The sequence below is a fragment of the Cupriavidus consociatus genome, assembly GCF_017814975.1.
GTDB classification, from domain to species: Bacteria; Pseudomonadota; Gammaproteobacteria; order Burkholderiales; family Burkholderiaceae; genus Cupriavidus; species Cupriavidus consociatus.
In genome coordinates this window covers 60941-116875 of record NZ_JAGIQA010000027.1, presented here as the reverse complement: position 1 = coordinate 116875, position 55935 = coordinate 60941, and the positions used below count along the sequence as shown (strand labels likewise).

55 protein-coding genes and 1 pseudogene (1 of these 56 running past the window's edge) are annotated in these 55935 nt (G+C 66.7%); 34 read left to right on the top strand and 22 right to left on the bottom strand.

All coding sequences use genetic code 11. The annotated features are described in order from the left end of the window. The 4 genes from J8I82_RS29310 to J8I82_RS29295 all read left to right on the top strand — a co-directional run. Window positions 1-320, top strand: partial view of an efflux transporter outer membrane subunit gene (locus tag J8I82_RS29310; RefSeq protein WP_209762817.1) — the end only. The gene continues 1189 nt to the left of window position 1, outside the view; the window shows 320 of its 1509 coding nt (coding positions 1190-1509); the start codon falls outside the window, past its left edge; the stop codon is at window positions 318-320. 152 nt (window positions 321-472) lie between these two features. Next, entirely contained in the window at window positions 473-1039 is a 567-nt protein-coding gene (locus tag J8I82_RS29305; protein ID WP_209762814.1) for an SRPBCC family protein, read from the top strand. A 73-nt stretch (window positions 1040-1112) separates the two neighbouring features. Beyond that, window positions 1113-1550 carry a hypothetical protein gene (locus J8I82_RS29300; RefSeq protein WP_245180235.1) on the top strand — a complete coding sequence of 146 codons (438 nt, stop codon included), beginning with the start codon at window positions 1113-1115 and terminating at the stop codon, window positions 1548-1550. Window positions 1551-1632: 82 nt separating this feature from the next. Beyond that, window positions 1633-2103: a DUF2127 domain-containing protein gene (locus J8I82_RS29295; RefSeq protein ID WP_209762811.1), complete on the top strand. Its 471-nt coding sequence runs from the start codon at window positions 1633-1635 to the stop codon at window positions 2101-2103. Here the strand turns inward: J8I82_RS29295 and J8I82_RS29290 are convergent. After that, entirely contained in the window at window positions 2100-3896 is a 1797-nt protein-coding gene (locus tag J8I82_RS29290) for an ExeM/NucH family extracellular endonuclease (RefSeq protein WP_431831592.1), read from the bottom strand. The genes J8I82_RS29295 and J8I82_RS29290 overlap by 4 nt on opposite strands. A 150-nt stretch (window positions 3897-4046) precedes the next feature. Between J8I82_RS29290 and J8I82_RS29285 the strand changes: the two genes are divergently transcribed. Together J8I82_RS29285 and J8I82_RS29280 are read left to right on the top strand one after the other, a co-directional pair. Next, entirely contained in the window at window positions 4047-4337 is a 291-nt protein-coding gene (locus J8I82_RS29285) for an antibiotic biosynthesis monooxygenase family protein (protein ID WP_209762805.1), read from the top strand. A 9-nt stretch (window positions 4338-4346) separates the two neighbouring features. Next, complete coding sequence (locus tag J8I82_RS29280; RefSeq protein WP_209762802.1) at window positions 4347-4985, top strand: CDP-alcohol phosphatidyltransferase family protein; 639 nt, start codon at window positions 4347-4349, stop codon at window positions 4983-4985. Window positions 4986-5145: 160 nt separating this feature from the next. Here the strand turns inward: J8I82_RS29280 and J8I82_RS29275 are convergent, their stop codons facing one another. Continuing rightward, on the bottom strand, window positions 5146-6447 hold the full coding sequence (locus J8I82_RS29275) for an MFS transporter (protein ID WP_209762800.1): 1302 nt from the start codon (window positions 6445-6447) through the stop codon (window positions 5146-5148). A gap of 107 nt (window positions 6448-6554) precedes the next feature. Continuing rightward, window positions 6555-7148 (bottom strand): TetR/AcrR family transcriptional regulator, encoded by a 594-nt coding sequence (locus J8I82_RS29270; RefSeq protein ID WP_209762798.1) that lies wholly within the window; start codon window positions 7146-7148, stop codon window positions 6555-6557. A 127-nt stretch (window positions 7149-7275) separates the two neighbouring features. Here J8I82_RS29270 and J8I82_RS29265 point away from each other — a divergent pair, with 127 nt between their 5' ends. The 6 genes from J8I82_RS29265 to J8I82_RS29240 all read left to right on the top strand — a co-directional run bounded on the left by J8I82_RS29265 (window position 7276) and on the right by J8I82_RS29240 (window position 12963). After that, the gene (locus tag J8I82_RS29265; protein WP_209762796.1) at window positions 7276-8043 is read left to right on the top strand and encodes an SDR family NAD(P)-dependent oxidoreductase; all 768 of its coding nucleotides are present in this window, start codon (window positions 7276-7278) and stop codon (window positions 8041-8043) included. Window positions 8044-8151: 108 nt separating this feature from the next. Beyond that, window positions 8152-8583 (top strand): cupin domain-containing protein, encoded by a 432-nt coding sequence (locus tag J8I82_RS29260; RefSeq protein ID WP_209762794.1) that lies wholly within the window; start codon window positions 8152-8154, stop codon window positions 8581-8583. Window positions 8584-8918: 335 nt separating this feature from the next. Further along, complete coding sequence (locus J8I82_RS29255; RefSeq protein WP_209762792.1) at window positions 8919-9944, top strand: acetamidase/formamidase family protein; 1026 nt, start codon at window positions 8919-8921, stop codon at window positions 9942-9944. An 88-nt stretch (window positions 9945-10032) separates the two neighbouring features. Beyond that, window positions 10033-10260 carry a XapX domain-containing protein gene (locus tag J8I82_RS29250; protein WP_116321173.1) on the top strand — a complete coding sequence of 76 codons (228 nt, stop codon included), beginning with the start codon at window positions 10033-10035 and terminating at the stop codon, window positions 10258-10260. A 13-nt stretch (window positions 10261-10273) separates the two neighbouring features. Beyond that, entirely contained in the window at window positions 10274-10465 is a 192-nt protein-coding gene (locus J8I82_RS29245) for a DUF1427 family protein (protein ID WP_116321172.1), read from the top strand. 107 nt (window positions 10466-10572) lie between these two features. Then, on the top strand, window positions 10573-12963 hold the full coding sequence (locus tag J8I82_RS29240) for an acetamidase/formamidase family protein (protein ID WP_209762790.1): 2391 nt from the start codon (window positions 10573-10575) through the stop codon (window positions 12961-12963). 27 nt (window positions 12964-12990) lie between these two features. On the opposite strand, the gene aspA is transcribed toward J8I82_RS29240, so the two are convergent. Together aspA and J8I82_RS29230 are read right to left on the bottom strand one after the other, a co-directional pair. After that, window positions 12991-14436: an aspartate ammonia-lyase gene (gene aspA, locus J8I82_RS29235; RefSeq protein ID WP_209762788.1), complete on the bottom strand. Its 1446-nt coding sequence runs from the start codon at window positions 14434-14436 to the stop codon at window positions 12991-12993. Between the two features lie 31 nt (window positions 14437-14467). Beyond that, window positions 14468-15484, bottom strand: a complete 1017-nt coding sequence (locus J8I82_RS29230; RefSeq protein ID WP_209762842.1) for a ribonuclease Z — start codon at window positions 15482-15484, stop codon at window positions 14468-14470. Window positions 15485-15697: 213 nt separating this feature from the next. Here J8I82_RS29230 and J8I82_RS38575 point away from each other — a divergent pair. From J8I82_RS38575 to J8I82_RS29200, 6 genes and pseudogenes are all read left to right on the top strand, one after another. After that, window positions 15698-15988, top strand: a pseudogene (locus J8I82_RS38575) (aldehyde dehydrogenase family protein); the annotation flags it as partial. Between the two features lie 197 nt (window positions 15989-16185). Then, window positions 16186-16524 (top strand): DUF485 domain-containing protein, encoded by a 339-nt coding sequence (locus J8I82_RS29220; protein ID WP_209762783.1) that lies wholly within the window; start codon window positions 16186-16188, stop codon window positions 16522-16524. Continuing rightward, on the top strand, window positions 16521-18194 hold the full coding sequence (gene actP, locus J8I82_RS29215; RefSeq protein ID WP_209762780.1) for a cation/acetate symporter ActP: 1674 nt from the start codon (window positions 16521-16523) through the stop codon (window positions 18192-18194). The genes J8I82_RS29220 and actP overlap by 4 nt, the downstream gene beginning before the upstream one ends. 69 nt (window positions 18195-18263) lie before the next feature. Next, window positions 18264-18818, top strand: coding sequence for a cytochrome b (locus tag J8I82_RS29210; RefSeq protein WP_209762777.1), 555 nt, complete (start codon window positions 18264-18266; stop codon window positions 18816-18818). A gap of 71 nt (window positions 18819-18889) precedes the next feature. Continuing rightward, window positions 18890-19843: an NAD(P)H-dependent flavin oxidoreductase gene (locus J8I82_RS29205; RefSeq protein WP_245180244.1), complete on the top strand. Its 954-nt coding sequence runs from the start codon at window positions 18890-18892 to the stop codon at window positions 19841-19843. A gap of 204 nt (window positions 19844-20047) precedes the next feature. After that, window positions 20048-20269: a hypothetical protein gene (locus tag J8I82_RS29200; RefSeq protein WP_209762774.1), complete on the top strand. Its 222-nt coding sequence runs from the start codon at window positions 20048-20050 to the stop codon at window positions 20267-20269. Between the two features lie 12 nt (window positions 20270-20281). Here the strand turns inward: J8I82_RS29200 and J8I82_RS29195 are convergent, their stop codons facing one another. Beyond that, on the bottom strand, window positions 20282-21163 hold the full coding sequence (locus tag J8I82_RS29195; protein ID WP_209762771.1) for a LysR family transcriptional regulator: 882 nt from the start codon (window positions 21161-21163) through the stop codon (window positions 20282-20284). Window positions 21164-21275: 112 nt separating this feature from the next. Between J8I82_RS29195 and J8I82_RS29190 the strand changes: the two genes are divergently transcribed. After that, window positions 21276-21992, top strand: coding sequence for an MOSC domain-containing protein (locus tag J8I82_RS29190; RefSeq protein WP_209762767.1), 717 nt, complete (start codon window positions 21276-21278; stop codon window positions 21990-21992). Window positions 21993-22014: 22 nt separating this feature from the next. Here J8I82_RS29190 and J8I82_RS29185 read toward each other — a convergent pair whose 3' ends face one another. The 4 genes from J8I82_RS29185 to J8I82_RS29170 form a co-directional block, all read right to left on the bottom strand. Further along, window positions 22015-23133 carry an NAD(P)H-dependent flavin oxidoreductase gene (locus J8I82_RS29185; protein ID WP_209762764.1) on the bottom strand — a complete coding sequence of 373 codons (1119 nt, stop codon included), beginning with the start codon at window positions 23131-23133 and terminating at the stop codon, window positions 22015-22017. Between the two features lie 89 nt (window positions 23134-23222). Further along, window positions 23223-24110: a LysR substrate-binding domain-containing protein gene (locus J8I82_RS29180; protein WP_209762761.1), complete on the bottom strand. Its 888-nt coding sequence runs from the start codon at window positions 24108-24110 to the stop codon at window positions 23223-23225. Window positions 24111-24277: 167 nt separating this feature from the next. Next, a complete protein-coding gene (locus tag J8I82_RS29175) occupies window positions 24278-24478 on the bottom strand; it encodes a type 2 periplasmic-binding domain-containing protein (RefSeq protein ID WP_209762758.1) in 201 nt (66 codons plus the stop codon). Between the two features lie 4 nt (window positions 24479-24482). Next, window positions 24483-26237: a sigma-54 interaction domain-containing protein gene (locus J8I82_RS29170; protein WP_245180234.1), complete on the bottom strand. Its 1755-nt coding sequence runs from the start codon at window positions 26235-26237 to the stop codon at window positions 24483-24485. 188 nt (window positions 26238-26425) lie between these two features. Between J8I82_RS29170 and J8I82_RS29165 the strand changes: the two genes are divergently transcribed. The 10 genes from J8I82_RS29165 (at window position 26426) to J8I82_RS29120 (ending at window position 40608) form a co-directional block, all read left to right on the top strand. Further along, entirely contained in the window at window positions 26426-27976 is a 1551-nt protein-coding gene (locus J8I82_RS29165) for an acyl-CoA carboxylase subunit beta (protein ID WP_209762752.1), read from the top strand. 60 nt (window positions 27977-28036) lie between these two features. Further along, window positions 28037-31354: an acetyl-CoA carboxylase family protein gene (locus J8I82_RS29160; protein WP_209762749.1), complete on the top strand. Its 3318-nt coding sequence runs from the start codon at window positions 28037-28039 to the stop codon at window positions 31352-31354. 43 nt (window positions 31355-31397) lie between these two features. Beyond that, the gene (locus J8I82_RS29155) at window positions 31398-33869 is read left to right on the top strand and encodes a CaiB/BaiF CoA transferase family protein (protein ID WP_209762746.1); all 2472 of its coding nucleotides are present in this window, start codon (window positions 31398-31400) and stop codon (window positions 33867-33869) included. A 42-nt stretch (window positions 33870-33911) separates the two neighbouring features. Then, window positions 33912-34940: a tripartite tricarboxylate transporter substrate binding protein gene (locus J8I82_RS29150; protein WP_209762743.1), complete on the top strand. Its 1029-nt coding sequence runs from the start codon at window positions 33912-33914 to the stop codon at window positions 34938-34940. A gap of 196 nt (window positions 34941-35136) precedes the next feature. Next, window positions 35137-36483, top strand: a complete 1347-nt coding sequence (locus tag J8I82_RS29145; protein ID WP_209762740.1) for an MFS transporter — start codon at window positions 35137-35139, stop codon at window positions 36481-36483. 85 nt (window positions 36484-36568) lie between these two features. Next, window positions 36569-37189, top strand: coding sequence for a TetR/AcrR family transcriptional regulator (locus J8I82_RS29140; RefSeq protein ID WP_209762737.1), 621 nt, complete (start codon window positions 36569-36571; stop codon window positions 37187-37189). 156 nt (window positions 37190-37345) lie between these two features. Continuing rightward, window positions 37346-38563: a YbfB/YjiJ family MFS transporter gene (locus J8I82_RS29135; protein ID WP_209762734.1), complete on the top strand. Its 1218-nt coding sequence runs from the start codon at window positions 37346-37348 to the stop codon at window positions 38561-38563. A 91-nt stretch (window positions 38564-38654) separates the two neighbouring features. After that, window positions 38655-39770, top strand: coding sequence for an NADH:flavin oxidoreductase/NADH oxidase (locus J8I82_RS29130; protein ID WP_209762731.1), 1116 nt, complete (start codon window positions 38655-38657; stop codon window positions 39768-39770). A gap of 30 nt (window positions 39771-39800) precedes the next feature. Then, complete coding sequence (locus J8I82_RS29125) at window positions 39801-40223, top strand: VOC family protein (protein ID WP_209762729.1); 423 nt, start codon at window positions 39801-39803, stop codon at window positions 40221-40223. Between the two features lie 217 nt (window positions 40224-40440). Beyond that, window positions 40441-40608, top strand: a complete 168-nt coding sequence (locus J8I82_RS29120) for a hypothetical protein (RefSeq protein WP_165971435.1) — start codon at window positions 40441-40443, stop codon at window positions 40606-40608. A 48-nt stretch (window positions 40609-40656) separates the two neighbouring features. On the opposite strand, the gene J8I82_RS29115 is transcribed toward J8I82_RS29120, so the two are convergent. From J8I82_RS29115 to J8I82_RS29100, 4 genes are all read right to left on the bottom strand, one after another. Beyond that, the gene (locus tag J8I82_RS29115) at window positions 40657-42504 is read right to left on the bottom strand and encodes an ATP-binding response regulator (RefSeq protein WP_209762726.1); all 1848 of its coding nucleotides are present in this window, start codon (window positions 42502-42504) and stop codon (window positions 40657-40659) included. After that, window positions 42501-43139, bottom strand: coding sequence for a response regulator (locus tag J8I82_RS29110; RefSeq protein WP_209762837.1), 639 nt, complete (start codon window positions 43137-43139; stop codon window positions 42501-42503). The genes J8I82_RS29115 and J8I82_RS29110 overlap by 4 nt, the downstream gene beginning before the upstream one ends. Window positions 43140-43487: 348 nt before the next feature. Continuing rightward, window positions 43488-45152: a hypothetical protein gene (locus J8I82_RS29105; protein ID WP_209762723.1), complete on the bottom strand. Its 1665-nt coding sequence runs from the start codon at window positions 45150-45152 to the stop codon at window positions 43488-43490. Between the two features lie 207 nt (window positions 45153-45359). After that, the gene (locus J8I82_RS29100) at window positions 45360-46064 is read right to left on the bottom strand and encodes a Crp/Fnr family transcriptional regulator (RefSeq protein WP_209762720.1); all 705 of its coding nucleotides are present in this window, start codon (window positions 46062-46064) and stop codon (window positions 45360-45362) included. A 156-nt stretch (window positions 46065-46220) separates the two neighbouring features. Between J8I82_RS29100 and J8I82_RS29095 the strand changes: the two genes are divergently transcribed. Beyond that, entirely contained in the window at window positions 46221-47855 is a 1635-nt protein-coding gene (locus J8I82_RS29095; RefSeq protein ID WP_209762717.1) for an acyl-CoA synthetase, read from the top strand. 12 nt (window positions 47856-47867) lie between these two features. Here the strand turns inward: J8I82_RS29095 and J8I82_RS29090 are convergent, their stop codons facing one another. The 3 genes from J8I82_RS29090 to J8I82_RS29080 form a co-directional block, all read right to left on the bottom strand. Next, the gene (locus J8I82_RS29090; RefSeq protein ID WP_209762714.1) at window positions 47868-48140 is read right to left on the bottom strand and encodes a DUF6566 family protein; all 273 of its coding nucleotides are present in this window, start codon (window positions 48138-48140) and stop codon (window positions 47868-47870) included. Window positions 48141-48158: 18 nt separating this feature from the next. Then, window positions 48159-48437 (bottom strand): hypothetical protein, encoded by a 279-nt coding sequence (locus J8I82_RS29085; RefSeq protein WP_209762711.1) that lies wholly within the window; start codon window positions 48435-48437, stop codon window positions 48159-48161. Window positions 48438-48696: 259 nt separating this feature from the next. Next, window positions 48697-48945: a hypothetical protein gene (locus tag J8I82_RS29080; protein ID WP_209762709.1), complete on the bottom strand. Its 249-nt coding sequence runs from the start codon at window positions 48943-48945 to the stop codon at window positions 48697-48699. Between the two features lie 178 nt (window positions 48946-49123). On the opposite strand from J8I82_RS29080, the gene J8I82_RS29075 reads away from it, so the two are divergent. Then, window positions 49124-50245 carry an AGE family epimerase/isomerase gene (locus J8I82_RS29075; protein WP_209762707.1) on the top strand — a complete coding sequence of 374 codons (1122 nt, stop codon included), beginning with the start codon at window positions 49124-49126 and terminating at the stop codon, window positions 50243-50245. An 88-nt stretch (window positions 50246-50333) separates the two neighbouring features. On the opposite strand, the gene J8I82_RS29070 is transcribed toward J8I82_RS29075, so the two are convergent. The 5 genes from J8I82_RS29070 to J8I82_RS29050 form a co-directional block, all read right to left on the bottom strand. After that, a complete protein-coding gene (locus tag J8I82_RS29070; RefSeq protein ID WP_209762848.1) occupies window positions 50334-50540 on the bottom strand; it encodes a hypothetical protein in 207 nt (68 codons plus the stop codon). Between the two features lie 214 nt (window positions 50541-50754). After that, window positions 50755-51123, bottom strand: a complete 369-nt coding sequence (locus J8I82_RS29065) for a hypothetical protein (RefSeq protein ID WP_209762704.1) — start codon at window positions 51121-51123, stop codon at window positions 50755-50757. Between the two features lie 68 nt (window positions 51124-51191). Beyond that, a complete protein-coding gene (locus J8I82_RS29060) occupies window positions 51192-51875 on the bottom strand; it encodes an alpha/beta hydrolase (protein ID WP_209762701.1) in 684 nt (227 codons plus the stop codon). Window positions 51876-51998: 123 nt separating this feature from the next. Further along, window positions 51999-52298 (bottom strand): hypothetical protein, encoded by a 300-nt coding sequence (locus tag J8I82_RS29055; protein ID WP_209762698.1) that lies wholly within the window; start codon window positions 52296-52298, stop codon window positions 51999-52001. Window positions 52299-52474: 176 nt separating this feature from the next. Beyond that, entirely contained in the window at window positions 52475-53497 is a 1023-nt protein-coding gene (locus J8I82_RS29050) for an alpha/beta hydrolase (protein WP_209762695.1), read from the bottom strand. A 368-nt stretch (window positions 53498-53865) separates the two neighbouring features. Between J8I82_RS29050 and J8I82_RS29045 the strand changes: the two genes are divergently transcribed. The 3 genes from J8I82_RS29045 to J8I82_RS29035 all read left to right on the top strand — a co-directional run. After that, window positions 53866-54258, top strand: a complete 393-nt coding sequence (locus tag J8I82_RS29045) for a hypothetical protein (RefSeq protein WP_209762692.1) — start codon at window positions 53866-53868, stop codon at window positions 54256-54258. A gap of 266 nt (window positions 54259-54524) precedes the next feature. After that, a complete protein-coding gene (locus J8I82_RS29040; protein ID WP_209762689.1) occupies window positions 54525-55091 on the top strand; it encodes a TetR/AcrR family transcriptional regulator in 567 nt (188 codons plus the stop codon). 413 nt (window positions 55092-55504) lie between these two features. Then, window positions 55505-55935 (top strand): copper resistance protein CopQ (locus tag J8I82_RS29035; protein WP_245180232.1); only part of this gene is annotated, 431 nt, incomplete at its 3' end.

The window sequence follows — 55935 nt, the reverse complement described above, 5'->3', positions numbered from 1 at the left end:
CCTTTCGCGAAGTCGAGGACAGCCTGGCCGATGTGCGCTGGCTGAGCCAGCAGGCGGGCGCGCTGGACGGCGCCCTGGGCGGCGCACGCCGCGCGGCGCGGATCTCGCGCAGCCGCTACGATGCCGGCGCGGTCGACTATCTGGCCGTGATCGACGCCGATCGCACCGTGCTGCAGTCCCAGCGCGAAGCCAATGCGGTGGCGGGCTTGCGCGCTGCCGCAACGGTATCGCTGATCCGCCGGCTGGGCGGCGGCTGGGGTCCGGTGCCGGAGACGGTGGCGGCAACACGGCCCGCAACGGCTCCGGTGCCCGCGCAATGACGCGCTGCAACGGCGAGCCATGACGCGCTGCAACCGCGCGCCCCTGGCGCGGCGATGCTGGCGCGATGCCCCGGAATCACTACACTGGAAGCATCGCGCCACGCGTCCCGGACGCCCCGGGACAGATTGGGGCGCGCCTGGGTTGCGTCGTCATGCTTCGCTTCAGGAAACCGGTCTGGGGTTTGATCTTTGCCGCGCTCACGGTGGTGCTGCTGCTGGTGCCATTGCCGTGGGCGGACCGCACCAGCATCCATGACGAAGTGGTAATCGCCCGGACGCCGGGCGAGGTGTTCGACTACATTGCCACGCCGCAGCACTGGCCGGCGTGGTATCCCGCCTCGGGCGCGGTTGCCGGAGCGACGGACCATCCGCTGGGGCCAGGCGAGCGCGTGGCCGAAAGTTTCGTGGCAGGCGAGCGCAGCGCCGTGGTGATCTGGACCGTCACCATCAGCCAGCGCCCGCGCCTCTGGGCCATCGCGGGCGAGGTGCCGGGCGGGCGCCGGGCCGGCACCATTACCTACAAGCTTACGCCGGCCATGACGCCGTCGCTGACTCCATCGGCGGAAAGCACGCGTTTTGAACGGGAATTCAGCTACCAGTCGCCCACGCTGCTCTTTGCATTGATCAATCGCCTGATGCTGCGCTCGCGCCTGCAGTCCGAGTCGGCCGAGGCCGTCAGACGCCTGAAGGCGAGGCTGGAAGCACCGCAGGTGCCATAGCCTTGCACGGCGGGGCGATCGGCACTAAGTTGGAAACAGCGGCGAAAGCGGCTGCAGGAGGTCTTCCATCACCATGACGCCCCGTACTCTTGTCTTCGATCCCACGGCATGGATGTGGCGGCTGGCCTCGGGCGCCACGCTGGCGCTGGCGTTGCAGTTCGGCGCCGGACCATCGCGCGCCCAGCCGCATGAGTCGGGCTCGATCACGATCGGCGGATCGGCGCAAGTGCAGGGGCCGGTTCGGGTCCACGGCACGCTCACCGTCGCCGGCCATGTCTTTGCCAGCGGTCCGCTGACCGCGGCGTATTTCACCGGGCCGGTCAGCGCCCGCGCCGTGCCGTATCGCGGCGGCTACCTGAAGGTGTTCAAGGGCCCGTTGACCGTGCATGGCGACATGGTGGTCAACGGCGACCTGACCGTTGCCGGGCCGCTGACCGTCGATGGCCCGCTTGCCGCCAGCGGCGGCATCGACGCCGACGGGCCAATGCGCGAGCGCGACTACGGTCGCTGAAGCCGCAGCCCTGCCGCGCGCCGTTTCCCTGTTGCACAATACCGGCTTTGCAGTCACTGCACTCCGGACGGGGAAAACACGCATGGCAAAGCAAGGCGAGGGCGCACTGGGCCTGAAGGGCATTGCAATGTTCGAGGCGGCCAAGGGCCTGCTGGTGATCGTCGCCGGCCTCGGGCTGGCCGCGCTGCTGCACCGCGATGCGCAGGCGCTTGCTGAAGCCATCATCCAGCGCCTGCACGTCAACCCCGCCAGCCGCTATCCCACCATCTTCCTGTCGCTGCTCGCGCATCCCGACGACGCGCGCTTGTGGGCGATCGGCGGCTCGGCCGCGGTCTATGCGCTGATGCGCTTCGCCGAGGCTTACGGGCTTTGGCGTGGGCTCGCGTGGGGCAACTGGATCGGCGTCTGGTCCGGCGGCATCTATATCCCGCTGGAGCTGTACGAAGCCTTTGTCCATCCGAGCTGGCTGCATGGCGGGCTGGCGGCGGCCAACCTGCTGGTAGTGCTGTACCTTGCGCGAGGACTGCTGATGCGGCGCGTGTCCGCCGCCTAGGGTACTCCGGCGGTCAGGGCAAGGTCGATCAGCAACGGGTCGTGGTCGGAGGAGCGGTATGCATCCGGGGCGTAGTAGGCCGGCACCGAAGGCGCGCCCGGGGCCGGCGCATACGAGAACGCCGCCGGCTCGTCGGCATTGATGTGCCATGGCTGCACGGCTACGACATGCCTTGCGGCAGCGGCATCGGCGAGCACATGGTCGAGGTAGCCGGCCTGTCCGTTGTAGACGTAGCTGTACGCGCGCGGTCCCGCCAGCTTGGCCACCATGTCCGCATAGCCGCGCCGTGCCAGCAGGCGCACGGGATCTTCCATCGCATAGCTGTTCAGGTCGCCGACCACCAGCACGCCCGCGCCGGGCGCGCCGGTCGGCCCCGTGGCAAGCCAGTCGGCCAGGGCGCCGGCCGCCTGCACGCGCGCGGGATTCCAGCATCCTTGTCCATCCCCCTGGTCGGCTTGCGCGCCAACGGCATCCGCGCAGTTCTTTGACTTGAGGTGGTTGACCACGACCGTCACAGGCGCACCGCCGGCCTTTGCCCGGAAGCTGGCGGCAAGCGGCTGCCGGCTGCGGTCGCCCAGCCACGTGGTGGCGGCACGGCCGACGATCTCCGTGGCGCGGGCGTTGTACAGCAGGCCCACCGCGATCGCATCGCCGCCGAGCGCGCGCGTGCCGGGATCGACGACGCGCCAGTCGGGCCCGAGCCGCGCCGCCAGTTGCCGCACGGCGCTGTCCGGGCCAAAGCCGTTGTTCTGCAACTCCATCAGTCCGATCACGTCGGCATCCAGGGCGCGCAGTGCGGCAGCCAGCTTGGCCTCCTGCCGGGCCAGCGCCGCAGCGCTCCGTGCGCCGCGATTGTCGGCCGCAGCGAGAGCGCCGCCGCCATTGAAGTAGTTTTGCAGGTTGAACGCCGCCACCCGCAGCGTTGCGGCGGGATGGCGCGCCGGCGCGCCCGGACGCGGATTGGCGGCCTGGAACGCCGGAGCCTGCGCGCCGCGCACCGGCTGCAGGCGCCACTGCCCGTGGCGCTTCTCCAGCACGCCGGCCACGCCGCTGACGGTATCGCCGGCACGCAGCGGATGGCTGGCGGCGAGCCGCGGCGGCGGGTAGGGCACCACTTCCGGATACTGGCGCGTCGAGCCATCGTCGAGCAGCAGCCGGTTGCGCGAATTGGCCGCCACGGCTTGCGCTGCCGCCGCGCCTGGCAAGGCGACCTGCGTTGGCGCGAAGGGGCGCCCCAGGCTCAGCGCCAGCGTGCCGTAGCGCGCCAGTTCATGGGTTTCGCTGACCGTCAGCGTCTGCGGCAGCCTGACCAGCATGCCGGCACGGGCGCGCAGGTCGGCATCGCTGGCAGGAAGCGTCAAGGTTGCCGGCGTGACCGGGATGCCGCTGGCGCAGACCGCCGGTGCATCGGCCAAGGTCAGCTGCGTTTGTCCGAATTTTTCCTCGACCCTTCCGGACAGGCGCACGAGGTCCCCCGCGCGCGCCGTTGCCCGCGGCGCATAGACGAACAGCCCTTCCGAAATGCCCGGCCGCTGCTGGCGTTGGGCGTCGGCCTGCTGCACGAAAAAGCCGCGCAGGCCGCGGTCGCCGCTGAAATCCGCGGTCACCACGGCTTCGAGCTCCACCGTGCGGCCGGACAATGCCCCGCCATCCTGGATCTGGGCAATGGCTGTCGCCGGCGCGCCGCATGGCTGCATGGCGCCAAATGCCGGCGCGGCACCGGGCAGGCAAAGAAGAGCGGCTAAGGCAGGGACGTTAAGGTTTCCGGTCAGCGATCGCAAGCGGGTTTGCATGGCAGGTCTGGCAACGAAGTGGCAAGGTCCACGATGCTAGCCGAGCCGTGTAACGGAATGCTTTCCGCGGCATGTGGCGCCGCGATCGTGCTAAGGTAGCAGGAACCCGCCGGCGCGCGCCGGCCTCCAACCCACATACCCGGAACCGCCATGATCAAGGAAATCGCCCAACTCACCATCAAGCCCGGCATGGAGCAGCAGTTCGAACAGGGCGTCAGCCAGGCCAAGCCGCTGTTCCTGCGCTCGCGCGGCTGCCACGGCGTGCAGTTGTTCCGCTCCATCGAGCAGCCCGAGCAGTACACGCTGGTGGTCGAATGGGAGACCGTGGAAGACCATATGGTGCACTTCCGCGAATCGCCCGAATTCCAGCAGTGGCGTGCGCTGGTCGGCGATACCTTCGCCGCGCCGCCGAATGTGCACCACGTATCCAAGGCGCTGTAAGCGAGTTCCATGAACACCCGGCCCGAGCGTCCCCGTCATTTCTCGATGCTGCGCGAACTGCAGCTTGCCGATGTGTTCACGCTCGGCAATGCCGCCTGCGGCATGGCGTCGGTGTTCTTCGCGATGTTCTTCGTCGCGGACCAGCAGCTGTCGCACTTCTATACGGCCGCGGCGCTGGCGCCGCTGGCCTTTATTTTCGACGTGCTCGACGGCCGCATCGCGCGCTGGCGCCATGCCCATTCGGCGCTGGGGCGCGAACTCGATTCGCTGGCCGACGTGATCTCGTTCGGCGTCGGGCCGGCCACGCTGGCGTTTGCCGCCGGCATGCGCGGCGGCTGGGACCTGGCCATCCTGATCTACTTCGTCTGCTGCGGCGTGAGCCGGCTGGCGCGCTTCAACGTCACCGCCGAATCGCTGGCCGCCGGCAGCGACAGCGGCAAGGTGGCGTATTTCGAAGGTACGCCGATCCCGACCAGCGTGCTGCTCACCGGCGTGCTGGCATGGTGCGCCTGGCAGGGGCAACTTGGTGGTGACCTGCCCGGCGGCGCCTGGGCGCTGGGGCCTGCCGTGCTGCATCCGCTGGCGCTGCTGTTCGCGCTGTCGGGCACGCTGATGGTCAGCAAGACGCTGCGCATCCCCAAATTCTGATGAATGGAATGGACCAGCGCCCGCGCGGGAATGCCGCGCCGGCGCTGCCTGGCTGTCCGGTTTTTGTTGATGTTTAAGCCGGCGCGCCGAGCCGGGCACAAAAGTGCCGACTGTGTGCTCCCTCTCCAGCAAGCGGGAGAGGGGAGCACACAACGCCCTGTTACGCCCGGGCGGCCTCCGCCACGCTTGCCGCGCGCTTGCGGCTGACCACCAATGCCAGCAGCGCCGCCACCACGCAGGCCGCCCCGGCTGCATACAGCGCCGGCGTATAGGTCAGCAGCAGCGTGCGCGTCATCCCCGCGCCGAACGCTGCCACGGCCGCGCCGATCTGGTGGGCCGCAAAGATCCAGCCGAACACCACCGGTGCGCGCTCGCGGCCGAAGGCGGTTGCGGCCAGCTTGACCGTCGGCGGCACGGTGGCGATCCAGTCCAGCCCGTAGAACATGGCAAAGATCGACAGGCCGTACAGCGTGAAGGTCGAATGCGGCAGCCAGAACAGCGACAGGCCGCGCAGCGCGTAATACCAGAACAGCAGCTTGCGGCTGTCATAGCGGTCCGACAGCCAGCCCGACAGGATCGTGCCGACGAAGTCGAACGCGCCCATCATCGCCAGTGCCGATGCTGCCGGCACCGGGCCCATGCCAAAGTCGCCGCAGAGCGCGATGAAATGCGTCTGGATCAGCCCGTTGGTGCTCAGGCCGCAGATAAAGAAGGTGCCGGCGAGGACCCAGAAGGCCTGAGTGCGCGCGGCATCGCGCAGCACCACGAACGGGGCGCGCAGCGTCAGCGGTGCCGGGGGCGCGGACGGCTGCACCGGCACCGCGGCCGGGACTTCGCCGAACGCCGCCAGGCCCACGTCGGCGGGACGGTTGCGCATCAGGCCGAGCACCAGCACGGCCAGCAGCGCACATGCGGCCAGCACGGGCAGCACGGCTACGCGCCAGCCCATATGCTCGATCAGCCAGGCCGCCACCGGCAGAAATGCGAGCTGGCCGGTGGCGGAACTGGCGGTCAGCAGGCCGATGACCAGCCCGCGCCGCGCGCTGAACCAGCGGTTGGCGACCACGGCGGCCAGCACCAGCGCGGTGAGCCCGGAGCCGACGCCCAGCATCAGCCCCCACGCGACGAAGAGCTGCCACAGCTCGGTTGATACCGTTGCCAGCGCCATGCCGCCTGCGATCAGCGCCAGCGCCGCGCAGACCACGTTGCGCACGCCGAAGCGCTCCATCAGGATGGCGGAAAAGGGAGCCATCAGCCCGAACAGCGCAAAGCGGAAAGCGAGGATTGACGAGATCTCGTCGGTGTTCCAGCCCATCTCGCGCGCCAGCGGCGACAGGAACGCGCCGGGCAGGCCCAGCGCGGCCGAGGTGGTGAGCATCACCAGGAAGGTGAGGGCGGCGACCAGCCACGCGTAGTGGATGCCGCGCCGGTCGAGCCGGCGGGATAAGGCTTGCGCGAACATTGGGTTTCTCTGGACTCGTTGGGTGGCGATGGGCAAAAGGGGGCCAGCCCGCCGGCCCGGAGGTGGCAGGGGGAAGGCCGGCACGTGGTTGACAGACGGGGTGGCGGCTAGGCGGAACTGCCCAGCAAACGGTTGCGGACGGCGTCAAGCATGGCGTCGGAGATCGGATCGCCTTCGGTTGCGCGCGCCAGCGTCAGCGCACCGACCAGCATGGCCATGCGGACCAGGGCCTGTTCCTCGCGTATCTGCGGGTTCTCGCTGGCTACGGTCGTGGCCATTTCATCGACCAGTACCTTGAAGCCGTCCAGGAAGGCCTGCCGCACCGGCTTGTCGGCCGGTTCGCGCGCCACGTCCGCCGCCAGCGATGCCGCCGCGCAGCCGACGCCAGGGTTGGCGCAATGCGCAGCCGTCAGGTAAGGCTCGACCAGGTTGGCCAGCATGGTGTGCCGGTCGCCGTTGGCGCGCGCCAGCCGGCGTGCCCAGCGCGCGGCAGATTCTTCGAAGGCACGCTTGCAGGCCTGCGCGGCGAGCGCGTCCTTGGACGCAAAGTGGCCATAAAAGCCGCCGTGGGTCAGGCCGGCATCGGCCATCAGTTCGGCGACGCTGACGCCGTTCAGTCCGCGCTCGCGGAACAGCCGCGACGACGATTGCTCGATCGCCTCGCGGTTCTTGTCGGCTTGTTCGCGTGATGCGCGCGCCATGTGAAGGACTCCTCGGAATTCTGCCTTGACCGCAGTTTAGATGATGGCCATACTTTATTCAATAGATGTCAGCCATCATCTATTAAACCGGAAAGACCTCACCATCGCCCTTCAGGAGTTATTCGTCATGCACAATCTTTTCGATTTGAGCGGCCGCGTTGCCGTCGTCACCGGATCCACGCGCGGCATGGGCCTCGCCATGGCAAGGGCGCTTGGCAGCGCCGGCGCCGCGGTGGTGGTATCGGGACGTGACGCCGAAGCGGCGCGCACCGTTGCCGCGCAGCTTGAAGCGGAAGGCCTCCGCGCCACCGGCATCGCCTGTGACATTGCCGACGTCGACAGCGTGCGTGCTTTCGCAGAGCAGGCGCTGGCCGCCTACGGCCGGGTCGATGCGCTGGTCCTCAGTGCGGCGGCCGGCGCCACACCGGGTTCCATGCTGACGCAAGGCCCCGATGTGTTCGATGCGGCCATGGCCGGCAACGTACGCGGCAACCTGATGCTGGTGAACGCGCTGGCGCCGCAGATGGCCGAGCGCCGCGATGGCTCGATCACTTTCATGTCGAGCATCGCGGCGAAGCGCGGCTCGGCGTTCCTTGGCCTGTACAGCGTGACCAAGGCAGCGATCGACCAGGCCATGCGCAGCCTTGCGCTGGAGCTCGGCCCGTCCGGCATCAACGTCAATGCGATCAACCCGGGCCCGGTGCGCACGGAATTCTCGCGCGATGCCCTGTGGGGCGACCCGGAACGCGAAGCGCGCCTGGCCGCGGGCGTGCCCATGCGGCGCATCGGCGAGGCGGAGGACGTGGCGGGGCTGGCGGTGCTGCTGGCGGCGCCGGCCGGACGCTACATTCACGGCCAGAGCATCGGGGTGGATGGGGGCTTGTCGGCACAGTAAGGCGGTGCGGCGCCAGGCGGAGCGCGCGATTGAACGGCCATCGGCACATCGCTATGATGAATTTGCAGGTGGCCGTTCAAGCCTGCCGAGACAGCGGAGCATTGCATCATGCAGACAACGAGCGCGACCGTGCCGTCGACCCTGGTGGCGGTGCATCCGGACCGGGAAATTGCCACCAGCCAGAAGCTGCCGTATTTCGTTGGCATCTCCGGCACGACGGCAGGCGCCAGGGCATTGTCCATGCACCTTGTCGTTGTCCCGCCCGGCGCGCACGCGGAAGCCCATGTGCATTGCGAACACGAGACTGCCATATACGTGCTGGAGGGCCGGGTCGAAACCCGCTACGGACCCGGCTTGCGAGATTCCGTGGTCACTGAAGCGGGCGACTTCCTGTTTATCCCGCCCGGCGTTCCGCACCAGCCGTTCAATCTCAGTGCCACCGAGCCGGCCCGCGCCATCGTTGCCCGGAACAGTCCGGACGAGCAGGACAGGGTACTGCCGTACGATCCTGCGGCGGATACCGCTATTCGGTCGCGGTGAAGCCGGAAGCCATGACCACAGGCTTCCACCGCGCCCGCTGATCAATCGTCGGCCCGCGCGCACGTTTACCCTAGTACGCACCAGCACAAGTCTTTGGGGCGAATCGCCATATTGGTCCCACACCGCCCCCTCCTAGTATGAATTCACCGCGCGGCACCGTAAGCACTGCGGCGCGGTATCCGGGCTTTCCTGTCCGGACGCGAGTCGCCGAGTTCAATGACGGCGATTCATGAGAAGCACGAATAGCCGATATCCCCCTCTCAGCCTGCCCGGGTACCGCTGCTCACCGAGTGAGCGGCGGGGGATGCGGCCGCGAAAAAAATCCAGGAGACAACATGCTGCATGACCTGCCCGCTCGCCCCGAGACCATCCATTGGGGCTATTTCGATGCCACCAAGGCGCCCGCCCTGACCGTGAAAAGCGGCGACCTGATTCGCGCCGAAGCCGTGACACATCACGCAGGCGATGCGCCAGACCTGATGATGGATGACGCCATCCGCGAGATCTACCAGAAGATCCCGCATGATGATCGCAACCCCGGTGTGCATATCATGACCGGGCCCATCTATGTCGAGGATGCCAGGCCCGGCGATGTGCTGGAGGTGCGCTATCTCCAGATGATCCCGCGCTTCCGCTTCGGGGCCAACGTTGCGGCGCACTGGGGACAGCTCTACAGGGAGTTCGGGAAAGAGCGGGTCACGATCTATGAGCTGGACCAGGCCTCCAACACCGCGCATGCGCTCTATGCGTTCGATTATCCCGGCAAGCTGACCACTCCCGGCAAGGTGGTCGACGACCGCGAATGCTGCCGCCAGCCGGCGCTTGCCGGTGTGCGCGTTCCGGTGCGCCCCCATCTGGGCACGGCGGGGGTCGCGCCCGACAAACGCGGTCGGGTCACTACCGTCGAGCCCGGACTGCATGGCGGCAATATCGACAACTGGCGTATCGGTGCGGGGGCCACCATGTACTATCCAGTCCAGGTCGATGGCGCCCTGTTTTCGATCGGCGACCCGCATATCTCGCAGGGCGACGGCGAAATCAGCGGTACGGCGATCGAGGCCTCGCTGAACGTACTGTTCCAGGTGATCCTGCGCAAGGACTTTCACTTCCCTTCGCCGCTTCTGGAAACGCCGGATTGCTGGGTCGTCCACGGTTTCCACGAGGACCTCGATGAAGCCGGCAAGAACGCGGCCCGCGACATGATCCAGCTGCTGACGGAACAGCAGGGCCTCTCGCGCGATGACGCCTACTCGCTGATGAGCGTGTCCGCCGACTTCGGTGTGACGCAGGTCGTCGATGGCACGCAGGGCATCCACTGCACCATGCCTCGCGCGATCTTCCCCCCGAAGGGCAAGGGCTGAGCTGGCACCCTCATCGAATCCACGCACTGCCGGACGCCCGCCGCCGCCAGGCGGGACCCCGCGCGGCTGCGGAACCGGAGCAAGCGGCATGCAATACGTCTACGTAGGACGCAACGAATGGGTTGCCCTGATTGTCGGCCTGGTCACCGGCACCCTTTATTCCTGGCTGAACTTGCCGATTCCCGCGCCCAATGTCACCGGCGGGATCTGCGCCATCCTTTTTACTTACCTCGGTTACCTGATCGTGCAGGCGTTGCGCAAGACGATCGCCTTCGGGCGCCCGCCGCAAGGCAGCCAGGGCAACGGAATTTCCTGAGAGGGAGAACAACATGGTCGAAATTGCATTGGGGACGACCGAGTTGCAGGCGGCGGCCGTCGGACTGGTGACTGGTATTGTCTACACTGCTGTTCGTGCGCCGATACCGGCGCCCAACGTGCTTGGCGGCATCTTTGCCATCTTCGGCACATTTGCTGGTTTCGTGCTGGTTGCCGCAATGCGAGGCCAGCTGATGGTCGGATAACCTGGCGGGGCCGAAGGCCCTTGCAGAGTTGCCTGAAGCGTTGGCGGATCACCTTGTCCGCCAACTACGCTACTGCGCTATTGCAGAATGCTGCCCGGGAGGCTGAATTGCACCTTTTGCGCTTTTCCACCGAAGCCTATCCGCACAACCGGCGGGGCGCCGCCTGGCGCGACGAACTCAGGATCGCGCGGCTGCATTGCGAAAGCCTGTGCGCGGATCACACCCTGCACGGTACGATCCAGTCGAGGACAACGCCCGCGGGAATAGAACTGGCCTGCATCTCGTCGGTTCCCCAGACCCTGAGCGTTGCCGCGGGAGACGGGCGCGGCATGATGCTGCTGTTGCTGGTCGAAGGCAACGCCACCCTCGCCGCGCCGGACCTGCGCGAGCCCCTGCGGCCTGGCCAGCTTGCATGCGTGCCGCAACAGGACTCCCGGAAGCTGGTGCTCAGCACCGGCTTCCGGCTGATGGCAATACACATCGGGCAGGCATTGCTCGGCACCAGGATCACGGCTCCGCTGCCGGGGGCCGCGCTGGTGCTTTCCGGCGACTCGGCCGAGCTGTTTGCCCGGCTGCTGCAATCGATGGCCCTCAGCTTCGATACGGTAGTGTCGGCTGAGGGCAAGGCGCTTCAGCCGTTCGAGAACACCATCATTTCGTGCCTCGGCGCGGTCCTTGCGGAGAGCCAGGCAATGCCGGCCGCGGACATGACGCCATCGCGGTCCGCCATCTTTTCCCGCGTCTGCAGCCGCATTGATGCTCGCCTTTCGGAACCGGAGCTCAGCCTTGCCGCCATCGCCGCGGACGAGCGCCTGTCGGCTCGTTACTTGCAGAAGCTCTTCGAGAAATCGGGCAGCAGTTTTTCTTCCTATCTGCGCACCAGCCGTCTTGACCGATGCCGCGCCGATCTGGCGAACGCGCAGTATGACAAGCTCTCGATTTCCGATATCTGCTATCGCTGGGGTTTCAACGATCCGTCCTATTTCAGCCATGCGTTTCGCGAACAGTTCGGCATCTCGCCGCGCGCATACCGCGACCAGATGGCGATTGCGCCCGCGCCCCGGCCACCGCAGAAGGTGTCACGCGGACTTCCCGCGCATGCAAAGCTTGCCCCCGCCATGCGCGCAGCGCCGCTCGTTCACGGCCCGGTTGATGCGCAGCAACCCGTGCCCGCCGTGGTTTCCCTTGCCCAGGCGCGAGCGCATGCCGCGCGCCACGAAGGCCGGCACCACTGGCTGCAGGCGACGGACAAGACTGTGCATTGGGGCTACCTGAGCCACGCGCTGCCGCCGGTGCTGGAGGTAAAGTCGGGCGACAGCGTCACGATCGAGACGCTGACCCAGCATGCATCGGATGACCGCGAGCGCATGATCGAGGGGGATCCCGGCGCGGAAAGCGTCTTCCACTGGACCGCGGAGCAGAAGAATGTCAACCGGCGCGGCGCCGGACCGATCGATGCTTCGGTCTATGGGCGTGGTGCCGGAGAAGGCTTCGGCGTGCATATCTGCACCGGCCCGATCGCGGTTCGTGGCGCCATGCCAGGCGATGTCCTTGAGGTGCGCATCCTCGATGTACGTCCGCGGCCGTGCGCCAATCCGCGCTTTGCCGGAAAGGCGTTCGGCAGCAACGCCTCGACCTGGTGGGGGTTTCACTACCGCGACATGCTGACGGAGCCGCGCGAGCGCGAGGTGGTGACGGTCTTCGAGATCGATTGCGAACGTGCCGACGGTTGCGCGCGCGCGGTCTACAGCTTCCGCTGGACGCCGCAGCGCGATCCCTTCGGCGTGCTGCATCCGACCATCGACTATCCCGGCGTGCCGGTCGACCATGCCACCATCAGCAAGAACTACGACGTGCTGCGCGATGTCGCCATACCGGTCCGGCCGCACTTCGGCGTCATTGCCGTGGCGCCGGCGCAGGACGGGCTGATCGATTCCATTCCGCCATCGAGCTTCGCCGGAAACCTGGACAACTGGCGGGTCACGCGAGGCGCCACCGTTTACCTCAGGGTTGCCGTTCCGGGCGCCTTGCTGTCGATTGGCGACCCCCATGCCTCCCAGGGCGACTCGGAGCTATGCGGAACGGCGATCGAATGCTCGCTTACCGGCGACTTCCAGCTGGTCCTGCATAAAAGCACAATGATTGAACGCGGGTCTCCATTTGCCGACCTGAGCTACCCGTTGGTGGAGACCGCCGACGAGTGGATACTGCACGGCTTCAGTTCCCCGAACCATCTGACCGAGCTGGGCAAGATGGCACAGAGCGATATCTACCTGAAATCCACGCTCGACGATGCCATGCGCGATGCCTTCCGCAAGGCCCGCCGCTTCCTGATGACGGTCAAGGGGCTGACCGAAGACGAGGCCGTCACCCTGATATCGGTTGCCGTGGATTTCGGGGTGACGCAGGTCGTCAATGGCAACTGGGGCATCCATGCCATCATCAAGAAGTCGTTGTTTGCGGATTCGCTCCCCGGTCGGGACCACGGCCGGGGATGAGCCACAGCAAGCCACAGCGGACCTTGTTCACGGCTTGCCAGCGGGCTTGTCTGTCGGTTTGTCGGCGAGCTTGTCCGCACGGGGCCGGATCAGCGTTTCGGGCCGCAACGCCTCCTCGAGCGCCTCGGCGGTCATCAGGCCTCGCGCCAGCACCACTTCGCGGATGGTGGTCCCTTTGGCATGGGCCTCGGCGGCGACGGAGGTCGCGTTCTTGTAGCCGATCACGGGATTGAGCGCCGTCACCAGTGCGATCGAGCGCTCGATGGTTTCGCGCAAGCGCTCGGGGTTGGCGGTAATGCCGTCGACGCACTTCTGCGCCAGCGTCAGGCAGCCATTGGTCAGGTGCCGGAAGCTGCGTAGCAGGCTGGCGGCGATCACCGGCTCGAAGGCGTTGAGCTGCAACTGGCCGGCCTCCGCGGCGAAGGTGATGGTGGTGTCGTTGCCGAACACTTCGAAGGCGATCTGGTTGACCACCTCCGGAATGACGGGATTGACCTTGCCGGGCATGATCGACGAGCCCGCCTGCATCGGCGGCAGGTTGATCTCGCCGAAGCCCGCGCGCGGCCCGCTCGACAGCAGCCGCAGGTCGTTGCACGTCTTGGACAGCTTGACGGCAATGCGCTTGAGCACGCCGGAGATCTGCACAAAAGCGCCGCAATCCTGCGTGGCTTCCACCAGGTTGGGGGCGAGGCACAGGTCGATGCCCGTGATCCGCCGCAAAGCGACCACGGCCTTCGGCGCGTAGTCGGGATGCGCGGTGATGCCGGTGCCGATCGCGGTGGCGCCGAGGTTGATTTCGCGGATCAGCAACGCGGTTTCGCGCAGGCGCGCCATGTCTTCCTCGAGCATGACCGCATACGTGGAGAACTCCTGGCCGAGCGTCATCGGGACCGCATCCTGAAGCTGGGTGCGGCCCAGCTTGAGCAGGCCGGAGAACTCCGCCGCCTTGCGGTCGAATGCGGCGCGCAGGACTTCCATCGCTTCGAGCAGGTGTCCGATGGCGAAGTACGTGGCAATGCGCAGCGCAGTTGGATAGACGTCGTTGGTGCTTTGAGCCATGTTCACGTGCTCGTTCGGGTGCAGGAACTGGTATTCACCCTTGCGGTGCCCCATGTGCTCGAGCGCGCGGTTGCAGATGACCTCGTTGGCATTCATGTTCGTCGACGTGCCGGCTCCGCCCTGGATGGTGTCGACAATGAACTGGTCGTGCAGCTTGCCCTCGCGGACATCATGGCAGGCGGCCAGGATGGCGTCGCGCAGGTTTCCCGGCAACAAGCCGAGTTCAGCATTGGTCTCGGCGGCGGCCTGCTTGACGGAGGCCAGCGCAATGATCAGCTCCGGCCAGGAGGAGATGGGGGTGCCGCTGATCTGGAAGTTCTCCCAGGCCCGCAGGGTGTGGACGCCGTAGTAGGCGTCGGCCGGCACCTGGCGTTCGCCAAGCAAGTCGGCTTCGGTGCGATGGGTATTGGTCATGACGCGATTCGATAAAAGTTGATGTGGCCGGTCAGCAGCGGAGTTGCTCCCAGGCCGCCTGCACTTCACTAGCCACCTCCTCGGCACGGCCCAGGTAACGCGGCGAGAAATGAAACGGCGTCACCGCGCGGGCACCGATGCAGAATGCAATGCGGCCAGCCTGCGCGGCGGTCAGGTGGTTCTTGCGCAAAGCGTGAGTGCGGTCCGCATCCAGGAACACACTTTCGATAAAGAGATGGTCGACGCCTTGCATCAGGTTCGACAGCGCTTGCACGTTGTCGCTGGTATCGCGCAGGTCGGTTACGTAGCCGATGCGCTGGCCAGGCTCGGCGTCAAGGATCAGGCGGCTTAGTTCGCCGATCGTTCGTGTCTCCGCACGGTCGCCGCTTCGGTCGCGCCATTGCACGAGCATCGACGTATCCAGGGAGGCACCGGTCAGCACCGCATGCTTCAACTCGCGCAGCCAAGCACCTTTGGTCATGCCCGATGCTTCCAGGCGCTCCTTGTCGATGCCGAGCCGGGTTTTTTCCTCGACTATGTAGGCCAGGCATGGAATGCCGTGGTCGACAAAGCAGGCGCGCACACGGAACGTCGTCTCGTCATGCACGATATCTTCGGATCGTTCAGTCGTTGCCGCGGCCACGCTGGCAAAGCGATCCCGGCTTGAAAACCGGGCGCTGCGCATGTGGCCGTCCAGTGCAAGTTCAAACGCCTCAACCACCAGCTCGAGGTCGTAGCGGTGCACGACGTTCCAGGTATAGGCACGCAGCTTGTGCCCGACCTGCGCCACGAATCCTGGCCCGCCATACAGCACGATGGACGGCTTGCGACCCAGCAGTACCCGCAACAGATGATCGAAGCCGGAAAAGTGATCCATATGGGTATGCGTGACAAACACATGCGACACGCGCATCAGGTTGCGCGGCATCAGCGCGGAGATGTCGCCCAGGTCAAATAGCAGGGCGCGCCGTTCGTCCAGGAAGTCCACGAGCAAGACGGGGTCGCCGAAGACGTCATTGACGAGGCGGGCTTGCAGCAGGGGACGCATGGTCAATCGCGTGCGAACCTCATGGAGGCAAGGTGCCTGTCCGGGCACATAGGGAGTTGCCGGGCCCGTTGTTCTCAGCATAGGACGCCCCGGTTTGCGGTGCATCGAAATTTCCCGTGGGACAACGCCTCCCGTTACGCGCTCCCACCTCGACATTGTTTAATGAACTAAACAGTGAGTCGAGCCGCAGCCTATTGCCAGCGGGCGAGCGCTGCATGGCGGGCAGGTGACACCGCGGAACGGCTGCTGCCCGCACTGGTGGAGCGTGCGCGCACCCTGAAGATCGGCAATGGCTTGCAGCCGGATGCCGAGATTGGCCCGGTGGTGACCCGCGCGGCGCTGGAGCGCATCGAGGGCTATATCGGCGTCGGTGTGGAAGAGGGCGCGTCGCTTCTGCTCGATGGCCGCGGCCTGCGTGTCGAGGGCCATGAGCCGGGCTTCTTCACCGGTGCCACGCTGTTCGACCACGTCACGCCGGAGATGCGGATCTATCGCGAGGAAGTCAATTCACGCAAGAGGCCGCCTGTCTTCGACAGGCGGCCTTTTTCTCGTGCGCCGCGCGTTTTCACAGGGTTTCATCCCTCACCGGCAGTGATGGAAGGCATCACCAAAGATCGTTTTACATGAGCGCTCCGGCCACCTAATTTAGGCGTACCCAACCTTATCTGCATCTCTGCTGCACGATCAAAAAAGGAGGAGACATGTCCCGTACAACCGCCTATGCAACCACCTATACAACCGCCTGTTCCATCATTGGCGAACATCCACTCTTCGAGGAACTGGTCCGGCGGCGCAAGCGGCTGGTGGTGCTGCTATCCGCCGTCACGCTGGTTCCGTACTACCTCTTCATCCTCGTCGCGGCGTTGAGCCCCGATACGCTGGCGGCACGGATTTCGGCGCAAAGCAGCATCAGCGTCGGCTGGCTGGTCGGCGCGCTGATCATTCTCGGCGCGTGGCTCCTGACCGGCCTCTACGTCAGCCGTGCCAACAACGAATTCGACGGCCTCACCAGCAAGCTGATCCGGGAGGCGTCAAAATGAACTCCATCGCCAAACTGTCCCTGGCATCGGCTGCCTTGCTTGGCGCCGCCATTGTCCATGCCGGGCCGGCAGCCCTGCAGTCGGCACAGACCCAGCCGATCAACGTGGTCGCCATCGTGATGTTCCTGCTGTTCGTGCTGGCGACACTGGGCATCACCTGGTGGGCCGCGTCCCGGACCAGGTCGCTGGACGACTTCTACACCTGCAATGGCGGCATCACCGGCTTCCAGAACGGCCTGGCACTGGCCGGCGACTACATGTCGGCGGCCGCGCTGCTGGGTGTCACCAGCATGATCTTCGCCAAGGGCTACGACGGCTTCATCTATGCGATCAGCTTCTTCGTCGCGTGGCCGCTGCTGCTGTTCCTGCTCGCGGAAAAGATCCGCAATCTCGGCAAGGTAACGATCGCCGATATCGCCTCCTACCGGCTGGACCAGGACCGGATCCGCACCTTCATGTCCTTCGGCTCGCTGACGATCGTGTGCTTCTATCTGGTCGTCCAGATGGTGGGAGCCGGGCAACTGATCCAGCTGCTGTTCGGCCTCGAGTACAGCTACGCCGTGATCGGCGTGGGCCTGCTGATGATGATCTATGTCATCTTCGGCGGCATGGTCGCGACCACCTGGGTGCAGATCATCAAGGCGGTGCTGCTGCTGGCCGGCGGCACGCTGCTTGCGGTCCTTGCGCTGTGGCGGTTCGGCTTTTCGTTTGAAGCGCTGTTGACGCAGGCGGTGGCCAGCCACAAGGACGGCGTGAAGATCCTCGCACCCGGCGCGCTCGTCTCCGACCCGCTGTCGATGCTGTCGCTGTCGGTGGGCCTGGTGTTCGGCACGGCGGGGCTGCCGCACATCCTGATGCGCTTCTTCACGGTGCCCGATGCGCAGCAGGCCCGCAAGTCAGTCTTTATCGCAACCGGGTTCATCGGCTTCTTCTTCCTCATCGTGGCGGTGCTGGGGCTTTCGGCCATCGTTATCGTCGGGCAGGACGGTGCGTTCTTCGAGGGCGGCGTAGCGGGCGGCAGGATGATCGGCGGCAGCAATATGGCAGTGATGCACCTCGCCAAAGCGCTTGGCGGAGACCTGTTCCTTGGCTTCCTGTCGGCGGTTGCCTTCGCCACCATCCTGGCGGTGGTTGCGGGCCTGACCATGGCCGGCACCTCGGCGATTTCCCACGACCTCTACGCCAGGGTGCTCAGGAAGAATACTGCCAGCCCCGCGGACGAGATGCGCGTGTCCCGCGTGGCGTCGGTGTCGATCGGCGTGGTCGCGGTGGCGCTCGGGATCCTGTTCAAGGAGCAGAACATCGCCTTCCTGGTCGCGCTGACCTTCGGCGTGGCAGCTTCGGTCAATTTCCCGATCCTGGTGCTTTCCATCTACTGGAAGGGGCTGACCACGCGCGGCGCCCTGGCCGGCGGCATCGCCGGGCTGGTGTGCGCGGTCGGGCTGGTGATCCTGTCGCCCGCGGTCTGGGTCAAGATCCTTGGCTTCAAGGCAGCGGTCTTTCCCTACGACTATCCCGCCATCGTCTCGATGAATGTTGCGCTGCTATGCACCTGGCTGGTGTCGGTCACCGATCGCAGCGCGCGCAGCCGCCGCGAGCGGGAGGCCTATGGCGACCAGTTTGTCCGTGCCCAAACCGGCATCGGCGCGTCCGGCGCGGTGAGCCACTAAGGCAGCGGATCGACAGTGCAAGCCCTTGCCTTCACCCACCATCGATTTGAAGTCATCCGGAGTTGAACAATGCAGATGAGAGACACAGGACTGGGCTTTTCGCCCATCACGATCGGCCTGCACTGGCTGATCGCAGCCGCGGTGTCGGTCATGGTCTGGCTCGGCCTGTCAGCGGGCCAGACGGACGCGGGCGCCGCCAAGGCCGAACTGGTCGCGATGCACAGTACGCTGGGCACGGCGCTCTTCGTCGTGGCGGCTTACCGGCTGTGGGCACGGCTCACTTCCTATCACCCGCTGCCGGTGGGCACGCCGAATCCCATCGAGGTGATGATCAGCCGCTCGGTCGCCGTCGCACTGGCGCTGGCGCCCGTGCTGCTGCCGCTTGATGGCTGGCTGGCCATGTCGGCGGCTGGCGACGTGGTGCGGCTGCCGGGCGGGATCGCACTGCCTGCCATCGTGGCGCCGAACCCGGAGGTGGAGCATGTCGCCAGGCTGCTGCACAAGATCGGCGCGTACGCGTTCCTGGCCGGTCTGGCGCTCCACATTTTCGGGGCCATGAAGAATCATTTCGTTCTGAAGAATGACACGCTGAAGCGCATGCTCGGCAAGCGAGTGGAGCTCTGATGATGCAGGCAATCAAGCAAGACGCAATCATGCACGACGCAATCATGCACGACGATACGCACGCCGCCCCGATGGGGCCGGCGGCAGCCCTGTGCGGCATCCGCTATCCCGTGTTCCAGGCCGGCATGGCTGGCATATCGGGGCCGGCGCTGACCGCCGCCGTGTCCAATGCCGGGGGGCTGGGGCATCTCGGCGGGCTGCGGCTGCCGCCGCTGGCATTGCGCAAGTGGATCCGCGAGACCAGGGCGCTTACCGACAAGCCGTTCGGCGTGAACATCGTGCCGTCCTTCGGCGGCCCGGAAGTCTTCGAGGCACAGTTTCGCGTGATCCTCGAAGAGAAGCCGCGCGTGGTCTCGCTGTTCTATGGCGACTTTGCCGAGATGATTCCCCGCGCGAAAGCGGCCGGTATCACGGTGATCGTGCAAGTCGGATCGGTCGCGCTTGCCCGCCAGGCGATAGCGTGGGGCGCCGATATGTTGGTTGCGCAGGGAGCCGAGGGCGGCGGCCATCTCAACCGCGGCACCATCGGCGTGCTGTCGCTGGTACCTGCCTTCGTCGAAATCGCCGAGGGCCGGCCGGTGCTGGCTGCCGGCGGCATCACGGATCGTGCCGACGTGCGGGCCGTGCTGGAGGTGGGCGCTGCCGGCGTGTGGGTGGGCACCGCCTTTGTTGCCAGCAACGAGTCCCTGGCCCACGACTTGTACAAGCAAAAGATCGTGGAGGCGACCATCGACGACACCGAGTATCGCACCGGTTATTCGTTCGGATGGAAGTTCGGCACGCCGCATCGGGTGATTCCCAACCGCAGGAAGTGGAATCCGATCAAGTACGTCGGCGGTGGCGCGCGCGTCATCGACAAGCCGGAGATGGCGGAGAAGCTGTCGCTGTACGCGGGGCAGGGAGTGGGCAAGATCCACGGCATTGTTCCCGCCGCCGAGCGCCTCGCGGAACTGGTGGCGGGATTCCCGGGCCGGCATGCGGGCGAGGACCGGACCGCGGCGCCCCTCTTGCAGGCCGTCGCCTGAATGGCGCCACTTCTCAGGGCGTTGCTGGTCTGCACCCTCGGCATGCCCCTGGCTGCAGTGTGGGCATCGGAAGCGGCGGTATTTCCGCTGGTAATCACTGCATTGACAGCCGGCGTCCCGACCCGCGTCGGGACCAGGCGCATCGCGGGTTTTGCCGTTTCCCATTTGCTCAGCGGAGCAGCCGCGTTTGTCGTCGGCGCGCTGATGACATCGCTGCCAGCGGTGGCGATCAGTCACCCGTCCCTGCTGTGGCTGCCGGGGTGCATCGTGTTGCTGGGCATCCAGGCCACGGCGCTGCGACATCCTCCCGCGCTGGCCAGCGGCGGTGCGGTCCTGCTCGGCCTGCCACTGCCGGCGGTCGTTGCCTGTACGGCGCTGACCGCGGTCGTGCTGGGGCTGGAAAGCCGGCTCGCACGCGCCGGCTGAGCGGCCGGCGAATCAGCCAGCCACCGTGAGTTGCTCCTGCGCCATGCTGGCCATGGCCCGCAGCGCCGCCGTTTCAAAGGTGTCCTTGCGCCGGACAAAGACAGTCGCCACCTTTGCGAACTCGTCGGGCAGCCGATGGCATGCAATCTGGTCGCGTGATTCATGGTGTTCGACCACTGCCTTGGGCAGGATCGTGACGCCCATGCCTGCGGCGGTGCAGGACAGGATGCCGTCAAGCGTTCCGAGTTCCAGGATCTGCCCCGGGATCAGCCCGGCCTGGTAGAGCCATTGCTCCAGCGTGGAGCGATAGAAGCACCCGGAGCGGAACACCAGCACGGTCTGCTGCGTCATCTCGCTGGCGAGCTCGGCAAGCGTGGCGTACCTGCTGCTGCTGACCAGCACCAGTTCCTCGTTGAAGACCGCTTCCTGATGGAGCGAGCGGTTCTGGTGAAAGCCTCCGACAAAGGCGCCGTCCAGCCGATGCGCCTCGACGGCCTTGATCAGCTCCGCCGTGGTGCCGGTGGTCAGCGATAGCTGCACCTCTGGATAGCGCTCGCGATACCGCGCCAGCACCCTCGGCAACCGCACCGCGGCGGTGGTCTCCATGGAGCCTAGCCGCAACGGGCCGGCGGGAACGGAGCTGTCCAGCAGCGCGCTGCGGCTTTCCTCGGTGAGCTGGAGAATTCGCTGCGCATAGCCAAGAAAAACCTGTCCGGCCGAGGTCAGCGTGATGCCGGTCTTGCGGCGGATAAAGAGAGGCTGCTGCAGTTCTGCCTCCAGTTCCTTGACGCGCATGGTGATGTTGGATTGCACGCAGTGAACCTTTTCCGCGGCAGCGGTGAAGCTGCCGTACTCCGCGGCCGCGCAGAACATCTTCAGCTGGCGCAGTTCCATGTCGCCGGGCCTCCATCCATGATTGGTAGTGATGCATGGAATGCCTAAAAAGCATTAGCCATGCTGCCTGCTGCAAATCTATAGTCCGACAAGATGCATGACGGAGTCACCAATGCCTGCAACGACAAGCAACGTACCCATTGACGCGATATTTGCCGGTGGCATCGGCATACTCGGCGAAGAGGGGCATCGCAGCGGCATCTTCAAGCGGCGCGTCGAAGGCGAGGCCCGCGTCATCGCGGAAGGCATCATTGGCGATCAGCATGCTGACAGGCGCGTGCATGGCGGTCCCGAGAAGGCCGTCCACCATTTCGCCAGCGAAAATTACGCAACGCTGGCGACCGCCTTGCCCCAGGCGGCCGATGCGCTGGTGCCCGGCAGCCTCGGTGAAAACTTTGCCACGGTCGGGCTCGATGAGCGCAACGTGCATATCGGCGATATCTATCGGGCCGGCGGCGTCGTGCTGCAGGTTTCGCAGCCGCGCAGTCCCTGCTGGAAGATCAATCATCGTTTCGCTGTGGAAGGGATGTCGTTGATGGTGGCCAGGGAGCGCATCACCGGGTGGTATTACCGCGTGCTAAAGCCGGGAACGCTCCGGCAAGGAGATGTCTTGCAGCGCCTCGAACGCACGACCGACCGGTTTTCCATCAGCGAGTTCTGGCAGGTCGTGTCGGCGCATGGTCCGGAAGTCGACGACATGCTGGCGCTCGTTGCCGTGGATGGCCTGGCCGATGAATGGAAGCGGCGGCTGACAGAACGCGTGCGGTGGATACGCGAGCGCCGTGCCGCCTTGCAGGCCGTCCCGCAGGCTGGCCCGCTGCAGCGCTGACATAGCGGGCAGCACGGCGAGGCTACGCGGATACGCGTTGCAGCGACGCCAGGCGCGCGATCGCGTCCTGCAGTTCTGACTGCAGCCGTTCGACGAGCTCGGCTGCGGGCAGCGCTCGCGCCAGCGGTACCGCCTGTCCCGCCCACTGGGCCGCGTAGTCGGCGCTTCCCGTGGCCTTGGCGGCGGCATGAAGCGCCTTGCCGGCGTCATAGGTGATGGGGTAGTCGGGTATGGCCGGCGCGTCCGGATGCTCGCCGAGTTCCGTGAAGCGATTGGTGAAGCCCCGGGCAGCGCGGCCGGAAATGGCGCGCGTAAGCGTGGTGGGGCGCTTGGTGTCCGCCGCGAGCGCGTCGCGATAGGCTGAATCGATCGATGTCTCCGGGCTGGCGATGAAAGCGGTGCCTAGTTGCGCCGCTTGCGCGCCGAGCGCCAGTACCGCGGCAATGCCCGCGCCGTCCATGATGCCGCCGGCTGCAATGACCGGCAGGCGGGTGTTCTGCACCAGGATACGCACGAGCGCCAGCGTCCCGAGGCCCTCGTCGTAGGCGGCCGGATCGAATACGCCGCGATGGCCGCCCGCCTCGATGCCTTGCGCGACAATGGCGTCGATGCCCGCTGCTTCGATCTGGCGGGCTTCCTGCAACGACGTCGCGCTGGCCAGCAGCACGATGCCCGCGTCGCGCAGCGCATCGATCTTGTGCTGCGCTGGCATGCCGAAATGAAAGCTCACGACCGCGGGCTTTTCTTCCAGCAGCATGCGAAGCATGTCCTCGTCCTCGACAAAGCTCTTGTAGATCTCACGCAGCGTGGTGGGCGCCGTGCCGCCATGCTTCGTGAAGTGCGAAGCCAGATAGTCGAGCCAGGCCTTCTTGCGCACGGGATCGGACCGGGCCGGCGCATGGCAGAACAGGTTGACATTGAATGGCTTGCCGGTCAGGGCCCGCGTCTCGCGGATCGCCTTGCGCGCGCCCTCGGCGTCCATCGCCCCGACACCGAGCGAACCGAGGCCGCCGGCTTCGGACACGGCAGCCGCCAGCGCGGGCGTGCCGACGCCTGCCATCGGCGCCTGGATGATCGGTGTGGACATATGGAGGCGCGCAAGCAGGGCGGTGCCGTTGTCCAGGGGCTTCGATGATTCCATGATGCAGTTCCTTGGTTGAATCGCCAGGCGCCTAAATGCTCCGGGCATAAAGCGGTTGCGTTCGGCAATGGCGTGCGCGCCGGCGCCGTTCAGTCATGGCGCAGTTCCCGCAGGAAGGTTTCGTATGCCGACGTGCTGAAGCCGGATCGCCTGACCAGGAAGGTATGGACCGGCCTGATCGGCACCGTATGGAATTCCGCCGCATCCGGATGCAGTGCCAGCAGGGAGCGCGGCACGATGCCGACGGCGGACCCTCCGGACACATAGGCAAAGATCGCATGATAGGAAGGCAGTTCCACCACGGAGAGCCGGCGGCGCATCTCCTCGCCGCCCGACTCCAGCCAGTCTTCGGCGCACTGCCTATATGTGCAACCGCGGGCGAAGCCCGCCAGATGCCGCAGCGTGACGTCGCTGGGCCGGCGAACCTTCGGATGGGTAGCGGGCAGCACCAGCACCAGCTCTTCGGTCCGCAGGAAAACACCGTCGAGCCCCTCACCCAGCGCGGCGACATCGAGGCTGCGCGGCGCGCCGGTGCCGGGATGCGCCACGACCGCACAGTCCAGGCGGTGCGCCAGCACGGCGTCGACCAGGAATTGCGTGGTGCCCGTCGTGACGGTCAGTTCAACATCCGGCCAGGCCGCGTGATAGCGCCCCAGCGGCCTTGGCAGCAGCGTTGCCGCTGAACTCTCCATCGAGCCCAGGCGCAGCCTGCCGCTCGGCGCACTGGTGCGCATGGATTGCCGGGCTTCCTCGGCCAGCGCCAGCAATTGCTCGGCATAGCCCAGCAGGCGCTGGCCTTCTGGCGTCAGGATCATTTTCTTGCTGTCACGCTGGAACAGCGAAACGCCAAGGCTTTCCTCCAGCTGCTTGACGCGCGTGGTGACGTTGGATTGCACCCGTTCCAGCGTTTTGGCCGCCCGCGTGATGCTTTGTTCGCGTGCGACGGCCTGGAAGATTTCAAGTTCGGCAAGCTCCACAGCGGCTGCGCCACCTTGCGGTGACGTTCTCAAAAAAAGAATTAAAGTGTATTTAGTATTGTGTATAGAGAATGATGTGTCAAGGCGGATTCAGCGCGCGAGGCGCGGCTTGCAAGGTGGCAGTGCCTTTGTATCGGCAAGCGTTTGCCGTGCCGGCGGGAATGGCGCTAGCTGCCGACGGTAAAGCCGTCCTTCATCGCCTGCCGCAGATAGTCCACGAAGCTTCGCACCGCACGGGGCACGAATGGGCTATAGGGCCGGATGGCGAAGATGAAGTCCGCGAACGCGCCGGCGACGCGCCAGCCCGGCAGGACCCTGACAAGCTTGCCGCTTGCCAGGTCGGCCTGGGCGGTGAAATCCGGCAACATGCCCCTATTTCGATCGCGACGCGTGCGGCCCGCGCTCCAGGATCTTGTACAGGTGCGAGCGGGAAATCCGCAATTGCTCCGCCGCGCGCTTCTTGTTGCCGCCATGGCGCGCGACGGCATCCATCACCGCGGCATAGGCAAGCTCTCTCATGCCCGCGGCGGGCTCGTCTGCCGATCGAAGTGCGGAAGCGGGCGATGGCGGGTCGTCCGCCACGGAAGTCTCGTACGGATACGCTTGTTCGGCCGCATGCAGCGGGGGCTGGCTTTCCAGCCCCGCTAGCCCGCGCGCCGGTTCGCCGCGGGCGAAGTCCGCCACGCGCAGCGTCCGGCCATCGCAGAAGACCAGGGCTTCCTCGATGCGCTGGCGCAGCTGGCGCACATTGCCGGGCCATGGCTGGCCGGCGAGGTAGCGCGCCACTTCATGGTCGATGCCTGGCGCCGGCATGGCGTTGCGCGCGCAGAAGGCGTCGACGAAATGCTGCAGCAGCGCGGGGATGTCCTCGCGCCGCTGGCGCAGCGCGGGGATGCGCAGCACCACGCCGCTGAGCCGGTAGTACAGGTCGAGGCGAAAACGCCCGGCGTCGATCAGCTCGGCAATGTCGCGGTTGGTGGCCGAGACCAGCCGGAAGTCGACCCGCTGCGCGCGGCGGCTGCCCAGGCGTTCGACCATGTGGTCTTCGAGCACGCGCAACAGCTTGACCTGCATCTCCATCGGGATGTCGGCGACCTCGTCGAGAAAGACCGTGCCGCCCGCTGCCAGTTCGAGCTTGCCCGCCTGCCCCTGGCGCTGGCTCCCGGTAAAGGCGCCGGGCGCATGGCCGAACAGTTCGGCCTCGATCAGCGTGGCCGGCAGGGCGGCCAGGTTCAGGCTGACCAGCGGACGTGCGCTCGCCGGCCCGGCCCCGGCGCCGTGGATGGCGCGGGCCACCAGTTCCTTGCCGGTGCCGCTTTCGCCCAGGATCAGCACCGGCACGTCAAGTCGTGCCACGGTCTGGATTTCGCGGCGCAGGCGCTGCATCGGCGCGCTTTCGCCGATCAGGCCGAACGTCGGTTGGCGCTCGTGCAGGCCGTCGCGCAGGTGATCGAACTCGCGCTGGTAGCGCGCGACTTCCGAACGTAGCTCGACCAGTTCCTTGTGCATGCGTACCAGGGCTTCGGGCCCCTTGAACATAAGCTGCCCGATGGCACCCACCACCTCGCCGTCCTGGCGGATCGGCATGCGGTTGACCACGCGGGTGGCGCCGTCGAGTTGCTGCAACTGCCCGATCTCGGCCTTCCCGCTGGCCACCACCTGCGGCAGCCGCGAATTGGGGATGACTTCGGCCGCCGGGCGGCCGATCCCGGCACCTGTGTCGAGGCCCAGGAATTTCTCGTGGACGGGGCTGATGAAGCGCACCAGTCCCTCCTTGTCGACCACCGTGATGGCTTGGTACGGGTCGTTCAGGAAGTAGTCCAGGATCGCGCCGGCGAAGGGCACCGTGCCCAGGAAGTCGAGCAGCACGGCCTGTGTGTCGGCGCGATGCAGGAGGATCAGCTGGTGGTCGCCGTCTTCCAGGCACAGGCCGATGAAGCGCCGGGTGCCCGCCTCGACGGGGAAAAGCCTGCGCCCCTGGCTCGGCGCCTTCGCGTGCGCGCAGGCAGTGAATGCCGCGGCGGCGACGGCGGGGTCGGTACAGGCCCCGATCGCCGCCACCGTGGAACCCTCGCGAGAACAGATCAGCACGCCGAGGGCGATTCCGTCCTTGTCTTGTGTCGTCATTGCGGACACTTGATGTCTCCATGCGTGCCTCTGTTGCGGACACGTTTGTGTACTCAGCGCGGACATCCTAACGGCGGTTCGGGATTTATTCAATGAAATCAACGCCTGATGGGGCGCCCAGTGGCTGGCACGGCTCCTGCAAAGTGTTGGCGGGACACATGTACCGCACAAAGACACAGGAGAGGACAGTGAGCTGGCAGCCCGAAATCGATGAACTGGCCCACCGTCGACGGCTCGCCGCCCGGATGGGCGGCGAAGGCAAGGTGGAACGCCACAAGGCGGCCGGCAAGCTGACGGTGCGCGAGCGTATCGATGCACTGGCCGATCCCGGTTCGTTTCGCGAGGTCGGCGGGCTGACCGGCAGCGGCCGCTATGACAGCAACGGGCGGCTGGTGGACCTGGTTCCCTCGAACCTGGTGATGGGCCGCGCGCAGGTGGGCGGCCGGCCTGCGGTGCTGGTGGGAGACGACTTCACCGTGCGCGGCGGTGCCAACGAGGGCGCAGTGGGCGACAAGCTGATCCACGCCGAAAAGATGGCGCACGACCTGCGCTTGCCGATGATCCGCCTGGTCGACGGCACCGGCGGCGGCGGCTCGGTGCGCAATATCGAGATCAAGGGCCATACCCTGATCCCCACCATGAAGGTCTGGCAACACGTGGTGGAGAACATGTCGGTGGTGCCGGTGGTGTCGCTGGCCTTGGGATCGGTGGCGGGCATGGGCGCGGCACGCGTGGCCGCCAGCCACTATTCGGTGATGGTCAGGGAAACCTCGCAACTGTTCAACGAGGGCCCGCCCTCGGTGGTGGCCCGCGTGGGCGAGGAGCTGAGCAAGAACGAACTGGGCGGCAGCCAGATCCACACCCGTAACGGCGTGGTCGACGACGAGGTGGAAACGGAGCAGGAGGCCTTCGCGCGCGCGCGCCGGTTCCTGTCCTATCTGCCGCCTTCCGTGTTCGAACTGCCGCCACGGAGCGAGCCCGGCGATGACCCGGCGCGTCGCGACGATTGGCTGCTGACGGCTATCCCGCGGGATAGCCGGGCCGACTACAGGATCCGGCCCATCGTGCAGGCGCTGGTGGATGCCAATTCCTACTTCGAGATCGGCATGCACTGGGGCTGCGCCGTCATCACCGCGCTCGCGCGCCTGGACGGCTGGCCGGTAGCGGTGATCGCCAGCGACCCGTCCTTCCATGGCGGCAGCTGGGACAGCGCCAGCGCCGAGAAATTCACGCGCTTCGTCGACATGGCGCAGGCCTTCCACCTGCCGGTGGTCAATCTGGTGGATACGGCCGGGTTCCAGGTCGGCCTCGAGGCCGAGAAGGCAGGGATCATGCGCTACGGCGTGCGCGCGCTGGCAGCGCTCTACCAGGCCACGGTGCCGTGGTGCTCGGTGATCCTGCGCCGTGCCTACGGCGTGTCGGCAGCCGGGCACCAGCATATGGGGCGCTTCAACTTCCGCTATGCCTGGCCGTCCGCCAACTGGGGGGCGTTGCCGATCGAAGGCGGCCTTGACGTTGCCTACAAGGCCGAGATCGAAGGCGCCGACGATCCGGTGCAGAAGCGCGCGGAGATCGAGCTGCGCGTGCGCAGCCTGACGTCGCCGTTCCGTAGCGCGGAAGCGTTCGTCATCGAGGACATCATCGATCCGCGCGAGACCCGCACGCTGCTGTGCGAATTCGCCAACCTGGCGGCGCCGCTGCGTGAAGCCGGCATCAGCCGTTTTGGCATCCGGCCCTGAGCGGTGCCGCCTGGCGCCCCGGGACGGCACAGACATCGAAATACAAACGAGGAGACTGCATTGAAGAAGCTGTTGATCGCCAATCGAGGGGAAATCGCGCTGCGCGTCCTGCGCGCCGCACGCGATCTGGAGATCGCGACCGTCGCGGTCTATTCGCAAGACGACCAGGGCGCATTGCACCGGATCCTGGCTGACGAGGCGGTTGCCCTCGAGGGTGCCGGTCCGGCTGCGTACATCGACATCGCAGGCATCATTGCCGCGGCGAAGGCATCCGGTTGCGATGCGATCCATCCGGGCTATGGCTTCCTCAGCGAACGGGCCGACTTTGCCCAGGCCTGCCACGACGCCGGCATCCGCTTTATCGGCCCGACCGTCGAGCAGCTTGCGCTGTTCGGCGACAAGGGGCGCGCGCTTGAACTGGCGGCCGACAGCGACGTTCCGGTCATGCCGGCGACACGCGGCGCCGCCTCGCTCGAGGAAATCACCAGCTTCTTCGCCAGGCAAGGCGGCGCCGGCGTGGTGATCAAGGCCGTCGGCGGCGGCGGCGGCCGCGGCATGCGCGTGGTCCGCCGGCGCGAAGAACTGGCCGAAGCCTATGCGCGCTGCCGCTCCGAGGCGGCCTCGGCGTTCGGCATCGATGCCGTCTACGCCGAGCGGCTGGTTGCCCGCGCGCGCCATATCGAAGTGCAGATCGCCGGCGACGGCGCACACGTCATTGCCCTCGGCGAACGCGACTGCACCTTGCAGCGCCGCTTCCAGAAGCTGGTGGAGATCGCACCCAGCCCGGTGCTCAAGCCGCAACTGCGCGAGCAGATCATCAAGGCGGCGCTCAGGCTGGCGCGCCGCGTCAACTACCAGAGCCTGGGCACCTTCGAGTTCCTGGTCGAGGAAACCGAATCCGGCGAGCAGAAGGATTTCGTTTTCATCGAAGCCAACCCCCGCTTGCAGGTCGAGCACACCATCACCGAGCAGGTCACCGGCGTCGACCTGGTCGCGCTGCAGATCGGGATTGCTGCCGGGCAGACGCTCTCCGATCTCGGCCTGGACCCCGCTGCGCCGCCGCAACCCCGGGGATATGCCATCCAGGTGCGCATCAACGCGGAAATGACCGACGCACAAGGCCTGGCGCGTCCGGCGCACGGCCGCCTGGAGCGCTTCGACCCGCCCTCGGGTCCCGACGTCCGCGTCGATTCCCATGGCTATGCCGGCTATGAACCGTCGCCGAACTTCGACACCTTGCTGGCCAAGCTGATCGTCAGCAGCGCCATGCCGAAATTCGACGCGGCCGTGCGGCGCCTGCAGCGCAGCCTGGCGGAGTTCCGCATCGCCGGCGTGCCGACCAATCTCAACCTGCTGCGCGCGCTGGTGCAGCGAGACGATTTCCTCGCGCAGGATGTCCATACCCGGCACTTCGAAGCGATCGTGCAGGAACTGACCGCATCGGCGGAGGCCATGGCGCAAGCCGGACGCGCGCAGGAAGCGTTGCTGGGCGGCTCGGCCGGCCCTTCGCACGCACATGCGCCGCGCCATGCCGAGCCGGAAGAGGAAGTCAGCGAGGGCCTGGTGGCGATCCGCGCTCCGCTGACCGGCAGGGTGGTGGAGATTGCCGTCGCGCTGGACGAGATCGTCAAGCCGGGGCAGACGGTCGCGGTGCTCGACGCCATGAAGATGGAGCACGCCATCGTCGCGGCATGCGGCGGGCGCGTGGTCGACCTGCGGCTGGAGCCGGGTGCACTGGCAGCCGATAACCAGGTGCTGATCGTGCTGGAGCAGCTCGACGCCGAAGGCATTTCCGTCGCCGCCGAGCAGCAGGGCAATCCCAATGCGATCCGCGCGGACCTGCAGCGCGTGCTGGACCGGCATGCCTACCTCGATGACACCGCGCGTCCCGATGCCGTCGCCAGGCGCCGCTCGCGCGGGCAGCGCACCGCGCGCGAAAACGTCGCGGACCTGTGCGATCCGGATAGCTTCGTCGAGTATGGCGCGCTGGCGCTCGCCGCGCAGGCTTCGCGCCGCAGCCAGCAGGACCTGATCGTCAACACACCGGCGGACGGCCTGATCACGGGCATCGGCAATATCAACGGCGAACTGGTCGGCAAGGAGCGGGCACGCAGCGCGGTGATGGCCTACGACGCCACGGTGATGGCCGGGACGCAGGGCAAGCGCAACCATATCAAGACCGACCGCATCGTGGAGGTGGCGCTGCGCGACGAATTGCCCCTGGTGCTGTTTGGCGAAGGCGGTGGCGGCCGGCCCGGTGACGTGGATTTCCCCTCGGTGTCCGGGCTGTACCAGCCGTCGTTCGCCGCCTTTGCCGAGCTGAGCGGCAATGTGCCGGTGGTGGGCATTGTCTCGGGACGATGCTTCGCTGGCAACGCGGCCTTCGTCGGCTGCTGCGACGTCATCATTGCCGACAAATCGGCCAACATCGGCATGGCGGGACCAGCCATGATCGAAGGCGGCGGCCTGGGCATCTTCAGCCCGGAGGAAGTCGGGCCCGCATCGGTGCAGCATGCCAACGGCGTGGTCGATATCCTGGTCGACAACGAGGCCGAAGCCGTGCAGGCAGCCAGGCACTACCTGTCGATGTTCCAGGGGCGCGTGGCGCACTGGAGCGCACCGGAGGCCCTGGCGCTGCGCCATGTCGTTCCCGAGAACCGGCTGCGCGTCTATGACACCCGCAAGGCCATCGAGGGCATCGCCGACGTCGGCAGCGTGCTGATGCTGCGTGGCGGCTTCGGCGCGGGCATCCACACCGCGCTGGCCCGCGTGGAAGGGCAGCCCGTCGGCATCATGGCCAATAACCCCTATCACCTTGGCGGCGCCATCGATGCGGACGCCGCGGACAAGGCATCGCGCTTCATGCAGCTGTGCGATGCGCACGGGCTGCCGATCGTCTCGCTGATCGACACCCCCGGGTTCATGGTCGGGCCGGAGGTCGAGGCCCGGGCACAGGTCCGGCATGTGTCGCGCATGTTCCTGACGGCGGCCAAGCTGCGTGTCGCCTTGCTGGCGGTGACGCTGCGCAAGGGCTATGGCCTCGGCGCCATGGCCATGGCGGGCGGCGGCTTCCGCTCGGCAAGCTTTACCGTGTCGTGGCCGACCGGCGAGTTCGGCCCGATGGGCCTGGAAGGCGCTGTCAGGCTGGGCTTCAAGAAGGAGCTAGAGGCCGTACCGGATGGTCCTGAGCGCAAGGCGCTGTTCGACAGGCTGGTGGCCCAGTCCTACGAGCGCGGCCACGCGATCAACACCGCGGCTGCCGTCGAGATCGACGCGGTAATCGACCCCGCGCAGACACGGAAGTGGATCGCACAGGGCATTGCATCCACGGATGTGCGCGGCCGCAGGGAGCGCCGCGGCTTCATCGATGCGTGGTAAGCGCCGTGCCTGACGAGTCCATCTACAGAGCCAGGAGGCTTGCATGATCATGCATGGTATTGACCCGGCGCAGCTGGCGCTGGGTGGGTTGCGCGTGCTCGAAGTCGGCAGCGGGCCGGCGCTGGCATACGCGGGCAAGCTGTTTTCCGACTTCGGCGCCGAGGTCATCAAGGTGGAAAACCCGGCCGGCGACGCCTGGCGGCAGATGCCGCCCCTGGTCAGCGCAGCGGGGACCGCGCAGCCGGAAAGCGCGCTCTTTGCATGGCTGAACACCAACAAGCGCAGCGTCACCGCGGATGACGCAAACGCCGAGGACAGCGCATGGCTGGCCCAGCTGGCGCGAACCTGCGACGTGGTGCTGGATGCCCGTGCCCTGACTGAAGGCCCCGGCATTCTCGGCACGCCGGTGTGGCAGGGCGCGGCCGATGAAACGCGGGGGCACGAGCCGATCGAGGTGGCCCTCACCTGGTTCGGCGAAAGCGGGCCGTACAGCCACTACGCAGGCGCCGAAGCAGTGTGCCGCGGGCTTGCCGGCGCCGTGCACGGCAGCGGCCCCGCGGATGGGCCGCCACACATGCCGCACGACGTGCAGTCGGCGATCGTGGTCGGGTTGAGCGCATTCTCGGCCGCCGTCGCGGCGCTGATCGGGCGCGGGCAGGGCAGCCGCCGTTATGTGCTGAGCGCCCACGAATCCATCTTCAGCGTGGTCGAGATGGAAGCGGGCATGGTGCAGGACAAGCGCCATCCGCTCCAGCGCCTTGGCGTCAACCGGTTCTGCGGCACGCATCCGGCCGGGATCTACCAGACTGCCGAAGGGTGGATCGGCATCTTCACGCACACCCTGCCGCAGTGGAAGGGCCTGTGCGAGGCCATCGGGCGTCCGGACCTCGGCGACGATCCGCGCTACGCAAGCGGCCCGGAGCGGATGGCACGCGCGGACGAAATCGACGCGCTGCTTTTGCCTGCGTTCCTGACGCGCACGGCCCGGCAGTGGTTCGAGATCCTGGGCGACAAGAAGCATCCCGCGGTGATCGTGCCGACGATGGAGACCCTGCTCGGCCAGGCAGTGCATCGGCAGCGCGGTGCCTTCGTGCCGGTCGGCATGGGCGGCGCATCGTTCGAAGGCCCGGTGGTGCCGCTACGCCTCGATGCGGCGGGACCGCTGCCCGGCGGGAATGCGCCGGCAAAGGGTGCGCATACCCTGCACTATCGGAACTCGGGACTGGATCATCGCCCGCGTCTGAAGCTGATGCGAACGGCCGGCGAGCGTCTGCCGCTGCAAGGGCTTCGCGTCGTCGACCTGACGATGGGCTGGGCGGGGCCGCTTGCGGCGAGGACGCTGGCCGACTTTGGCGCGGAGATCATCAAGGTCGAAAGCACCGGCTACCCCGACTGGTGGCGCGGCGCCAATTTCACCGAGGCGTTCTATCGGGACAGGCTGTACGAGAAGAACTCGAACTTCAACCTGATGAACCGCAACAAGCTGGGCATCACGCTGGACCTGACACGCCCCGAAGGCAAGCAGTTGCTGCTGCAGCTGGTCGAAGGCGCCGACGCGGTCATCGAGAATTACTCCGCCGAGGTCTTGCCAAAGCTGGGCCTCGAGTACGAAGCGCTGCGCGCCAGAAACGAACGGCTTGTCATGCTGTCGATGCCGGCCTTCGGGCTCGGCAATGCGTGGAGCAATACCCGTGCTTACGGCGGCACGCTCGAGCAGGCCAGCGGGCTGCCGCTATACACGGGGCACCCCGATGGTCCGCCGGCGATGACGTCATACGCCTATGGCGACCCGATCGGCGGCCTCAATGGTGGCGCCGCGATCCTGCTCGCGCTGTTTGTCCAGCAAGCGACGAGGCAGGGGCGGCACATCAACCTGTCGCAGGTGGAGGCCATGTTGCCGATGGCCGCGCCGTTCATGCTGGAGCAATCCATCGCCGGCGCCGTATCGCCGCGGCAGGGCAATCGCCATCCGATGCACGCCCCGCATGGGTGCTTCCGTTGTGCCGGCGACGATGCGTGGATCGTGCTGACGGTGACCGACGCGGACTGGCCCGCGCTGTGCCGGGCGATCGGCCGGACAGAACTCGCGGCCGATCCGCGGCTGACGCAGGCAGCGGGGCGTCGCGCCGAGGCGGACATGATCGAGCAGGCGATCCGGTCCTGGTGCATGGCGCGGGACGCCGAGGAGGCAATGCACCTGCTGCAGCAGGCCGGGATCGCCGCCGGCGTGGTGCGCCCCATGTCGCAGGTATTGCAGGACGCCCATCTGCACGAGCGCGGATTCTGGCGTGAAGTCGAGCGCGCCCATATCGGCACCTACACGTCCAGCACGCCCTGGTTCAGGACCGGGCCAGGCCCTGTGCCCATCCGCCATGTCGCGCCGACGCTGGGCGAACACACCGAAGCGGTGCTGAGCCGCGTGCTTGGACTGGGCGCGGACCAGATCGCAAGCCTGGAGCGGCAGGGCATCACCGGCACAGAAGCGAAACCCAAGCACGCGAAGGCAATGCCATAGGTCGAAAAGCATTCAGGACACCATTCACGATACGGAGACGACATGAACAAGCCAACATGGATTCAGCGCTGCCAGGCAAGCGCAAAGGCCGGCAAATTCAGCATGGCGGCAGCCGCGCTGGGCATCCTGGCCGCGACGATGGCCGCGCCGGCTGCGGCGCAAAACAACGGCTGGCCCAGCAAGCCGATCCGGATGATCGTCCCGTTTCCGGCGGGGTCGTTCACGGATACCGTGGCGCGGGTGCTTTCGGAGCGCCTGACCAGGTCCCTCGGCCAGCCCGTGGTCGTGGAAAACAAGGCGGGCGCGAACGGGCTGATCGGTGTCGGCGAAGCCGCCAAGGCCGCGCCCGACGGGTATACCTTGCTGGTCACCAACTCCAGCAGCATCACCATCAACCCGCAGATCTACAAGAAAGGCACTTACTCGCCGAAGGACTTCACGCCGGTCACCCTGGTGCTCGAGGCGCCGTTCATCCTCGTCACCAATCCGGACTGGTCGCAGAAGAACTCGGTCGGTTCGGTACCGGAGCTCGTGCGCTACGCGACGCAGCATCCCGGCAAGGTCAGCTATGGCTCGGCCGGACCGGGCAATATCGCGCATCTCAGCTTCGCCATGCTGAACAACCGGGTGAAGATCAAGACCACGCACATTCCGTACAAGTCCGCAGCGCAGGCGCAACTGGCCGTGATCAGCGGCGAGCTGGATACAGCCTTCGACACCTGGACGGCGCTGCCTCAGATCAAGGCAGGCAAGCTGAAGCCCATCGCCGTCAGCGCCTCGAAACGCATGACGCAGTTGCCGGATGTACCGACGCTGGAGGAGCTTGGCATCTCGCCCTTCAACGTGACCTTCTGGATCGGCATGCTGGCACCGGCCGGCACGCCGCCGCAGATCGTCCAGAAGCTCCATGCCGTCACGCAGGGGCTGCTCGAAGACACCAAGGCGAGGACAGCGCTGGGCCAGCAAGGCGATGTCGTGATGATCGACCCGGCAAACTTCGCGAAGCGCGTGGAGAAGGAAGAGGCCAGCTGGACTGCGGTGATCCAGCGTGAGGGCATCACGCTGGAGTGACCTGGCAAATGGCACGGCGGCGGCCGGGAATCCCGTGGGTAATGTGCATACATATGAAGCCGCCTTCAGCACGCTGAAGCGTTTTCCCGTATCGTGTCGGTCTGGTGCCGCTGCGGGCGGCCCCCGGTAACCGGCAACGACAGTGTCCAACACAGCGCCCCTTCCTTCCGCGTCTGCCGCCGCCGCAGACAATGCCATGACGGCGCGCGAGCGCCGCGGCATGGCCGCCATCCTGATCGCCGTCGCCCTGGCGACCCTCGATACCGCCATCGCCAATACGGCGCTGCCGTCGATCGCCGCCGACCTGCGCGCCACGCCGGCGGCGTCGGTATGGGTGATCAATGCGTACCAGCTGGCCATGGTTGCCACGCTGCTGCCGTTCGCGGCGCTGGGCGGCATCCTGGGGCACCGGCGCATCTATCTCGGCGGCGTCGCGGTGTTCACCGCCGCGTCGGTCGTATGCGCGCTGGCGTGGTCGTTGCCCACGCTGGCGGCGGCACGTGCGCTGCAAGGCATCGGTGCGGCCGCGATCATGAGCGTCAACACGGCGCTGATCAGTTCCATCTTTCCGATGCACAGGCTGGGGCGCGGGCTGGGATTGAATGCACTGGTGGTTGGCGTGTCGTTCGCGATCGGGCCGACGGTGGCGTCAGTGATCCTGTCGTTCGGCACGTGGCCGTGGCTGTTCGCCGTCAACCTGCCGATCGGGCTGCTGGCGTTGGGGATCGCGCGCGGCGCGCTGCCGCAGACGCCGCGCGGCACGCAAGCATTCGACCGGGTCGCGGCACTGCTCAACGTGGTGGCCTTTGCCGCGCTGATCTTCGCACTGGGCGAAGGCGCGCAGCGCGCGCCGCTGCACGAGTCGCTCGCGGCCGCCGGCGTATTCGTGGTGGCGTTCGGCCTGCTGGTCTGGCGCGAGCGCGGCCGGGCCGCGCCGATGCTGCCGCTGGACCTGTTCCGCCGGCCGATGTTCGCGCTGTCCACGCTGACCGCGGTGTGCTCGTTTGCGGCGCAGGGGCTGGCGTTCGTGTCGCTGCCGTTCTACTTCCAGCATGTGCTGGGGCGAGGGCAGGTCGAAACCGGCTTCCTGCTGACCCCATGGTCGGTGGTGGTGGCGCTGATGGCGCCGCTCGCCGGCCGGCTTTCCGACCGCTATCCGCCCGGCCTGCTGGGTGGCGTGGGACTGGCGGTGCTGAGTGCGGGCATGGTGTCGCTGGCGCTGTTGCCGGACAATCCCAGCGCGCTCGATATCGGCATCCGCATGTGCATCTGCGGCGCTGGTTTTGGCTTCTTCCAGTCGCCCAACCTGAAGGCCCTGATGGCCAGCGCGCCGCGCGAGCGCAGCGGCGGCGCCAGCGGCGTGATTGCCACCGCGCGCCTGCTGGGCCAGGCCACCGGCGCTGCGCTGGTGGCACTGTGCTTCGGCATCGGCGGAACGCACGGTCCGGGGCTGGCGCTGGCGCTGGGCGCCGCCTTTGCCGGGGTGGCGGCGGTAGCGAGCTGGCTGCGGCTGGTCGCGCCGGATCCGCTGGCGCCAGCCTGACCCTGCCGGGAGCATGGCCTTGTTGTGTTTTGTATCGATCGATCTATAATCTGTTTCATAGCGAACGATACAAAATCGAACGGCCATGGCAAGACCCCGCAAATTCGACGAACAGGCCGCGCTGACTGCCGCGCTTGAGGCCTTCTGGGCACGCGGCTACGAGGCCACGTCCACGCGCGACCTGACCAGTGCCATGGGCATGACCCAGCCCAGCCTGTACAACGCCTTCGGCGACAAGCGCTCGTTGTTCCTGCTGGCGCTGGAAGGCTATGTCCAAGCCAGCATGCGCGAGCGGATCGCCCGGCTGGGCACAACGCTGCCACCCGCCGCGGCGATTTCGGCGTACCTGTCGGAAAGCCTGGAGCGCTCGCTGGCGGATCCGCTGCACCGCGGCTGCCTGCTGGTCAATACCGCGCTGGAAGCCACGCCTGACGATCCCGACCTGCAGCAGAAGGTCGCGGACGCATTCGCCGAAATCCGCGCATTCTTCCGGGACCGGTTCGCCGCCGCCCAGCAGCAGGGCGCGGCCAGCACCGGCGTGTCGGCCGACGACGCTTCGGCACAGTTGCTGGCGACGCTGCTTGGCATGCGCGTGCTGGCTCGCGCCGCCCCACAGCGCGCCTTGCTCGAGGCGGCATTGCGGCCGACGCTGGCGCTGCTCGGCCTGCCGCCTCCGAGCACGGCCGCCGTGCCTGGCACCGGCTGATCCCCGCCATTACTGCCTGAATTTCCCGTTGTAGTTCCCGGACACGCCCCCTTGGCCGCGTGCCGGGCGGCTGCATGCCTTTTTTCCGGCGCCATGCGTGGCGCCGATGGCCCCGTATTGCCCGCCGCAAGGGCGGGGCCAAACCGGAGATTCTCCATGTCCAGACCTGCCGGCCTCTGCACCACCGCCACCGCGCCTGAGCCCCTGGCATGGCGCGAGATCTACGCCGCGCTGTGCGGCCTGTGCGCCAGCCTCGTCGCCATCGGCCTGGCGCGCTTTGCCTACACTGCGCTGATCCCGCCGCTGATCCAGTCGCACTGGTTCCCCGCCTCGCAAACCGTCGCGCTGGGCGCGGCCAATTTCGCCGGCTACCTGGCCGGGGCCTTGCTGGGCCGGCCGATGGTATCGGTCTGGTCCAGCCGCACGGTGCTGCGCGCGTTGATGCTTGCCGCCACGCTGGCATTCTTTGCCTGCGCGTGGCCCCTGTCGGTGGCGTGGTTTTTCGGCTGGCGCTTTGTCTCCGGGCTGGCCGGGGGCGGCATCATGGTGCTGGTGGCGACCTCGATCCTGCCGCATATCCCGGCGCAGCGCCGCGGGCTCGCGATGGGCACCATCTTCGTCGGGCTCGGGCTGGGTATCGCCGCTTCGGGCACGCTCGTGCCGCGCTTGCTGCAGTTCGGCCTGCGCGAAACCTGGCTCGGGTTGGGCGCAGTGGCGCTGGCGCTGACCGTGTTCAGCTGGTTCGGCTGGCCCGGCCCGCTGCCGCAAGCCGGTACGGGCGCGGCGGCCAAAGCACCGCCGGCAGGGGCGCGGCGCCGGCTGCAATGGCTCTATGCGCAATACGCGATCAATGCCTTCGGCCTGGTGCCGCCCATGATGCTGCTGGTCGATCTGGTCGCACGTGGCCTGGGGCGCGGCAGCGAGGTCGGCGCATCGTACTGGGTGCTCTATGGCCTGGGCGCAATCGCCGGACCGCTGGTGTGCGGCTTTGCCGGCGAACGCATCGGCTTCGGCGTTGCCTATCGCGTCGCGCTGCTGCTGCAGGGACTTGCCACGGCACTGCTGGCATTGTGCGGCGATCCGCTTGCGCTGGGCGTGGCGGCGGTGGTCCTCGGCGCCTTCACGCCCGGCATTGCGCCGCTGGGGCTGGGCGCGATCCAGGAGGCGCTGCCGCACGACGCGGCCGCGCAGCGCGCCGCATGGAGCCATGCCACCAGTGCCTTCGCGCTGTTCCAGGCGCTGGCCGGCTACGGCTATGCGTGGATGTTTGCGCATTCGCATGAGAACTACGCGCTGATCTTCGGCTGCGGCGCGGTGGCGCTGGCACTGGCGCTCGCGTTGAGCCTGGCCGGCGAACGCCGCGCGGCATCGTGAGCGCCGCCGGCAGCAATCCCGGCATCGGCCTAGAATCCAGATTTCCCCGGCCCCGCTGCGGGCCGGCATGACCTGCAAGGAGCCGCAACGCATGAGCCATCTTTTCGAACCGCTGGAAATCGGCAATCTCCGGCTCGCCAACCGCATCGTGATCGCGCCGATGTGCCAGTACTCGGCGCAGGACGGCAATGCCGGCGACTGGCACATGATCCATCTTGGCACGCTGGCGCTGTCCGGCGCCGGCATGGTGATCGTGGAAGCGACGGCAGTCTCGCCGGAAGGTCGCATCACGCCGCAGGACCTCGGCCTGTACTCGGACGACAACGAGGCGGCGCTGGGGCGCGTGGTGCGGGCGATGCGGGCGCATTCGCCCATCGGCATCGCGATCCAGCTCGGCCATGCCGGGCGCAAGGCGTCGAGCCATGCGCCTTGGGACGGCGGGCAGCAGATCGCGCCGGATGCGCCCGGCGGCTGGCACGCCGTGGCGCCATCGGCGGTGCCGCATGGCGACGGCGAAGTGCCGCCGGCCGCGCTCGATCGCGCCGGCATGGACAAGGTGCGCGACGACTTTGTCGCGGCGGCGCGGCGCGCGGCACGGCTCGGGCTGGACGGCATCGAGATCCATGCCGCGCACGGCTACCTGCTGCACCAGTTCCTGTCGCCGCTGGCCAACCATCGCGATGATGAATACGGCGGCAGCCTGGAAAACCGCATGCGCTTCCCGATCGAAGTCTTCGACGCGGTGCGCGACGCGTTTCCCGCGCAGCGGCCGGTGTGGATGCGCATCTCGGCCACCGACTGGGTGCCGGGCGGATGGGACATCGAGGGCACCGTGGCCTTGTCCAGGGCAGTGAAGGCGCGCGGCTGCGCGGCGATCCACGTCACCACCGGCGGCGTCTCGCCGCAGCAGGCGATCAAGCTCGGCCCGGGCTACCAGGTGCCGTACGCGCAGCGCGTCAAGGCCGAGGTCGGACTGCCGACGCTTGCGGTGGGTTTGATCACCGAGCCCGAGCAGGCCGAAGCGATCATCGCCAACCAGGAGGCCGATGCCGTCTCGCTGGCGCGCGCCATGCTGTATGACCCGCGCTGGCCATGGCATGCGGCGGCGCGGCTGGGCGCCAGCGTCCATGCGCCGAGGCAGTACTGGCGCTCGCAGCCGCGCGAGCTGAAAGACCTGTTTGCCGGCGCCGCGTTCGGGCAGCGCTAGGCACACGACATTGTGCAGGAGGGAAGTGCCATGAAGCCTCGCATCACACTGATCACGCTCGGCGTCGACGATCTGGACCGCGCCGTGCGCTTTTATCGCGACGGACTGGGATTGTCCACGCCCGGCATTGTCGGCCAGCAGTTCGAGCACGGCGCGGTCGCGTTCTTCGACCTGCAGTCCGGGCTCAAGCTGGCGCTGTGGCCGCGCGCGAGCCTGGCGCACGATAGCGGGCTGACGGTGACACCGCGGGCAACCACCGATTTTTCTCTGGCGCACAACGTCGGCGACAAGGCGGAAGTCGATGCCGTGATGGCGCAGGCAAGCGCGGCCGGCGCCAGCGTGGTCAAGCCGGCGCAGGACACGTTCTGGGGCGGTTATGCCGGCTATTTCCAGGATCCCGACGGACACCTGTGGGAGGTCGCGTGGAACCCGGAAATGCTGCCTGCCGACTGACCTGCCGCGCCCCGTCTTGCGGCGGCGCACCACTCGTGGTGCGGCGCCGCAAAGGGATTTCCATGATTGCCACGCCCGCGCGAACTCACGACTATCCTTGATAACAGACAGCCATAGCATGGCGGCGGAGCGGCCCCCACGCAGTGCCTTTGCATCACGCTTCGTCGGCAGACCACCGAAGTAAAGCAATAAGAACAAAATGGCAAGGGAGACATCCATGCAAGTCTATGACAGCCTGCTGTATGTGACTGCGATGGTGCTGGTGTGCTTGTATGTGTATCTGGGCGTGCTGTCGCGCAGTGCGGCGATTCGCCTGGGTTCGCCAGCGATCGTGGCGGGACTGGTGCTCGCCTATTCGCTGTCCCCGCTGCATTCGGGCGGCTGACGCCTGCAGCGGTGCCCGGCCCTCCGGCCTGACCCGGGTGGGCCTTGCCTATTCAGCCTCGGCCCCTGCCTGGCCGTGGCGTGTCCCGCCGTGCGCGCCTTGCAGGCTCTGCGCGGGGGCATCTCGCAGCAGCGTGTCGATTGCTGCGTGCAATTCCTGCGGAAACACCGGCTTGTGCAGCAGCAACGTGCCTGCCGCATGGGCAGTACGCAGCCGGTCCGCCGCCGTATCTCCCGTGATGATGATTGCCGGCACATGGCGGCCCAGCCGCTGCCGGATCGCATCCAGCGCTTCCTGGCCGGTGCGGTGGCCGCGCAGGCGGTAGTCGGCAAGCACCAGTGCAGGCTGGAACGCCGCAAGCATGGCCAGTGCCTCGTCCTCGGATTCGGCCGTGCGGCAATCGCATTGCCATGCCCCCAGCAGCTCCGACATGGCGGTGCGGATCGCTTCGTCGTCGTCGATCACCAGCACGCGCAGCCCGTCCAGCCCGCGCGGCGCGAGGGGCGGCGGCAGGTCTTCCGGCGTGGTCCAGGCCAGCGGCAGGCTGAAGCGGAACACAGACCCGCGCCCCGGTCGCGAGCCCAGTGTCACGCGCGTGTGGATCGTGCGCGCCAGCCCCTCGACGATCGCAAGCCCCAACCCCAGCCCCTTGCGCTGGTCGCGTTCCGGATTGCCAAGCTGGTGGAACTCGCGAAAGATCTCGCGATGTTGCGTGTCGGGAATGCCGATGCCGGTGTCCCATACCTCGATCACGGCATGCAGCCGGCGCTTGCGGCACGCCACCAGCACGCCGCCATCCAGGGTATAGCGGATCGCATTGGCGATCAGGTTGCGCAGCACCAGTTCGACCAGCGTGGGATCGCCATACAGCGTGGTGGTGGTATCGCGCGTGCGGTAGACCAGCCCGCGCGCATCGGCCTGCGGCGCGAATTCGTTCTCGAGCTTGTGCAGCAGCGGCTGCAGCCGGAACGGCCGCGGCCGCGGCGTGATCACGCCGGCTTCGAGCTTGGAGAAATCCAGCAGCGAGTTCAGCATCTCGCGCGCGGCGCCGGACGAGGCCTCGATATGCGCCACCAGCTGGCGCTGGCGCGCATCCAGCGCGGTGCGGCCCAGCGACACCAGGAACAGTCCCATCGCATGCAGCGGCTGGCGCAGGTCATGGCTGGCCGAGGCCAGGAACACCGACTTGGCGCGGCTCGCTTGCTCCGCATGGTGCTGCGCAGCCTCGGCGCGCGCGGTCTGTTCGCGCAGTTGCGAGATCAGCTCGACGTTCTCGAAGCGCAAGGCGATCGCATGCCGCGCCACGCGCGAATAGTTGCGCGCGAACATGATGAGCACGAACAGGTACAGCGGCGTGCCGAGGAACATCGGCAGGTATTCGATATCGCCGGTGGCCAGAAACGCGATCCAGACCGGCACGATCGACGGGACAAAGAAGCCGATTGCCACCGGCAGGCAGGCGGAGAACACCGCCAGCGCCGCCGCGCTCATGCCGGCGATCAGCGACAGCACGCAGATCACCACCGCCGGCATGCGCACGTCCAGGTAGAGCCATGCCACCAGGCCCCACAGTGCCCCGATCAGCACGAGCATGGCGGTCATGCCGCGCGCATAGCGGCCCGCACCTGCCTCGGTCAGCCGCCCGGCCAGCGCCAGCCGCCCGAAGTACGCCACCGCGCAGGCCGCTGCCATCGCGCAGGCCCAGGGCAGGGCGCCCGGGCGGTCGCCCGACAGCGTCAGGCCCGCGGCAAGGATAAAGGCCGCCAGCGAGCAGCCCAGCATGGCGATGCCGAAGCTCTGGTCGATCAGCGCCATCTGCGCGGCCAGCAGGCGCGGCTCGTCGAAGCGCGGCAGCAGCCGCAGGCCTTGCGCGCGCGGCGTCTTGTCCGCGTTCATCGCGCCGCCTGCACCAGCCCGCGGCGCTGCGCTTCCAGGATGGCTTCGACGCGGCTGACTACGCCGAGGTGGTCGAGGATGGCGGCCACATGGACGCGCACGGTGTTTTCGGACAGGCCCAAATGGTAGGCAATGACCTTGTTGGAGCGGCCCAGCGTCAGCTGATGCAGCACCTCCAGCTGGCGCGGCGTGAGTGTGCTGGCGGCATACGGCGCCGACGCGGCGGCACGTCCGGCCAGACTGGCGTCATCGGAGAAATGCGTGCCGCCCGCCAGGCAGCAGGCGATCGCTTCCTCGATCTCGCGCGCATCGGCAGACTTGGGCAGGAAGCCCGCGATCTCGCGCCGTACGTCGGCCGGAATGGTTTCGAGCCCGGAGGTGCCGGACACGATCAGGATGCGCGCCGCGGGGAAATGCCGCCGCAATACCTTGACGCCTTCCAGGCCGTTCAGGCCGGGCATCTGGATATCGAGCAGCAGGATATCGACCGCGGCGCCGGCGTGGTCCTGTACCGCCTGCATGACAGAGCCGGCTTCGATGATATTCCCGACGCTCGGGCTGTCGGCCAGGACCAGGCGCAGGCCGGTGCGGAACAGGGTGTGGTCGTCGATCAGCAGCAGGCGGGCGTGGGGCATGGGAACAGGCACCGCGGGCAGCCGGCGCAGGTCAGTCAGGATGCCGTCGCAGCGGGCACGGGCGACAGACATTGGACAAGAATCCGCGGCACTTGTCCATGCAGCAGATGCGCGAGCGCGACTAGTCCGGAAAGATTATTGGCCCCGCGCCGCGGCAGTGCGAAGATCCTCGCCGTGGACAGTTCCGCGACGTGTCCATAACCACTTTTCGTTACCCACTACCACCCGGCTGTGGGTATTTTTTTGTCCACGGTTTGCGCTGCGCAAGGAAAAAAGGCCGGCGTCGCGGGGCGGCGCCGGCCTGGAGCGTTTCCGGACAGCATGTGTCCGGATCCGCCATGCAGCCTATTACGGACGATTGACCGAGATGCCGAAGAAGTTGGCCTTGTTCACGCCGATCGACACGTTCAGGCCGGTGTTGCCCAGCACCATCGCGATGGACTCGGATGCCGCGGTGCTCGCTTCGCGATAGCGCAGGCCAAGCGCCGGCACGTTCTGCTTCCAGCTGTCGAGGCGGCCGTCTTCGACGCGCTTGCGGGTATAGATGCCGGTTTGCGAGTCGGCCGATTCGACCACCGTGCTCCATTTCTCCGTACCGGTAAAGGTGAGCACAGGCGTGCCACCGCCCGCCGGGGGCAGGTACATCACCGCGTTATCCCAATACGCATTGGAATAGCCGACTGCCGGCAGCGCGCGGTCGGCCTGCTTGTTGAAGATCATGAAGCCGTCTTCATGCGGGATCACCGCCATCACCTGGCCGTCGGTACCCTTGAACGTGTAGACGGGCTGTGCGGTGGCATAAAGGTCGTTGAAGCCGAAGATGCCGTTGCCGATTGCGGAGAAGGTCGGCAATTCGGCTGCCGGCCAGCTTTCGCAGCTGTTGACGCCGGTGCAGTCGGCGCCCGCGGTCGCCTTGCCGGCGGCATCCAGGCTCAGCGTGACGCGGCTGGGCCTGAGAGGCGAGCCGGCGTCTTCACGCTCGTAGCCGAGGCCGTTCCAGTTGCCGGCGAGGTCGGCCAGTGTCAGCGACTGGGCGGGAATCAACATGGCCACACCGGGGTTCGTGGTCTCCGCTGCCGGCACGGCCAGGCCTACGCCGGACTTCGACATCAGCACCGTCGTGACAAAGCCGCCGGACGACACGGTGAAGCGGCACGCTTCGGCAGCATCGGGGGTCAGCGTCACCGACGAACCGGAAGTTGCGTCTGCGGCGAAGCTGGACTTCTGCGTGATCGTCAGCGCGCTGGCATCCACTTCGGCAACGGTGCCGGACGGATAGCTCAGGCCCACCAGGTGGTACTTGCCCGAGCGCAGGCCCGCGCAGCTTGCCGCCGCCGGTTGCAGCGCGGTCTGGATCGCGGTGGCGCCAGCATTGGAAGCCACCGCCGACGACAGCTCGTCCAGCGAGGTCTTCGACGATTCCAGCCGCTCGCCCAGCTGGTCGAGCAGCTTGTCCTGCGCGTTGCCCGCAGTGCTGCCATTGGCCGCCACCAGCGTGTCCTTGAGCGGGTCGACGCCGGTCAGGTCGACCACGCCGGTCAGCACCAGCTTCACTGCCTCCGTGGCGGTGCTCAGGCCGCTCGGCGTCAGCCTTGCCTGCGCGCTCGCGTCGAACTGGTTGAAGAAGGCATCGGTGTCACCCTGCGCCAGCGAGGCAGTGATCAGCTCGGTCAGCGGCGTGATATTGGCCGTGGCGGTGGTGCCGCTGCCGGCTTCCACCACCGAATGCAGCGTGGTGCCGTCCGGGGTCGTGACGCTCAGCACGCAAGGGCGCGTGGCGTTCTGGATATCGATGGTGAAGGTGCCGTCCGCGGCGGTGGTGGCGGTACCGCTGCCCGATGCGCACTTGGCCTGCACGCTGGCATTGCCCAGCGCCGCGCCCACTGCGGCCGTGCCGCTGATCTTTGTGGTCGGAACCGAAGAAGCCGGAGCTGCGCTATCCCCGCCACCGCCGCCGCATGCCGTCAGCACGGCGGCAGCCAGACCCGTCAGAAACAAGTTTGTGGTTTTCATCCCTGTATTTGGCTTTATATGGTTCTGGTTATGGCAGGGACTGCGCTGGTCGACCCGTAGCTCATGCAGGGCCCTGCCAACAGGGTGGCTGGCCCGCCCTGCTGGCGCGAGTGTGCAAGAGCGGCGGGTTCAGGATAACCCGCGTTCTGGTGATTGACACACAAATAAGACATATGGCTGACGGCCGGTGTCGCCAACCGGTGGCCGCTACAGCTCCGACAGCCCGAAGCTACGCAACCTCGGCAGGTCGGTTACGCGGATGCTCTGGTAGGACAGGTGCACCATGCCGGCGTCAGCCAGCCGGCGCAGCGCCTGGTTGACGCGTTGCCGCGACAGCCCGGTCAGCAGGCCGATTTCTTCCTGCGACAGCTCCAGCACGGGGCTGGTGCGCGGATACAGGTCGGGATGGAAAAGCTGCGCGATTGCCTGCGCCACGCGTGCATCGGCGCCGAGCAGGCGGTCGTTCTGCACCGTGGCGATGAACTGGCCCATGCGCTCGTTGAGCTGGCGTACGACAAAGCTAGCAAACGGCAGGCTCTGCGCCAGCAGCGTGTTGAAGACCGGCTCGGGCACCAGCAGCACTTGCGAGTCGCGGATGGCGATCACGTCGTAGCGGCGGTCTTCGCGCTTGATCACGCTGCCTTCGCCGCACCAGCCGCCGGCCGGCACGCCGGAAAAGGTGCAGCCGCGCCCGTCCGGCGTGTACACCGCCAGCTTGATCAGGCCGCTGTCGACCCCGATCCAGTAGCGCGACGGCTCGCCGCGCCGGGCAATGAAGGCGCCCGCGGCAAAGGACTGCAGCAGCGTCTCGCGCGCGGCCAGCGCCTGGTGTTCCGCCGCCAGCGCGGCGTACCACGCGTGGCCGGATAGCATGCTTTCAGGAGCGCGGGCGGGGTTCTGGGATGCGGTCATGACATCGGCGCGAGCGGCTGCGCGGGACCTTGTAAGATTTGCGTAAGCCTTGGCTGGCGCGGGTTTGCGGGGAGTTTGTCATCCGGACGACAGTGCGCCGGGCGTGTGCGATGATAGCCTTGCCCCAGAAAAAGTGCGACTAGCGGAGACACAGCAATGCCAACCGATTTCGACAGCGGCCTGGGCCGCAATGCGGCCAATTTCGTACCGCTCACACCCATCGACTTCCTGGTCCGTGCCGCGGAGGTGTATGGCGACCGCCTTGCGATCGTGCACGGCCCGGTGCGACAGAACTGGCGCGACACCTATGCACGCGCGCGCCGCATGGCCAGCGCGCTGGCGCGTGCCGGCGTGGGCAAGGGCGACACCGTGGCCGCGCTGCTGCCCAACACGCCGGCCATGGTCGAGGCGCATTTCGGCGTGCCAATGGCGGGCGCGGTGCTCAATGCGCTCAATATCCGGCTCGATGCCGCCAACCTCGTCTTCATGCTGCGCCATGGCGAAGCGCGCGTGCTGCTCGCCGACACCGAGTTTGCCGATCTTGCGCGGCAGGTTGCGCTGGAGATTCCCGGGCTCAAGGTGATCGCGGTCCATGATGCGCTGGGGCCGCAGGCCGAGCCCTTCGGCGAGACCGACTATGAATCCTTCCTGGCTGCGGGCGATCCGGACTACGCCTGGCGCATGCCCGCGGACGAGTGGGATGCGATCGCGCTGAACTACACCTCCGGCACCACCGGCGACCCCAAGGGCGTGGTCTATCACCATCGCGGCGCGGCCATCAACGCAATCTCCAACATCCTGGAATGGGACTTGCCCAAGCACCCGGTCTACCTGTGGACGCTGCCGATGTTCCACTGCAATGGCTGGTGCTTCCCTTGGACCATCGCGGCGCGCGCGGGGGTCAACGTCTGCCTGCGCAAGTTCGAGCCCAGGCTCGTGTTCGACCTGATGCGCGCGGAAGGCGTGACGCACTACTGCGCCGCGCCGATCGTGCATACCGCGCTGGTCAATGCGCCCGCATCGTGGCGCGAGGGCGTGCGCGGCCCGGTGCGCGGCATGGTCGCCGGCGCGCCGCCGCCGGCAGCGGTGCTGGCGCAGATGGAGGCGATGGGCTTCGAACTGACGCACGTCTATGGCCTGACCGAGGTCTATGGCCCGGCCGCGGTCTGCGCCGAGCAGGACGACTGGCGTACGCTGTTGGAACAGGACCGCGCCGTGCGCAAGGCACGCCAGGGCGTGCGCTACCACCTGCAGTCGCAGGTGGCTGTGCTCGATCCGGATTCGATGCAGCCCGTGCCCGCCGACGGCGAGACCATCGGCGAAATCATGTTCCGCGGCAACATCTGCATGAAGGGCTACCTGAAGAACGAGAAGGCGACGCGCGAGGCCTTCGCCGGCGGCTGGTTCCATACCGGCGACCTCGGCGTTTGCATGCCCGACGGCTATATCAAGATCAAGGACCGCAGCAAGGACATCATCATTTCCGGCGGCGAGAATATTTCCAGCGTGGAAGTGGAGGACGCGCTCTACCGGCATCCCGCGGTGCTGGCCGCGGCGGTGGTGGCACAGCCCGATGCCAAGTGGGGCGAGACGCCGTGCGCCTTCGTCGAACTGAAGGATGGCGCCAGTGCCACCGCGGAGGACCTGATCGCACATTGCCGCACGCTGCTGGCCGGCTTCAAGGTGCCCAAGGCCGTGTACTTCGGGCCGCTGCCCAAGACGTCGACCGGCAAGATCCAGAAGTTCGAATTGCGCCGCAAGGTGAAGTCGGACACGGCCATCGACGTCTGAACGCGGCCGCTGCTAGGACGGCACGGCTTCCTCGGCATCGCGCAGGCCGGAGAGATACGCGTCGATGGCTTCGCGGCCCCACGCCATGCCGGCGCGCGTGGCATCGGCGGCACAGCCAAAGCGCGTCTGCATCACGGGGCACGGCCATGGCAGCCGCGTGCCGTGATGCCAGACTTCGGCGCGCAGCGTCCACCAGCCGTCGTGCTGGCTGCCATAGCGCAGCCCCGCGACATGGATGCGATAGCCGCGGTAGCTGGCGTTCTCGTCATGCCATCCGCTGGGCATGCGCTATCTGTCGGGCGTTCAGCGTGCCCGAGCCTCGTGCGGACTTCCGTGGTTGCGAGGACGGTGCCAGTCCTGGGCAATGTCGGGGAACACCTCGCATTCGCCACGCACGATGTTCTCGATGGTGGCGCACACGCATTCGGTGCCGCGCGGCCCCACGCACACCAGGCTGCGCGGATGGTCGGTGTGCTGCGGAATGGCATAGACGCGCATGCCCTCCTGGTACAAGGGATGCTTGCTCAGGCGCTCGTTCATCAGTTCGACGAAACGCTGCGGAGAGACGACCGGCTTTTCCATTTCATGCTCCTGCGGCCCGGACCGCCGCACCGATGGCAAGCGCGGCGAGGCGGCCAGGTCAGTTAAGGCCAGGAAGATGACAGGCAGGTGGCAGGGAAGCGCCCAGTGCACTGGGCGTGGCCGGAACGGAGAATCGCGGGCAAACAGCCTGCCCGCGTTGCCACTGCCACGATTCCAGACTAGGACATGCGCGGCAGCGCGCAAGGATTGGAGCCGCCCGGACGCCCGCGCCTGCACATGGCAGCGCGGGCGGCGTTATTCAGGTGGTGCGCAGTTCGCTCGCGTTGCGCGGGCCATCCAGCATGCCGTTGCCGGCGGCCCAGCAGGCTGCCTCCGCCTCGGCATGCGAACTGTAAGTGGAGGGCGCTTCAACGGTGCAGTCGGCGTCGGCCGCGCCGCACAGTTCCTCCATGACGATGCGCCAGGTGTACTGGCCGGATGGCTCTTCCAGCACGTGCAGTACCAGCGTGCGGTGATGGTCCGAAAGCGTAAGGGGCAGGGTCGACATTGGCGCCTCCCGTTGGCAGGTGGGACGCATTGATGCTAGCAACTACAGGCGCTTGGTGCCATCGGAGAATTGCAACCGCGTCATGGCAAGATACGCGTGCCGCGGCTTCCCCCGCTGCGCCGAATCCAGTAACCTTCTGCGCCTGGCGCCACGTGGCGCCTGCTTCTCGCCACCGACCATGCTCAATTCGCCCGCGCTCAACCAACAGGTCGCCGCCCTGACGGCGCACTACGACGCCACGGTGTTGCCGCTGTGGACCGCCAGCGGCTGGAATGCCGGCCTGTTCCTGCCCTATGAGGCCCTCGACGGCGCCACGGCCGCGCCGCTGCCGGCGGCACGCTACCGCGCCATGGCCTGCGCGCGGCAGCTCTATGTGTTTTCGGTGGCGGGCCAGCATGCGCATGCCGATACGCTGTTCGGCTCGCTGCAGGCATATTTCGGCGATGGGGCGGGCGGCTGGATCTACAGCGTCGGACCGGACGGTTCGCCGCTGGACACCACGCGCGATCTTTATACGCACGCCTTCGTGATCTTTGCCTGCGCCAGCTACCACGCGCTGCGCGGCAACCCCGATGCGCTTGAAGTGCTCGACGAAACCGTCGACATCGTCGAAGACCGCTTTGCCGAAGATGGCGGGCTGTACCACGCCGCGCTCAACGAGCACTTCCGCCCGAAAGGCGCGGGCGTGCTGCAGAACCCGGTGATGCACCTGACCGAGGCCTACCTGGCGGCACTCGATGCGACCGGCGACGAATGGTACGCCGAGCGGCTGCGCGAGATCGCGATGGCCGTGTTCGAGCGCTTTGTCGATCCCGCGAGCGGCTGTATCGCCGAGCTGCCGCAAGGCAGTGCCGATAACCGTATCGAGCCGGGCCACCAGTTCGAATGGTTTTCGCTGGTTGCAAGCCGGCCCACGCTGTTCGGCGACCTGCCGCTGGAAGGCGCGCTGCGCCAGGCCTTCGACTTTGCGCAGTGCCATGGCGTGGCGCCCGGCACGCTGGGCGTCAGCGCGGCGCTGGACGCGCGTGGCGGGCTGCTGGACGGTACCCAGCGCATCTGGGCGCAGACCGAGTATGCACGCGCCCTCGCGCTGCATGGACAACCCGGGTCGCTGGCCACGCTGGAAGCCTGGGCCGGGCAGTTCCGCAACCGCTTCCTGCATGCGCAGGGATGGCACGAATGCCTCGCGCCTACAGGCGACGTGGTGCGCGCCGAGATGCCGTCGACTTCGCCATACCACCTGGCAACGTCCTACCTGGCGCTGGCACAGGCTACCGGTCTGTCGTGGCCGAAGCCATGACGCGACGGAATCGTTATCAATTCTTTGCAGTCGCGGCCAGGGGGCGCGACTAAACTCAAGCCCGCGCTCCGCCTGCGCGTTGTCCTTCTTAACTACCTGGTCGTCGTTCTGAAGTCGCGGGCCGGGGCGCACCCGCCTGCGACGGCGCCTGCGTGCCTACGCGGAATTCCATCTGCCGTATCCGGGTGGCGGCGCGGGTCTCTGCGTGGTCATTGAGGATCAGGCACAGCAGCGTCAGCAAGGCCGCTGCGATCATGCTCAGTGCGATCCAGGCGAGGCAGTGCTTGCGTTCCATGGCGGAATGGATGGGGGCATTATCGGAGCGCGCAGTGTAAGCGCCCCGCCGCAAAGCGATTGTCAACCTTTGCAAACACAGCGGTAATGCCATGTTTGGAGTCTCTGGCAATCTCTTGCGATCGCCCCAATCCCCACCGATTTGGCGTTTTCGCCAGTTCCTGCAATGCTGGCGAGAAGCGCTTATTCGCTTATTCGCTTATTCGCTTATTCGCTTATTCCGTCACGCCGTTCTCGCGCAGCAGCCGTTCGCATTCGTCGAGCATGTCATGCGCAAAGGCCGACTGGTAGTTGGGATCGAGCGCTTCCATCATTTCGTGCGCGGCATACAAGCCTGCTTCACGCGACAGCGTCTCGGCCAGCTGTCGTGCGAACTGGTCGCTGAGCTCGGACAGCAGGCGCCGCTCGGACAGCGGCAGTTGCAGCCGCGAGCGCGACAGCCATTCGCCTGCCAGCGTCGCGCCTTGTGCGTCCGTCATCCACTTGCGGTGCTCGTAATAGGCTGACAGGCGCTCGGCGGACAGCGCGAACAGCAGCGCCTTGCGGGTGTTGAAATCGATGCGGGGCAGTGGGGCGAGGCTCATGAGTACGGCTTGCTGCGCACGCGCGGCGCTTGCAGCGATCTTGTCAGGGATGTCGGCGTTTGATGAGGTCAGGCACCGGCAGGGCCGAAGCGCTCCGCCAGCCATGCGCCGATGGCAATGATCTCTTCCAGGCAGACCGAATGTCCCATCGGGTAGGTCTGCCATGTCAGCGGATGCTGCCGCGCCTGGATAAAGTCGCGTGCCGCAACGCCCAGCTGCAGCGGCACCACATCGTCCTGCGTGCCGTGCGCGGCAAACACCGGCGTGGCGGCATTCTCGGCCGTGGCTTTCGCAGCGAGCGCGGCCGGCGCGGGAATATAGGTGGACAGCGCCACGATGCCTGCGAGCGGTTCCGGATGCGTCAGCGCCGCGGTATAGGCGATGGCGCCGCCCTGTGAAAAACCGGCCAGCACGATGCGATTGCAGGGGATGCCGCGCGCATTCTCGCGCGCGACCAGCGCGCGGATGGCGTTGCAAGAGGCCTGGATGCCGGCCTCGTCGGTACGCCGGCCGGCCTCGTCGAGGGAATAGATGTCATACCAGGCCGGCATGACATAACCGCCGTTGCAGGTCACCGAAATCGACGGCGCGTGCGGGAAGATAAAGCGCACGCCAGGCGAGGCGGGCAGCCGCAATTCCGGCACCACCGGAGCAAAGTCGCTGCCGTCGGCGCCCAGCCCATGCATCCAGATCACGGCGCAGCGGGGATCGGGCGCGGTTTCGATTTCAATGGCGGGCAGCAGTTCGCTCATGGGGCAGTGTTCCTGTGTGACAACGTGCCCGCGCGCCGATGGACGCGGCAGGCAGCGCGAGTATCGCACAGGTCAGGCCCGCTGATGCCGCACGCCCGTTATGCGGGCGGGGCTACTGCCAGGTCAGGCAGCGGACGGAACGATCGGCACGGTGGTCAGCCCCGGCGCGCGCGCGTTCTGCGCGGCGGCAGGCAGCTCGGACATTGCAGGCATGGCGGCGCGGCGCTTGTCCACCACGTCCTCCACGCCCTTGGCCGAGACGTCTTCCAGGAAGGCGACCATGTCGCGGTAGTAGGCCACCTGCATCTGCGCTTCCAGCAAGCGCCGTTCGGCCTGGAATAGCGTCAGCCTCATGTCTTGCAGTTCCCTTTCGGCGATTTTTTCCGGGGTCGGCGGACTGAACAAGTTTGCAAGCCAACGCATGGCAGTACCTCCAGTTCTGTCAAAGCGAAATTGCGATGCTTGTGCCACGAGGACAAATATAGACAAGAAATCGATAAAAGGCCTCTTGGCCACCTTGCCGTGGCGCCTCGCCCACAAGGATGATTGCCGCTCGCGGCAGTCTGCGGTAGATTGTCCGGCGACTTCGGATCGTCCCCTCACTGCTTGCCTGGCACGCGCATCGAATCGCAGTTTTCGCGCTGATTTTCGAGCGAATTCCGGCCCTGGCTGCATTCCCCGCCTGCTTCCACGACCTCCACGCGCGCGCCGGTTTCGTGCTGCGGGAAGATATCCAATTCCTGCACGTAACGTACGATGGGCAGCCAGAATGCGGCAATATGGCCTGGCTCGATGGCCGCGCCATGCGGCATGGCGTCGTGCATCACCAACTGGTGCAAGTGCCGCGCGGCAGCGGCCACGCGCTCCGCATGGACGTGCGCGAACACGGCATCGGCGCGGCTATGCACGACCAGCAGCGGACGTTCGAGGCGGCTGGCACGCGCGACGTTGTTCCAGGGGTCTGGCAGCAACCACGCTGCCCAGGCTGGCACGCGGCCGGTCTGCACCGCGGCGCGCCGCGCCGAACTGAAACCGGCGGCAATGACATAGCCGTCGGGCTGCGGCGCGAAGTGCCGCGCCACGTCAAGCAGGATGCCGGAGCCCAGCGAGTGGCCCAGCACCACGCGGCGCGACGCCGCGGGCACGGCCGCAAGAAACTGCCGGTATGCAGTCATGGCGTCCTGGCGCAGGTGACGCACCGAAGGTCGTCCGCTGCTGCGGCCATAGCCGCTGTAGTCGAACACGTAGGAAGCAATCCCTGACTCGGCCAGCATGGCCTGTACCGGCAGCCAGTCGGCGAGGGTTTCATTGTCGCCATGGCAGACCATCAGTGCAGGCGCATCTTGGCGGGCGGCGGGAACAAAGCGGGCATGCAGCTCCCGATCGCCGCTGGCGAACGTGGTATGCCGCACAGGCGTGGATGACCAGGGCACGGGAATCTCGGTGCTTGTTTCATCCGTTCGCGTGACAAATGCATTGCGCTCCACCGCACGAAACAGCAGATGACGCGCAACACCGGCTGCCAGCGCGAGCCCCGCAGCGACGGCAAGCCAGCGCAGCGTGCCCGGCACCGCTGGAGCGGAGACGGTTGCGGCAGGGTCGGGATGCGGCGTATCGAGCATGCGAGGGCGAGGCCGTGGGCGGGGTGCGTCTTAATTCAGGCTAGCAGGCTACGATGAACATGTTAAGAAATGTCCATCCGGGCAGACGGATCTCTTTCCGATGGGATGGCACCTATCGCGTCGATAGAAAAGTTTTACCTTGACTATCTACCTAGTAGTAGATAGCATTCTCTCCATGGAACCGCTGCACCGCCAGCAACAAGCAGGAAGGGCGGAGAAGTGGCGATCCCATTGCAACCGTTATGCGGTCTTTTTTTAGCGCCGACCCTCTATCTACTAGTAGATGTAAGTCGCAGAAGAGACCAGCTGGAAGCCACTGCCACTGACACCGATTGACGCGATCCGAAACATCGCCCCAGGAGCCCATCATGACCAAGTTCGCCAAGACCCTGATCACCGCCGCCACCCTTGCCGCCGCTTTCGCGGGTGGCGCCGCCCACGCCGCTGGCGTGCAGGAGAGCAGCTTTGCCGGTGACAAGTACGGTTACCAGTTCCGCGTCGGCAAGACCGATGCCTTCACCGACGGTGCCCGCACCGGCAAGTTCGATCCGTTCACCGAAGGCGCGCGCGCCGGCAAGTTCGATCCGTACACCGACGGCAGGCGCGTCGGCAAGACCGACCCCTACACGGATGGCTTCCGTACCGTGGCCGGCCTGGACCGCAGCGGTGTGTCGTCCGAGCCGTCGCGCAGCTTCGACCCGAACACGGACGGTGCGCGCGTGGGCAAGGCCGATCCGTACACCGACGGCGCGCTCGCCTGATCGCTGCCGGCCACCGGCCGGCGGCTTTACCACCCTTTACGGCGGCGTCCGATGAGACCGCTGCCCGATGGAGTCCATCATGAGTTTGCGTGACAGCATCCTGCTGCTTGGCGGATGGCTGGTGCTCTGCGTGACGAGTGGCTCGATGATCACCTTCGCCGCGCAGGTCCTGCCTGGCTAAAGCCGATGCCTCGGCGCTAGGGGATTACCCGGGCGCCGGGGCATTTCAGCTTGAGCGTCTATCTTCGCGTAGATAAACTGCCTTTATGAAAACGCAATCCGTACGCGAGCAACTGCTCGAGCACACCCTGGTCCTGATCCGACGCCGCGGCTTCAACGGCTTCAGCTATCGCGACCTGGCCGAGCTGGTGGGGGTGAAAACTTCCAGCATCCACTATTACTTCCCCTCCAAGGACGACCTCGTTCTGGAGGCGGTGAAGGAATACAGCGCGCGCCTCAGCGAGCACCTGCGAGCCATCGACACGACGCTGCCGGTAACGGAGCAGGCAGAAATCTACCTGGGTCTGTTCCGCAAGAGCTGCGGCTCCGACCAGATCTGCCTGTGCGGCATGCTGTCGACCGAGACCTTGTGCCTGCCTGAATCCGTGCACAAGCTGCTGCAGGGCTTCTACCTGATGCATGAGAAGTGGCTGACCGGACTGCTGGAGCGTGCGCAGCCGCTTCGCAGCACGCCGTTCCCGGTGCCGCCGCCGCGTCTGGCTCAGGTGGTGTTTGGTGCGCTGCAAAGCGGCCTGATCGCGGCGCGCCTCTTCGGTACCACCGACCGGGTCGAGGCCGCGGCCGATACGCTGGTAGCAGCGGTGACTGGCTAGGATTTCAATTCCGCCTTTTCGCGCTGTCAGTGGCGCGTCCGGAGCCGTCGTGTGGCGAAAGCTGTGCGGCGGCTTTTTTAATTGGCAGGCACGGTGTCGCGTAGTCGCTGCTAGAGCCACAAATTCCTGTAAATCAATAACTTAAGGCTGGAAGGCCGCCGCCTATCGGTCCGATAGAAATATTCTTCCTTGACTATCTATCTAGCAGTAGATAGTATTTGACTCATGGAAGCGCCGCAGTGCCAGCAGCAAGCAAGAAGCAGGGCCCAGCGACGATCCCATTGCATGACCGGAGACGGTCATTTTTTCAGGGCAGGTTGTCTATCTACTAGTAGATAACCGGCTCGAAAAAAGGACCGCAAAGCCACTGACACCGATTGACGCGATCCGAAACATCGCCCCAGGAGCCCATCATGACCAAGTTCGCCAAGACCCTGATCACCGCCGCCACCCTTGCCGCCGCCTTCGCTGGTAGCGCCGCCCACGCCGCTGGCGTGCAGGACAGCAGCTTTGCTGGTGACAAGTACGGTTACCAGTTCCGCGTCGGCAAGACCGATGCCTTTACCGACGGTGCCCGCACCGGCAAGTTCGATCCGTTCACCGAAGGCGCGCGCACCGGCGACTTCGACCCGTTCACTGAAGGCGCACGCGCTGGCAAGGCTGACCCGTACACCGACGGTGCCCGCATCGTCGCCGGCCTGGATCGCAGCGGCGTCTCGGCCTCGCCGGCACGCAGCATCGACCCGTACACCGATGGCGCACGTGTCGGCAAGGCTGACCCGTACACCGACGGTGCCCGCATCGTCGCCGGCCTGGATCGCAGCGGCGTCTCGGCCTCGCCGGC

Excerpts from the sequence above, each read along its gene's own strand:
- J8I82_RS29305 (WP_209762814.1), top strand. The coding sequence starts at position 473 with ATGCTTCGCTTCAGGAAACCGGTCTGGGGTTTGATCTTTGCCGCGCTC.
- J8I82_RS29300 (WP_245180235.1), top strand. The coding sequence starts at position 1,113 with ATGACGCCCCGTACTCTTGTCTTCGATCCCACGGCATGGATGTGGCGG.
- J8I82_RS29295 (WP_209762811.1), top strand. The coding sequence starts at position 1,633 with ATGGCAAAGCAAGGCGAGGGCGCACTGGGCCTGAAGGGCATTGCAATG.
- J8I82_RS29290 (WP_431831592.1), bottom strand. The coding sequence starts at position 3,896 with ATGCAAACCCGCTTGCGATCGCTGACCGGAAACCTTAACGTCCCTGCC.
- J8I82_RS29285 (WP_209762805.1), top strand. The coding sequence starts at position 4,047 with ATGATCAAGGAAATCGCCCAACTCACCATCAAGCCCGGCATGGAGCAG.
- J8I82_RS29280 (WP_209762802.1), top strand. The coding sequence starts at position 4,347 with ATGAACACCCGGCCCGAGCGTCCCCGTCATTTCTCGATGCTGCGCGAA.
- J8I82_RS29275 (WP_209762800.1), bottom strand. The coding sequence starts at position 6,447 with ATGTTCGCGCAAGCCTTATCCCGCCGGCTCGACCGGCGCGGCATCCAC.
- J8I82_RS29270 (WP_209762798.1), bottom strand. The coding sequence starts at position 7,148 with ATGGCGCGCGCATCACGCGAACAAGCCGACAAGAACCGCGAGGCGATC.
- J8I82_RS29265 (WP_209762796.1), top strand. The coding sequence starts at position 7,276 with ATGCACAATCTTTTCGATTTGAGCGGCCGCGTTGCCGTCGTCACCGGA.
- J8I82_RS29260 (WP_209762794.1), top strand. The coding sequence starts at position 8,152 with ATGCAGACAACGAGCGCGACCGTGCCGTCGACCCTGGTGGCGGTGCAT.
- J8I82_RS29255 (WP_209762792.1), top strand. The coding sequence starts at position 8,919 with ATGCTGCATGACCTGCCCGCTCGCCCCGAGACCATCCATTGGGGCTAT.
- J8I82_RS29250 (WP_116321173.1), top strand. The coding sequence starts at position 10,033 with ATGCAATACGTCTACGTAGGACGCAACGAATGGGTTGCCCTGATTGTC.
- J8I82_RS29245 (WP_116321172.1), top strand. The coding sequence starts at position 10,274 with ATGGTCGAAATTGCATTGGGGACGACCGAGTTGCAGGCGGCGGCCGTC.
- aspA (WP_209762788.1), bottom strand. The coding sequence starts at position 14,436 with ATGACCAATACCCATCGCACCGAAGCCGACTTGCTTGGCGAACGCCAG.
- J8I82_RS29230 (WP_209762842.1), bottom strand. The coding sequence starts at position 15,484 with ATGCGTCCCCTGCTGCAAGCCCGCCTCGTCAATGACGTCTTCGGCGAC.
- J8I82_RS29220 (WP_209762783.1), top strand. The coding sequence starts at position 16,186 with ATGTCCCGTACAACCGCCTATGCAACCACCTATACAACCGCCTGTTCC.
- actP (WP_209762780.1), top strand. The coding sequence starts at position 16,521 with ATGAACTCCATCGCCAAACTGTCCCTGGCATCGGCTGCCTTGCTTGGC.
- J8I82_RS29210 (WP_209762777.1), top strand. The coding sequence starts at position 18,264 with ATGCAGATGAGAGACACAGGACTGGGCTTTTCGCCCATCACGATCGGC.
- J8I82_RS29205 (WP_245180244.1), top strand. The coding sequence starts at position 18,890 with ATGGGGCCGGCGGCAGCCCTGTGCGGCATCCGCTATCCCGTGTTCCAG.
- J8I82_RS29200 (WP_209762774.1), top strand. The coding sequence starts at position 20,048 with ATGACATCGCTGCCAGCGGTGGCGATCAGTCACCCGTCCCTGCTGTGG.
- J8I82_RS29195 (WP_209762771.1), bottom strand. The coding sequence starts at position 21,163 with ATGGAACTGCGCCAGCTGAAGATGTTCTGCGCGGCCGCGGAGTACGGC.
- J8I82_RS29190 (WP_209762767.1), top strand. The coding sequence starts at position 21,276 with ATGCCTGCAACGACAAGCAACGTACCCATTGACGCGATATTTGCCGGT.
- J8I82_RS29185 (WP_209762764.1), bottom strand. The coding sequence starts at position 23,133 with ATGGAATCATCGAAGCCCCTGGACAACGGCACCGCCCTGCTTGCGCGC.
- J8I82_RS29175 (WP_209762758.1), bottom strand. The coding sequence starts at position 24,478 with ATGTTGCCGGATTTCACCGCCCAGGCCGACCTGGCAAGCGGCAAGCTT.
- J8I82_RS29170 (WP_245180234.1), bottom strand. The coding sequence starts at position 26,237 with ATGACGACACAAGACAAGGACGGAATCGCCCTCGGCGTGCTGATCTGT.
- J8I82_RS29155 (WP_209762746.1), top strand. The coding sequence starts at position 31,398 with ATGATCATGCATGGTATTGACCCGGCGCAGCTGGCGCTGGGTGGGTTG.
- J8I82_RS29150 (WP_209762743.1), top strand. The coding sequence starts at position 33,912 with ATGAACAAGCCAACATGGATTCAGCGCTGCCAGGCAAGCGCAAAGGCC.
- J8I82_RS29145 (WP_209762740.1), top strand. The coding sequence starts at position 35,137 with ATGACGGCGCGCGAGCGCCGCGGCATGGCCGCCATCCTGATCGCCGTC.
- J8I82_RS29140 (WP_209762737.1), top strand. The coding sequence starts at position 36,569 with ATGGCAAGACCCCGCAAATTCGACGAACAGGCCGCGCTGACTGCCGCG.
- J8I82_RS29135 (WP_209762734.1), top strand. The coding sequence starts at position 37,346 with ATGTCCAGACCTGCCGGCCTCTGCACCACCGCCACCGCGCCTGAGCCC.
- J8I82_RS29130 (WP_209762731.1), top strand. The coding sequence starts at position 38,655 with ATGAGCCATCTTTTCGAACCGCTGGAAATCGGCAATCTCCGGCTCGCC.
- J8I82_RS29125 (WP_209762729.1), top strand. The coding sequence starts at position 39,801 with ATGAAGCCTCGCATCACACTGATCACGCTCGGCGTCGACGATCTGGAC.
- J8I82_RS29120 (WP_165971435.1), top strand. The coding sequence starts at position 40,441 with ATGCAAGTCTATGACAGCCTGCTGTATGTGACTGCGATGGTGCTGGTG.
- J8I82_RS29115 (WP_209762726.1), bottom strand. The coding sequence starts at position 42,504 with ATGAACGCGGACAAGACGCCGCGCGCGCAAGGCCTGCGGCTGCTGCCG.
- J8I82_RS29110 (WP_209762837.1), bottom strand. The coding sequence starts at position 43,139 with ATGCCCCACGCCCGCCTGCTGCTGATCGACGACCACACCCTGTTCCGC.
- J8I82_RS29105 (WP_209762723.1), bottom strand. The coding sequence starts at position 45,152 with ATGAAAACCACAAACTTGTTTCTGACGGGTCTGGCTGCCGCCGTGCTG.
- J8I82_RS29100 (WP_209762720.1), bottom strand. The coding sequence starts at position 46,064 with ATGACCGCATCCCAGAACCCCGCCCGCGCTCCTGAAAGCATGCTATCC.
- J8I82_RS29095 (WP_209762717.1), top strand. The coding sequence starts at position 46,221 with ATGCCAACCGATTTCGACAGCGGCCTGGGCCGCAATGCGGCCAATTTC.
- J8I82_RS29090 (WP_209762714.1), bottom strand. The coding sequence starts at position 48,140 with ATGCCCAGCGGATGGCATGACGAGAACGCCAGCTACCGCGGCTATCGC.
- J8I82_RS29085 (WP_209762711.1), bottom strand. The coding sequence starts at position 48,437 with ATGGAAAAGCCGGTCGTCTCTCCGCAGCGTTTCGTCGAACTGATGAAC.
- J8I82_RS29080 (WP_209762709.1), bottom strand. The coding sequence starts at position 48,945 with ATGTCGACCCTGCCCCTTACGCTTTCGGACCATCACCGCACGCTGGTA.
- J8I82_RS29075 (WP_209762707.1), top strand. The coding sequence starts at position 49,124 with ATGCTCAATTCGCCCGCGCTCAACCAACAGGTCGCCGCCCTGACGGCG.
- J8I82_RS29070 (WP_209762848.1), bottom strand. The coding sequence starts at position 50,540 with ATGGAACGCAAGCACTGCCTCGCCTGGATCGCACTGAGCATGATCGCA.
- J8I82_RS29065 (WP_209762704.1), bottom strand. The coding sequence starts at position 51,123 with ATGAGCCTCGCCCCACTGCCCCGCATCGATTTCAACACCCGCAAGGCG.
- J8I82_RS29060 (WP_209762701.1), bottom strand. The coding sequence starts at position 51,875 with ATGAGCGAACTGCTGCCCGCCATTGAAATCGAAACCGCGCCCGATCCC.
- J8I82_RS29055 (WP_209762698.1), bottom strand. The coding sequence starts at position 52,298 with ATGCGTTGGCTTGCAAACTTGTTCAGTCCGCCGACCCCGGAAAAAATC.
- J8I82_RS29050 (WP_209762695.1), bottom strand. The coding sequence starts at position 53,497 with ATGCTCGATACGCCGCATCCCGACCCTGCCGCAACCGTCTCCGCTCCA.
- J8I82_RS29045 (WP_209762692.1), top strand. The coding sequence starts at position 53,866 with ATGACCAAGTTCGCCAAGACCCTGATCACCGCCGCCACCCTTGCCGCC.
- J8I82_RS29040 (WP_209762689.1), top strand. The coding sequence starts at position 54,525 with ATGAAAACGCAATCCGTACGCGAGCAACTGCTCGAGCACACCCTGGTC.